Below are 57,671 nucleotides of genomic sequence, written 5' to 3'. Positions count from 1 at the left end.
CTAAAGGCTTAAGCCTAAAATATCAGAGGTTTAAAACCACTCTTAAGGCTTGTATTTATCTTTGATGAAATCCTAAGCCCCTTTGACGATAGCGCTTAAACGCTCAATAAATTGCTGCACCGCCTCAATGGAATCAAAACTAAAGGCCAATCCATAGTGGGTTTCAGTCAGACTTTTATGTAAACGTTTGGGAAATCGCGTCATTTCCGCGCTGTGGTAATAGTCATATTTAGCATGCACGCCTGCTAAGGTGGTAAATTCACCCGAAAATATCTCAAACGCGGGGCGAATAATCAGTTGCGGCGTTTTGCCATCCATATGCAGGTAAAAGGCTTCCTTAGTACCTGGCAACATATATTCGGTAATGCTCTTCACCGAAAAATTGCTACGGCAATTGAGTTCGGTTAAACAGCGGCTCATTTCCTGTTGTGTGATGGCCAAAGGTGCCTCCCAATAAGTGTGAAAACGCTATAGAACCAATAACGATCCAAAACGTTAAAGTAAAAATAATTTTTGAGCCATCCCAGCCAATTCAAACGGCTAAATACGCTATACGTTTTATTAGCGTTTACTGATCAAGCAATTAGCTGTCGGTTAGGTCATATTAAAACAAAGTCAAAAGATTGTCGCTATGTCATTAAATTGTATAGCGAATTTTTGCTTGCCAGCCCCAAATGTTGCGACTAGGTTAATAAGCCAGAGTAAGAGTCTACCCTGTCCACCATAGCAAGGTCACTCAGCTTGTGAACTTTTACTCCCAGTGGTTTTACTGCGCAGCATTCCTTAAAACCAGCCTAAGATTGCCTTGCACCAGAGTGCAGCGATGTCAATCGACACAGACACCTGATTAATGTTCACGATTGCAATGCACTGTAAGGCCGCGCTCAATCACTAGAGATGAGAAACACCCATGAAGATAAAAAACACCTTAATGCTCTTGGGTCTGTTAGCTGTCAGTCCCGCGGTTTTTGCCGCAACAGGTATCGCCTTTGTTCACGGAACCGGAAAACAAACCAATGCGTTAGCCGACTATTGGACTTCGGAATTTGTTAACTCAGTGCGCCAAGGGATCCCCGTCCCCAATAATTACACTGTCATCAACTGTGACTTCGACCAATATATGTGGGAAGAAGCCGCCGCGGGTTGCCTCGCCACTCAGCTCAATAGCTTTATTCAAGCGAAGAATATTGATGATTTAATCCTGCTCACCCACTCTAATGGCGGTAATGTGGTGCGCTGGATTTTATCAAACCCCACCTGGGACAGCCGTTATCCTGCGGTGATCAAAGCCACCTCCAGAGTCATCGCCCTCGCGCCATCGAGTGGCGGCACGCCGCTGTCCGATGCAGTCAATCAAGGCAATGTGTTCGAAACGACTCTAGGTTGGCTCTTAGGCTATGGCAGCAATGCGGTCAAACAGCAGCAAGTCGGCTGGATGGCAAACTACAACAACACTTGGCTCTATGGCACCGCTGGTCGTCCGAGTTTAGGTAAGCCCTTCGAGGTGGTTGTCGGCTCGGATGTGGATTCCGCCATTTGGGACAGCGACAGCTACTGCGCTGGCTATCAATATCAGGTCGCCCTCGAAACTACCCAAAACTGGCTCGATAGCTGCTCCGACGGCTTCTTAAATTGCAGCTCCCAAAAAGCCGCAGGCACAGTCTGGTTTACCGATAAACAAAAGACCCGAGGCCAAGAACCGTTAAGCCATCAGCAGAGTCGCCGTGCCTGCTTTAACTTAGACACGCTGATCCGCAATCATATTTAAGGAGCCTAACATGCAACCTTTTACACTCCGCACCTTAAGCAAAGCGGTCAGCTTGGCCATATTAGCTAGCCTGCTCGGTGCCTGTCAGGATGATTCACCCACGCCTGAGCCACAAAAAGAAGCCAGCCCAATGTATGCCAAGGGCTTAACCTTAGCCGCGCCGACGCAGAGCGACCTTGTCGATACTAATATCGCCTCGCCAACTCTCGCGCCGATTAATACCAGTTCCGATTACATCAGCTTTATTACCCCGCTCTATGGTGAATACCAAGCCAGTCAACCCGTGCTTGAGCAGGCAAGCCAAAGTGATGAGTATTGGCTAAATGTCACCGGCGCCGAGCTAAATGCTGGCGTGCAGCTCAACTTAAGCCAAGCGGGCAGCTTAGTGCGAATTGCGCCCCGTGGCGATGTCAGCACAGGCGCCTTAATGCATGCCGATGCCGTAGCCCCCGAGCGGGTGCAAATTCAGCGGATAGACCAAACGCCGCAGGGTAAAAACGCCAGCAGCCCGCAAGCAACGGAATCCTTGGTTAAATCGCTGGTGAGCACCGAAGCCTTAGCCAGCGCAGGCTTAGCCGATGATTCCAGCGCACTACAGATGTCTGAAAAGGCCACGGCCGGAGCATATCGCCTACAAGTCAGCCAGCCCTTGGTCGCTAAGGCCAACTATTTGGTCAACGTGAAGGAAAAAGGCTCGCCCTATCAACTGAGTATCAAGGCGCCGAGCGCGATTGCGGCCGATGCCCAAACGGTTGGGGTAAAACTCGCTTTAAGCCAAAGCGATAATCAATTTGCGCCTCAGGCCAAACTCAAGCAAGCCGATGGCACAGAGCAAGCGCTGGCCATGGTGAAACAGGGGGATGAATGGCAGGCTTTAGTGCCCGCGGACTTGCCCCTTGCCAGCAGCAATGCGGGGCTGAGTGAAATCGAAGTTACCGTTCAGACTCAAGTCGATGGCCGCCCAGTACAGCGCACGGTGAAAACCGCCTTTAAGTCCTATGTGAACTCGGCCAGCATCAAACCCGAAGTGCTAACCGTTTGGGATAAAGGCGTACCGAATCAAGTCAACTTTGAGCTCGATATCGCCGAAGCGGGACGCTTTGGTTTGAGTGGCGTGCTAACGGGCACCAATGCCGAGGGTCAAAAAGTGGCGATTATGCGCACCCAAGCGGCGACTTGGTTAACGCCCGAATCCCCCAAACTCAAGCTGATGTTTGACCCAACTCTCATCCAAGCATCGGGCCTGCAACCGCCCTTCGAACTCAACGAGCTAGAGCTGCAAGACCAAGGGCAAATGGCACGGTTAAGTTTTCAGGCCAACGCACTGGTGCTTACGCGCTAACTCAATTTAACCCATTTCTCCCTTCCCAACCGCTTTGAGTGCCCGCCTTGGGCACTCTTTTTTTACCCGTCATCCGAGTTAATGCAGCCAAGCCAAGCGTTTACCCAAGTAAAAGTGCAATTATCGCGCAATCCCCCAACCCTGTGACAACACATGGGTATCAGTACAAAATGCTGTCACAATTTCAAGATAAAATTTACATTGATTATAAAAGCTTACTGCTTTTAAATAACAAGGAGTCTAGGCATAATGCCAATGTTTTGACGCAAAACCCCATAGCAACATATGCAAATGGAATATAAAAATAACAATGGCTAATGGCACCGCGATTCCCCCGCCTTAGTCGATGCTCAAGCAATGGAAATCCTATGAGTGACAGCACATTTTTTTTTGGTGAATGGCAAGTCAATCCCAGCGCCAACAGCCTGCTTCTGGGCAAACAAGTCAAACAGCTTGAGCCTAAGGCGATGGATGTGTTGTTGTTTCTCTGCCAAAACGCCGGTGAAGTAGTCAGCAGCGACGAAATTGTTAGCCATTGCTGGCCGGGGGTCGACACGGGCGACAATCCACTGCATAAGATTATTAACCAGTTACGTCGCGCCTTAGGCGATAGCGCCACCGAATCCCGTTACATTGAGACCATTCGCAAACGTGGCTATCGCACCTTAGCCGAGGTTCGCTTTCCGGTTGGCCACGAGGCCAGCGCCACGCCACAGACTTGGCAAGGCGGCTCGCCTTTTCCGGGCCTGCAAGCCTACAGCGCCAACTATGCCGACGTGTTCTTCGGCCGCAGCGAGCAAATTAGCACGCTACTGAATCGCATTAGCCAGCAAATTCAATTTGGCCGCGCTTTCTGCTTAATTTTAGGCCCGAGTGGTAGCGGTAAATCCTCCTTAATTAATGCAGGTGTATTGCCTAACCTCATGGCCGCCAATGGCTTTAATGGCGTTGGCGTTGTGGCCTATAGCAGCCTCGATTTTGCCGATGTAAGCAAGGGACAACTGCTCACCGATCTGGCCAGTGCCATGCTCGACTGGGAACTAAACGACACCCCAGTCTTTGAGGGAATGAGCGCAGACTCGCTTGCCGCCAAGCTTGAGCAAGATCCACAAAGCATTGTCGATATATGTAAACAAAGCCTTAAAAATCAGGCTTATGCTACACCACGCTTTGCCTTATTTATCGATCGATTAGAGGTGCTATTATCATCGCCGCTGTTTAGTGACACCGAGCGCAGCGCCTTTATCGAGCTATTAGAGCGCCTTGCCACTTCCCATGCGGTGTTGATTATAAGTGCCTGTCGTAACGACTTTTATCCGCAGCTAGTCAATTATCCCAGCCTGATGGCGGGCAAAGCCCGCGGCGCCCATTTCGACTTAGCGCCGCCCACTCGCACCGAGCTGCTGCAGATGATCCGCCTGCCAGCCGTTGCCGCCAATTTAACTTGGGACATTGACAGCGACACCGCCATGCCGCTCGATGAAATGCTCTGTAGCGATGCCGCCAGCAATCCAGATGCGCTGCCCATGCTGCAATACACCTTACAGGCGCTGTATTTACAACGCAGTGACGATGACAAACTATTGGTCTCTGTGTATCGCACCTTGGGCGGCATCGAAGGCGCTATCGGTAAAAATGCCGAGCAGGCCATCTCCCATTTAACTGAGGCCGAAAAAGCCAGTCTGCCGCGGATTTTGTCCCTGTTAGTCACCCTGCGTGAGGATGAAAAATCCATCACCAGCCGCACCGCCCGCTGGTCGCAGTTGCAAAGCGCGGCCGAAACCGCCCTAGTGCAAGCCATGGTCGATAGCCGCTTATTTGTGTCCCATCTGCAAAATGGTGAACCCTGTTTTAGCATCGCCCACGAAGCCCTGCTGCGCCGCTGGCCAAGGGCGACGGTGTGGATCAGCGAACATAACGACAGCCTCAGTATTAAGAGCCGACTACAGCATTTATCCCAGCGCTGGCTCAGCGAAGCCAAACACAGCGCCTATTTGCTGGCCGAGGGTAAACCCTTAAAAGAGGCCCAAAGCCTTAGGCAAAACCCCTTGTTTGACTTAGACGAGCGGGAAACCGACTTTATTGCCGCCTCCAGCAAACGCGCCACTATGCTGCGCTGGACGAGGCGCGTCACCGTCGCCCTGCTGTGCGTACTCACCTTAACCTCGGTCATTATGAGTGTTCGCAGTATCGAAGCCGAAAAGCTGGCCCAGCAAAAACGCCTCGCCGCCGAAGATCTACTCGGGTTTATGGTGGGTGACTTCGCCGATAAGATGCGCGGCATCGGCCGGATGGACTTACTCGATGGCATCAGTAATAAGGCATTGGAATATTTCACGGATTTCTCCAGCCAAGACGATGAGAAGTACTTAAGCTTCGATGCCCGCTTCCAACATGGGCAGACCTTAGAGGCCATGGGCGAAGTCGCCTATTCACGCAATAAAATCGATGAAGCCCGCAGCGCCCTACTCGCCGCGCAGGAAAAAATGCTGCCGCTGCTCGAATTGCAGCCAGACAACCTAGCCTTGCTAAAAACCTTAGGCGCCAATGCCTTTTGGTTGGGTCAAATTGAATACGATGATAGAAAGTGGGAATCGGTCGAACCCTTTTTTGAACTGTATTTGCAATACAGTCAAAAGATGTATTCCTTAGCGCCGGATGATAAGGATGCATTGATGGAACTATCATATGCATATAACTCCCTAGGTTCGCTTTCTATGCAACGACAACAATTCGTTGAAGCAAAGAATGGATTTCAGGAGTCTCTGACATTAAAACTTAGTGCTCTAGAAACAGATCCTAGTAATACACAACTTTTATCTGATGTAGTAAATGCACGATCTTGGTTAGCAAGTTCCTTAACCTCATTAGGTGAAGTTACTTCTGCAATTAATATTCATGAAAAAATACAAACTGAACTTTCGAATGAAAAATTAGAGCAACAACCCTATCTTCTTGAAAGGCTTTCAAGTAGCTATCAGCTATCATCAACTTTGATTAATTATAAAAATGATACTAAATTAGCAGTTGAAAAGGCTAAACTTAGTTTTTTAACTATAAAAAAAGCATCAGACAAAGACTCCGAAAATAGAATAATTAAAATGCAGAAAAATTATTCATACTTAAATCTAATAAGCCTTGGATATGGTGATTTCAATCAAGATGAAAAGCTTAAACTCGAGCGCTTAATTGAACAAATAAAAATCAATAAAACAGCATCAAAAAAGGATAAAGAATTATTAGCAAAATACTATCTAGCTCTTGCAAAGCATATGGATAAAATAAAAAACTACAAAGACAGCCTAGACTTCTCTAAAAAATCAAAGGCTATCTTCATGTCCTTACAAGAAGATAGCACAAACTCTCAAGACAATATTATACCCTTTTCAGAAAGCTTATTAATAGAAGCATCCTCATTAAAAAATTTAAATGAAAACGATAATTACATTGAAGTATGTAAAGATATAAAGTCCTTACTAGCACCTTTTGTAAGTAAAAACAAAAGTCCAGGAATTACAATCCCATATATAAAATCATTGAAATGCTTAAATGATAAAAATACTGGAATAGAATTAATTGAGATTCTTACTAAATCAAAAATTAATAATCTTGAATTTTAATCAATAAAAAAGGAGTAAGAAATGCAAAATGTACAAGGTCACGCTCACTTTATCAAGGTGATTGTTAACTTAGATAATAATGAACCCGTTTTTAGCTATGTCGACACGACTGGTGAGCCGTGCCAAGGTGATGTAACAATTACAGAGGCAAGCACTATCACTTATCAATTAGTGGATAATACTGGAAAAGGATTAAAATTTGCTGGCGTTGGTTTCATCACTCCTTTTGATGAAATTATTGACGCCGTAACAATTAGTAGTGATGGACAGTTGGTACAACTTGTAGATTTGGACCACACAGCGGGTACAACAAAGTTTCAGTTTGTATTAACAAACACGACAAACACACTAATGTTATTGAGTCCTGATCCAGAAGTGGTTAACCGTCCTGAAAACTAATCTCCATTGAAAGGGACTGCTTAGCAGTCCCCTTTTCTCCACCTTCCAGGCCGCCTCTACTTGCCACCGAGCAAAAGCGAGGACAGCCATGTCTTTTTGTGCTTTATCCCCTCTTCTACTAGTCTTTAAATTATCTTCACCTTGTCTGTTTGGAGCGAGTCATGACCTCGGCCAGAAGAATGCTTATCGATGCCAATACAACACCCTTCTATCATGTAAAAAAGCGAGGACAGCCATGTCTTTTTGTGCTTTGTCCCCTCTTCTACTAGTCTTTAAATTATCTTCACCTTGTCTGTTTGGAGCGAGTCATGACCTCGGCCAGAAGAATGCTTATTGATGCCAATACAACACCCTTCTATCATGTGATCAATCGCTGTGTCAGAAGGGCTTTTTTGTGTGGTGAAGATAAACTCACTGGGCGCAGTTATGAGCATCGACGCGGCTGGATTGTCGATAAAATCAAAGCATTATCCACCATCTTTTGTATCGATATTTGCGCCTATGCAGTGATGAACAACGGAAAAGCGGGGACAGCCATGTCTTTTTGTGCTTTATCCCCTCTTATACTAGCCTTACATTATCTTGATTGCGTCTGTTTGGAGCGGATAATGACCTCGGCCAGAAGAATGCTTATCGATGCCAATACAACACCCTTCTATCATGTGATTAATCGCTGTGTCAGAAGGGCTTTTCTGTGCGGTGAGGATAAACTCACTGGCCGCAGTTATGAGCATAGACGTGGCTGGATTGTCTATAAAATCAAAGCATTATCCACCATCTTTTGTATCGACATTTGCGCCTATGCAGTGATGAACAACCATTACCATTTAGTGCTTAAAATTGATGTCGAGAAGGCCAAATCGTTAACGCAAAAAGATATTATCAGCCGCTGGTGCCAAATCACTAAAGGCCATGCCATTGCCACTAAGTATATGAATGGTGATGCATTAATCGACGGCGAACGCATGTTACTCGATGCCTTAATTGCCGAGTGGCAAGAGCGATTAAGTAGTATCTCTTGGTTTATGCGCTGCCTGAACGAAGAGATTGCCCGTAAAGCCAATCGAGAAGATGAGTGCAAAGGCGCCTTCTGGGAAGGTCGTTTTAAATCCCAAGCACTGTTAGATGAGCAAGCATTACTGGCGTGTATGATGTACGTTGATTTAAATCCTATTCGAGCTGGCATTGCCGACTCTTTGCAATCCTCTGATTTTACATCGATTCAAGAGCGCCTGAATGCGCTTTCATCTAACAGCGTCACACCACTGTCAACCCAACCCCCTGTAGATAACACTCAGCCATTACCACATAAACCCCTCGTAAAATTTGATGGTGCAACGCATCTCCATCAGCAAACGGGCATCCCCTTTCATTTTGCCGATTATCTTGAGCTTATCGATTGGACCGGCCGCGCTATCCGCCATGATAAAAAGGGCTTTATTGATAATCAGCGACCTAAGTTACTTAATGAATTAGGCATAGCATCCGATGCCTGGTTACTTTCAGCCAAGGAGTTTCGCCGACAGTACAGTGGCATAAGCGGTCGATGGGATGCAATGTGTGCATTTAAACACAAGCAAGGTGGCAAATGGTGTCGAGGAAAATCCCATAGCCAAGCACTACATCCCGAGCAAACTAATGGACTTACATTGCATTAAATTGACCCAATAACAAGTATACGACTCAATCTTGAGGCCTCAGATTAGGGGCTATTTAACCCAAATTTTGCGAGATGTAAGCAAGCACCCAGCCAACCACGCCCTAATCGCAGACAAAACGACTCAGAAGGTAAAAAAATAAAACATTTAAAATCATATGATTATACCAGAAGGTAAGCAGAAGGTATCTTTTCTTCCACCAGAATAAAGTCATCCTCAGAAAAGCGCCTAGCGCAGATGATTAAAGTTCACGGAGAAAGATAACAATGACAAACTCACCGAAACTGGCACGCCAACAACCCGCCTTATCCATTGTCGATGAGGCTGTATTGCCCGCAACTCAGCATGCAAAGGCTGCCGAGCTACCGCTGAACTTTTTCGAGCATTCTTCCCTCGAGACCATTGAACTCTTTATTCAACATTTAACCGAGCCAGTGATCCTAGTGAATGCCAATGGCTTTATCCGTTCATGCAATCAACGTAGTGCCGAGCTGCTCGATTGCCCGCAGGCGAGTTTAAAGGGCCAAGACTGGCGCAATTTTTTGACCGAACATCATCAAGCGCGCTATGACAATCTCCTGAGCCACGATGTGCAATTAGGCACCAATTGTGGTCACCCCGTGCAGCACCCAGCGCAGGAAACCACGCTGATCTGCGCCTCTGGTAAGGCCAAAGATGTTGAATTGTCTATCTCTTATATTCCCAGCCATGAACCTGTGTTTGTGATGGTGATGCACGATTTAACTCACCATAAAGCAGAAAACCAAAAACTGCGTAAGTTGGCCGCCACCGACTCCCTCACCCAACTGGCGAACCGACGTTATTTTGATGAAATGCTGCAACAACATTGGGATGAATGCACCGCTAAACTGCGCCCTATCAGCGTAGTGATTATCGATGTGGATTATTTTAAGGTGTTTAATGATCAGTTTGGTCATATCCAAGGTGATGAATGCCTTAGAAAAATTGCCAAAGTGATCGCCACCATTGTGCCTATCGAAATCGGTCTTGCAGCCCGTTATGGCGGCGAAGAATTTGCGCTGATCCTGCCTAATCACAATGCCAAAATGGCGCTGACCATAGCGCAAAAAATTCAGCAAGGGATTAATAATATTCGCTTTACCGACCAAGGGCTCAGGGATTATGTCTCGGTAAGCGCCAGCCAAGGGATTGCCAGTGAAGTCAATGGCCAGTTCCGTACCTCACTCGCCATGGTATGCGCCGCCGATACCGCGCTTTACCGCGCCAAGGCCGATGGTCGCGATAGAATTAATACCTCGCTGTGATGATATTTGTCTGAAATAAAACCAAAGGTTTATGCATGACATAACCACAAGGATGTCACCCATGAAAACCTCAAAAAATATCTGTTTTAGCTCGAATAACTTAGTTCAAGACCTCGCTCAAGAAACATCAGAAAATACGGCTAAAGTCGTTTTATTAGGCTCGAAAACACTCGATATTTTCACTTGGCAAGCTTGGATAAAAAACCAACATGGAGGACTAGTATTTCAATATTGTTGTGAGTTTAATCATACGGGCTTTATTGTGAAGATAAATGCACTTGGCAATATTGAATCGGTTGTTAATAGCCGATTATTATCGATTGAAATGGCTTCGATGTCAGGTGATTTAAATGATGATTATTGGCATTTATTATCCATCAGCTACCAATATCATAAGCTAAAATGTTATATCGATGGCGATGAAATCGAAGTTCAACAGCAAATTATCCCTTTAACAGATAACCGTGTATTAAAGGCTATGTCCAATAACGCATTATCTTTTGAAGGAGAAATGACTAACATCAGTTTAATTGAACACTACTTAACAGACTATCAAATCCTAAATTATTATCTGCAACCTGATAGTCAGTCATCTATCACCGAAAACAATATTTATACTGCACAAGATAAACATTCCCTAAAAAACATTCATTCAAACCCACTTAACTCAACAAGGCAAGATGTGATGCTAGTTATTTTTAATGATACGAAATATAAATTCATTAAAAACAATCTAACCACAAATAATTTCAAAAAACAGCTATCTAATATTATTCCAGCCAATGATCGTTGTGCTTATATAATTGAATCAAATAATCAAAATTGGCCACACTTTATTTATCATGCTAATTATTTTTACGAAGAGGATCCCGATATTGCGTTAAATTTTGATATATTAAAATCTCTCACACCTAACCGTTCCCATGTTCATTTGCAGCTTACCAACGAACTGACATTTGATTGCTTTATCAGTCAATCTACTTCAAGTCGATTAGTCGCCGAAATTCGTATCAGTGAAAATACCGATTTTACGCTAGCCAAACATGCTATGCGCTTTATTAAGGATTATTAAAATCCTAGGATTGATCGTTGCTCGCTTCGACAAGCGGATGAGCACTTAAAGACTGAAGCGATCCCCGTTATAGCGTGGATCATAAAAAGCCCCCCTTCGAAACAGCTAGTTTGCACTATACCCAAAGTACAGTCGAATACCTCGCTAGCCTAGCTAGATATTTTAGGGCAAACTCAGCGTCCTTACCCGTTGGACTGTTTCTACAGTACTGGACTGTACGCTAAAGGTGACACATGAATCCACCTCCTACTTTGGCCTTGCTCTTTGCCCTATTGGCTGCCACCTTAATGGGCACGATTGGCGTATTCGCACGCTTTGCAGCTCTGCCAGCCGAACATATTACCTTTTACCGCCTGCTACTCGGCGCGCTGTTTTTAATGGCCTATATGCTGTTAACGGGTAAAGGACAGCAAATTCGCCATAAACCGAGCAAACGCACCTTAATAAATGGCGCAATGCTCGCCGGATTTATGGCTTTTTATATCGAGGCTATTCAATACACTCAAATGGCAACCGTGATTATGATCATCTACCTCGCACCTGTGGTAGCGTCACTCTTTGCGCACTTTGTGTTTAATGAAAGACTCAACCGATTCAGTATGGCAAGTGTGGTACTCGCCTTAGCGGGCTTTATATTAATGCTCCCCGTGACATCGAGCCAATCGCTATATGATTCTGAAATATTGGGATATTTTTATGCATTACTGTCGTTACTGACCTATAGTGGCTTTATCTTAATCAACCGCAAACCAAGTGCCGCCTCGCCCTATCAAAGTACGCTGGTACAGTTAGGTGTTGGCGCTTTATGCCTACTTCCCTTAGTGTTAACCACACCCTTAGTACCCAGCCTGAATCAATTTGCTTGGCTGCTGGCAATTGGGTTCTTTCCGGGATTTTTAGCTATTCTGTTTGCAGTAAAAGCTCTAAATCAATTGCCATCAATCACCTACGGCACACTCTCCTATATGGAGCCTGTGGTGGTGGTCACTCTGGCGTGGTGGTTATTTAATGAAACATTAACCGCACAGCAATTGATAGGTATGGCACTGATAATGCTGGCGGGTATAGCACAAGGTTGGTTAAGCCAATACAAAGCCCTGAAAATCCCTCTGTTTGCCACCATGAATAAATGAGTAAAATATAAACTAAATCTTTTTGATAGGAGCATCACTTGAAAAAACTACTCTTAATGATCAGTGCTTTGGTCCTGACAGGCTGTCTAGGAATGCCTAACTACGTCGAACCCGTTAAAGATTTTAAACTCGACCGCTATTTAGGCAAATGGTACGAGATTGCGAGGCTTGACCACTCCTTCGAGCGCGGATTAACCCAAGTTTCTGCCGAATACAGCCTTAAGCCCGATGGTGGCGTTAAAGTCATTAATCGGGGCTATTCTGCCGCCAAACAGGAATGGAAAGAAGCCGAAGGTAAAGCCTATTTTGTGAATGGAGAGAACGAAGCCTACTTAAAAGTCTCCTTTTTCGGGCCGTTTTATGGTTCGTATGTGGTCTTTGGGCTCGACCAACAAAATTATCAATACGCCTTTATCTCGGGGCCAGATACGGATTATTTATGGCTACTAGCCCGAACTCCAACGGTATCCCCTGAGGTGATTAAGCAATTTGTCGACATGGCGAGCGCCCGCGGCTTTGACACTGACAGCTTGATTTATGTCGAACAACAAGCAGAGGCAAAACAATAACCGCTAAGCCGAGGCGAACACTCAAGGTAAACACCATAAATAAAAACGCCGCTCATTAAGAAGCGGCGTTTTTTATCTGTGCATTTAAGGCTGTTTAAAACAAGTAATTAGCCTTCGATGCCCTTGCTCGCGAGGAACTCATCATAGGTGCCCTTGAAGTCATTCACGCCGTTAGGAGTAATTTCAAGGATACGGTTGGCCAGTGACGATACGAATGCGCGGTCGTGACTCACAAACAACAAGGTGCCTTCGTATTTCTCTAAGGCGTTGTTTAAGGATTCGATCGATTCCATATCCATGTGGTTGGTCGGTTCGTCGAGCATCAGGATATTTGGCTTTTGCATAATCAGCTTGCCAAATAACATACGGCCCTTTTCACCACCCGACAGCACCTTTACAGACTTTTTAATATCGTCGGCGCTAAACAGCATACGGCCTAAAATACCGCGTACCGCTTGGTCGTCATCTTCAGGTTTACGCCATTGGCTCATCCACTCGAAGAGGGTCATATCGTTTTCAAAATCAGACTCATGATCCTGCGCGTAGTAACCGATATTGCTGTTTTCAGACCATTGGATATGGCCTTCATCCTGTGGAATATCATGGATTAAAGTACGCAGTAGCGTGGTTTTACCTACACCGTTCTCACCGAGGATAGCGATACGCTCGCCCACTTCGACAATTAGGTTTAAGTCTTTAAACAGGGGGGTGTCATAACCTTTAGCCAAATTCTCAACCACTAAAGCGTTACGGAACAGTTTCTTTTCCTGATCGAAACGAATGAAGGGGTTAACACGGCTAGAGGCTTTAACCTCATCCAGCTTGATCTTATCGATTTGACGCGCACGAGAAGTTGCTTGTTTTGCCTTAGAGGCGTTGGCAGAGAAGCGCGCCACGAAGGTTTGCAGCTCAGAGATTTGTGCTTTCTTCTTGGCGTTATCGGCCAGCAGACGCTCACGGGCCTGAGTCGCTGCTTGCATATATTCGTCGTAGTTACCAGGGTAAACACGCAGTTCACCGTAGTCTAAGTCTGCCATATGAGTACAGACTGAGTTTAAGAAGTAACGGTCGTGCGAAATGATGATCATAGTGCTATCGCGTTGGTTCAAGACGTCCTGTAACCAGCGGATAGTGTCGATGTCCAAGTTGTTGGTGGGTTCGTCGAGCAGCAGTACATCAGGATCGGAGAACAGCGCCTGCGCCAATAATACCCGCAGTTTTAAACCTGGGGCGATTTCAGACATTAGACCGAAATGACTTTCGATACCGATACCCACACCAAGTAGCAGTTCACCAGCGCGAGATTCGGCGGTGTAACCATCCATTTCGGCAAACTCCATCTCAAGGTTTGCCACGGCAATGCCGTCTTCTTCGCTCATTTCAGGTAAAGAATAGATACGGTCACGCTCTTGCTTGACCTTCCACAGTTCACGGTGGCCCATGATAACGGTGTCAATCAGCGTGTATTCCTCGTAACCGAATTGGTTCTGGCTGAGTTTACCCAGACGCTCATTGACGTCTAAAGATACGTTACCGCTGCTCGGCTCTAGATCACCGCAAAGGATCTTCATGAAGGTTGATTTACCGCAGCCGTTCGCACCGATAAGACCGTAACGGTTACCGCCGCCGAATTTAACTGAGATGTTTTCAAACAGTGGCTTAGCGCCAAACTGCATGGTGATATTCGCTGTTGTGATCAAAATGAACTTCCAAATCGAGTAATGTTGGCCAGACTATTGGCAGTGCATATAAGCATAAACCAATTTCCACCAGCCTGAGGGGGTAAAAATAAACGTGGCACTATAGCAGTTTGGGTTAAATTATCAACTAAAAAGGCCCCGTTAGCCGCGAATGCTTAAGCGATTCTGAGCCATGTAACCCAAAGATAACTGTTTATTTAACCTGAATTTTTACAAATACAACCCAAGATAATCCTATTGGATGACAATTGAATTAACATTGCATTTTTAGCCAGACAATCCAAATACCGCCCACTGAACTGGGCGGTATTTGTAAGCCCCCGCTCGCTCGCGGGCCGATAAACAATACCAATACGTTACAGTTTTTGCTGTCTTAAACGGTTCGCATTGGTGACCACAGTTAAAGAAGACAGCGCCATTGCAGCCCCTGCAATCACAGGGCTTAACAGCATCCCCGTGAGCGGATAAAGCACGCCCGCCGCCACTGGGATACCTAAACTGTTGTAGATAAAGGCCCCAAACAGGTTCTGTTTAATGTTGCTAATGGTCGCGCGGGAAAGTGCCAATAAGTTAGCAATCACTATCAACTGATGCGACAGCAGTGTCATATCCGCGCTTTCGATAGCCACCTCAGTGCCCGATCCCATGGCGATCCCCACATCGGCACTCATCAAGGCGGGCGCATCGTTGATACCATCCCCCACCATGGCAACCACATGGCCTTGCTGCTGTAAGGCTTTAATATGCTGCTGCTTTTGTTCGGGTAACACACCCGCAATCACTTCCTCTATGCCTACTTGAGCTGCCACCGCCTGCGCCGTTTGTGGATTATCTCCAGTCAGCAGCACTACTCGAATGCCCTGTGAGCGTATTGCACTAATCGCTTCTTTCGCATCGGCTTTTATCGGGTCGGCAATCGCGATAGTGGCCACTAACTTACCCGCCTTGGCGACATAAATCGGTGTTTTACCCTGTTTGGCAAATTGCGCGGCGGCTTCTACCGTAATACCTGAGCTGCGGCCTGCCACCCCCTCCCCTGAAGGCACATCAAATGCCGCCATTAAGGCTTGATTCCCCACTAAAAAGTCGGCGCCATCGACTCGCCCTTCTATGCCCTTACCTTGATGATTAGTAAAAATCTCGGTTGCGGGCAATGGAATCGAGGCTTGCTTAACATAGCTGACCATTGCGCTGGCCAGCGGATGCTCTGAATGCTGCTCAAGACTTGCGATAGCGCCAAGCAGTGCGCGCTTGTCTTCATCACTAAGTGCTTGGTCATTGTCACCAGCCCAATGGATATCGGTCACTTGGGGTTTACCCTGAGTCACTGTGCCGGTTTTATCCAGCACCACGCAATCAACCTTGCTGGCGCTTTGCAGTGCTTCACCATTTTTAACCAAGACGCCCATTTGAGCAGCGCGGCCAACGGATACCATGATAGACATAGGTGTCGCTAAGCCTAAGGCGCAGGGACAGGCGATGATCAGCACGCTGGTGAGCACCACAAGCGCATGACTAAGCGCGGGTTCTGGCCCAACAAGATACCAAATCGCCGCCGCGAGTAAGGCGATAACCACGACCGTTGGCACAAATACCGCCGAAATGTTATCGGCCAGGCGACCAATCGGCATCTTTGAGGTTTGCGCCTCCTGCACCAGTGCGATGATTTTGGCAAGGCGCGTATCCTGCTGCCCAGCGGTCACTCGGTAGACTAAACTGCCGTTACCATTGACAGTTCCCGCGCTCAGATTATCCCCAACATGCTTTGGCACCGGAATAGGTTCGCCCGTTAGCATGGCCTCATCGAGTAATGACTGGCCGGACTCCACCACGCCATCGAGTGCGACCCTGTCGCCGGGGCGAAGTCTGAGTTTATCCCCCAGTTTAAGCTGGTCGATTTCCACCTCTTCATCGCCATTGTCGCCAATACGAATCGCAGTGGAGGATTGCAGGCCGAGCAAGCGCTGCACCGCTTCGCTGGTTTTGCCCCGAGCTTTGAGTTCGAGGGCATGGCCTAAGTTAATCAAGCCTAAGATCATCACGCTAGCCTCAAAGTACACGTGGCGAGTGTCCATTGGAAACGCACTCGGGATAAGCACCACCAGCATGGAATAGATCCATGCCGTGCTGGTGCCTAACACGATTAAGGTATCCATGTTGGTGGTTTTGGCTTTAAGCGCGCGCCACATTCCCTGATAGAAATGGCGCCCGGTGCCGATTAAAAGAGCTAAGGTGACAAAGCCCATAATGCCCCAGCCAAGCTGCATGCTAGGGCGATTAATCATCATTTCACCGCCCAGTAATCCCCATAACATCATAGGGATACCGACAGCGAGCGCAGCGATAGCCTGACGCATCCGCAGGCGATACTCCACCGCATCTTCGACCCGCTTTTCCTCTGCGGCCGCCTTTGCGTCCACGATCAATTGAGCGGGATAACCCGCCTTGCCCATAACAGCCAGCGCCGCATCACTGCTCATCTTGCCATCGACAGTCACTTGCTTATCGGCGAGATTGATACGGGCACTCACATTCGGTTCGGCCGCAAAGGCCTTTTCAATTTTGGCCACACACCCTGCACAATTCATGGTGGCGACATAGAGTTTTATCTGCGACATGGAAGATCCCTCACTTGAACTTAACCGCTATAGGATTAAGATAAAGTCTCCCATCACAGGAGAGTCAAGGGTGTTTTTGTGGCAAGTATCACACTTGTCTGCACGAGTCTTTAGAACAGATAAGAACCGAGGTCAGTATGAAAATTGGTGAAGTCGCGAAGCACACAGGGTTAAGCGTCAAAAGCATACGCTATTACCACGATATCGGTCTTGTCTGTGGCGAGCGTAACGAGGCGGGATACAGGGTGTATCGCCATAGGGATATCGAATCGCTGAAATTTGTCCACCAGTGCCGCGACTTAGGTTTTAGCCTTGAGGATTGCAAACTCCTGCTTGGCCTTCGCAATAACGATAGCCGCAATGCCGAAGATGTGAAGCAACTCACCCGCAACCATTTGGCCTATGTTGAGGATCAAATTGGTAAATTGCAGAATCTTCGTAGCCAGTTACAGCAAATGGTCAGCGAGTGCCAAGGCGGCGAACAGCCCCACTGCGCCATTATTGATAGTCTTAACCATCAACCCTAAGCTCTTTTCACCTTTTAATGCTTAAGTGCCGCCACATTATCTAGCTGCAAGGCTGGCAATTTACCCGCTGGTGTAAATGAAAACACTTGCCCATAAAAGGCTAACTCGGTTTCTAATCCCGCCGCTTTATGTTCTGGCGTGCGTCCATCACTTGCGTCATCGCCATAATCGATATAGGCCGTCGGCACACCTTTGGCTTTAAGGGCATCATAGATTTGCCGCGACTGCGCAGTTGGTACAATCTTGTTTCTCAAGCCTTGGAAAATCAGCAAAGGTTCATTCAAACCATCTAAGTGATTGAGTGGCGATAACTCACGGTAGCGTTCCTTCTTCTCTGGATAGGGGCCGATAAGTTGGTCTAAATAACCCGACTCAAACTTATGGGTTCCCTTAGCGAGCTGCTCAAAATCGCTGATACCCTCATAGCTCACACCCGCTTGAAACACATCATAAAACGCTAGCGAAGACATCACTGTTAAGCCACCGGCGCTGATGCCGCGAATTGCTAACTTATTGGCGTCTACCCAGCCCTTAGCCACTAAATACTTTGCGGCATTAACCGCATCCTCTACATCGCTTTCACCCCATTTGCCATAAAGGCTTTGGCGATAGGCGCGGCCAAAACCACTGCTGCCGCGAAAGTTTAAATCCAGCACCGCAAACCCGCGACTGGTCCAAAACTGGATTTCACTGCGATAGGCCAGTGAAGCCCGCGCCGTCGGCCCGCCATGTAGCATCACGATAAGCGGCGGCCTTGTGTCGTGGGGCGCCACGTAATTAGGGTTCACAGGGCTGTAAAAATAACCATAGGCCTGCTGATTTTTACCGGTAGCGAAGGCTATATTTTTCGCCCGCGAGACATAGTTGGGATCAAGATTCGCGAGCGCTGGGGCGTACACAAGCTCAGTGCCACGCCCAACAACGCGATAAATACCTTTCTCTGGTGTTGCCTTAGCGCCAACAAAATAAACACCATCTTCGCCCTTTACCACCTGAGTGATCTCAGCAAAATCAACGGCAAGGGATTCGGTCAATCCGGAATCTAAGTGCATACGCAACAATGCGGCTCGATTGCCTTCAACGTAGCTCGCGATGAGAGTCGAAGCATTTTCAAAGGCATAATTATGGTTACCTAAACGCCAATCCGGCACCGCAAACTCGGCATTTTTACTCAACACAGGCTCTAGGGTTTCCCTAGGGGTGACGCGGTAAATGTTCCACCAGTTACTGAGATCGGACACCACATATAATTTACCGTCTGGGCCAAATAACGGCTGAGTCACCGAAGAGTCCTCTGGCGTACTCACCTTGCGAATATTTTTTAATTGACCTTTGCGGTCAAGATCCCCAAGCCAGAGCACACTCTTATCCCAAGGCATATAGGGATGTTCCCAAGTGATCCACGCAAGTTGGGTGTTATCGGGTGAAATAGTCGGAGAAGAAATAAAATCGTGACCCGTAACAAAGGTATCGCCTTCACCGGCAAAGTTAAGATTGATAGTCACTAGGCTCGCTTTCGGTTCGCCGCCCTGACGGTGATCTTCACGCACACAAATAATCCGTGAGCCCTTAGGATATGCCACACAATCGGCATGACGGGTACCATTGGGAGTTAACGGCAATGGTGGCTGATTAGGCGCAAAACGGTAAAACAGCTGATCCTGCAATTTAGTGGCAAAAAGGCTCTGACCTATGCCCAAAAACGCCGCACCGCCATACTCATGCACAGTAGATTTAACATTAAAATCAGGAGGAACCACTTCAGTGACCTTGCCAAGATCATCGAGACGCTTGATACCAACTTTGCCTTGGGCACGTCCGCTCGATTCTGCAAAATAAATCGCATTACCTACACTTTGTAGTTCAGCAATATCATCGGTTCGTTCAAAAACCTCAGCAGCAGACAAAGGTGATTGCCAGCTGCCATAGGGTGCAACTTTAATGTCGCCGCTTTCCTTGGCGGATTGATCTTTTGTATCCGTACGCTCACACCCGCCGAGTAGCAGTAACACTGCACTTAGCAAGAATGGAAAATAGCGTCCTAACCCCATTGTGTTCCCCAAGTTTGCAAACTAAAACAAACCGTAAATATGCAAATCCCCTTAAGGGCTTATTTTTTGACTTTTTTAACAAACCATTTCAGTACGCTAGCCTGTTGTACTTGCGTCAGACCAAAGTAAATACAAATCCAGGGTGATAACAGAAAAAACCACGGGATCACGGCGACCGAACGACCACTGAAGAGAAGAAAAAAGAAGCCTCCGTAAATCACTATGACTCCTAAGGCACCGACAATCAGCATCATCCGCTTGGTAATTTTTTCCAGCCAAAGGGCTTTATCCTGCCATGACATTCAGATAATCAACTCCAATACGATAATGTCAACTCTATTTGTAAAGTTATGTAAAAAAGTAGCGTGCGATTGTTGAAGGATAGCCAGTAAATGTCAACCTCCGAACAACTCTTACCCAAGCGAACAGACTAAAAAAGAGAGCTAACTTTAGCCAACAAAAAACCGAGCAAACGCTCGGTCTTGTTTATTATCAATAAGATAATCTTTTATAAGCGGATACCGCCATCCACTTCAAAGACACGACCATTTACATAATCGTTTTCGATGATAAAGCGTACGGTAGAGGCTATCTCCTCCGCTTGGCCTAAACGGCCAACGGGCACAAGCTTCTCTAAACGCTCAAGCGCTTCTGGCTTCATCGCCGCGGTCATTTCGGTGGCAATCACCCCGGGTGCTACCGCCGCGCTACGAATATTGTAACGCGCCAGCTCTTTTGCCCAGCCCACAGACATCGCCGCGACACCCGCTTTAGAGGCCGCGTAGTTAGATTGTCCTACGTTACCCGCTTTAGCTAGGCTAGAAATGTTGACAATCACCCCTGCTTGACCCGACTCGATCATCGCCGCAGCCGCCTCACGGCCACAGAGGAAGGTGCCAGTGAGGTTAACATTGATCACCGATTGGAATTGGTCGAATGACATACGGTCAGTCACTTTGCCGTCTTTGGCTTTGACTAACATACCATCACGCAGGATGCCGGCGTTATTCACTAATACGTTGATTTTGCCAAAATCTTCCAATATGTAAGCAAAGCCTGCGACCACATCTTCTTCGTCGGTAATATCTAGCGCATAACCTTGGACTTCGGTGGCTGAGCCTAAATCAGCACAGGCGCGCTCGAGTTTTTCTTGATCAACATCGATCAGCGCCAACTTAGCGCCCGCCTGCGCAAAATTGTGCGCCATTGCTAAGCCTAAACCACCCGCGCCGCCAGTGATGACGACAACCTTATCTTTTAAATCCATCTGGTTATCCCTTGTTTATCTATTTTTTAAGTGGTGCAAATTGTTCAAAAATACTGGAGAAGTCTCGGTGGCCATTGCCTTGTCTTGCATGATTCACATACAAGCTGCGCGCGAGTGAGCCCATGGGTGTACTCGAATTGCTCAATAATGCGGCTTCTTGGGAGAGGCCGAGATCTTTAACCATCAAATCTACCATAAAGCCGCCCTGATAGCCCTTAGAAGAAGGCACATTCTCCATCACACCCGGGCAAGGATTGTACTTTTCAAGCGTCCAGTTACCGCCACTGCTGACCTTCATAATGTCTGACAGCACTTTAGGGTCGAGACCATGGTCAATCCCCATTTGAAGCGCCTCGGAAGTACCGACCATCAGCACAGATAACAGCATGTTGTTGCAGATTTTAGCGACTTGACCCGCACCAGCGCCGCCCGCGTGGAAGATATTCTTGCCCATAGCATTGAGTACGGGTTGCGCGCGCTCAAAGGCGATATCCGAACCGCCACAAATAAAGGTCAAGGTTCCCGCCGCTGCACCTGCCGTGCCGCCCGATACTGGCGCATCCATAAATTCGATGCCGCTTTTAGCCGCTTCGGCCGCCACTAACTGGGCGCTTTGGGCATCGATAGTCGAGCAATCAATCAGCAAAGTATCGCCAGCGACGACGTCGAGTAGGCCTTTCTCGCTGCCATTACCTAAATATAAATTTCTGACATGCTTACCCGCAGGCAGCATAGTGATCACCACATTGGCCCCTGCCGCGGCGCCGCATGCCGTGCTCGATACTAAAGCGCCTTGGTCGGCCAAGGCTTGCATGGCGGCAGGCACTAGGTCGAAGACACGTACCGTCATGCCCGCTTTTAATAAATTGGCCGCCATTGGGCCGCCCATATTACCTAAACCGATAAATGCTACTGTACTCATGCCATCACTCCTGTGTTCTGGTGTTTTTATTATTCCAGATAGTTGTTATTCCAGACAAAAATGGCAGGCAAAGCACTCGCTCTGCCTGCCATCGATTGGCTTAGCTTAATTGGCTTAAGGGATGTTCTTCTCCCCAAGGTGAGGTCAAAATGTCCTCGATAACGCTGTTTGGCACGGATTGCACATCGGCAAATTGCCATTTGGGCTGTCTGTCTTTATCAATCAGTAGTGCCCGCACCCCTTCACAGAAATCGCCCTTAGCGCAGGTGTTAACGCTGACGGTTAATTCCCATTTAAAACATTGTGCTAGGCTGAGTTTGGTGCCGAGTTGCGTTTGAATATACGCCAAATGCCAACTGATAGGGCTGCCCGCGAGCATAGTCGCGCAGGCTTTATTTAACCATGCTTCATCGGTGCTTAAGGTCGACATACGGCTGACGATATCGGTTAAACTACCCGCCATCAGCCTATCGATAATCTCTTGGCTCTCGGCCAGTAAACTATCGCCCTTAGGAATATCCACTTGGTTCGACAGTTCGTTGATCATCGAGTCGAGTCGTTGATGGTTCAGCGCTGGCGTATCGCTCCAGTCGAGGGTCGCCATGGCATCGAACATCAGCTCTTTGTCGTCACGATTTAGATAATGATCGGCAAGGCCAACGTAACAGGCATCGGCGGCGTTCATTTGATAGGCCGTTAAGCCTAAAAACAGCCCCATTTTGCCCGGCATGCGGTTGAGGAAATAACTGCCGCCCACATCGGGATAAAGCCCGATGGTGACTTCAGGCATAGCGATACGAGAGGTTTCTGTCACCACTCTATGACTCGCGCCCGCCATCAGGCCGAGACCACCGCCCATCACTATGCCATCACCCCATACCAGCACAGGTTTGCCAAAGGTATGTAGTAGATAATCGAGACGATATTCTTCTTCGAAGAATACTTTAGCGACCTCAGTCACCTGTCCCTTAGCAGCAACTGAGGCGTGATATAACGCCCGCACATCGCCACCCGCACAGAACGCCTTTTCTCCGCTGCCATCGAGTACCACACAGGCGATTAACGGATCTTTTTTCCACAAGTTGAGCTGCACCGTCATGGCTCGAACCATATCGAGATCCAAGGCGTTGAGGGCTTTTTCAACATTGAGCGTCACCACCCCAACTAATTTACCTGAGGCGGTGGCTAAAGTTTGAAAAACCACATTTTGTGTGGTGGACGTGTGTGCAGCCTTATCTACTAAATTTGTCATTAGCGGTTCTTCCAATCAGCTTTACGTTTTTCCAAAAACGCGTTCACGCCTTCGGCCTGATCTTCAGTATCGAACAAACCGACAAACAGTTCACGCTCTATCGGTAAGGCTTGGCTACGCGGCATTTGGCGCCCAGCTTGGATTAATGTCTTACAGGCGGTGACGCTGCTTGGGCTCTGATTCGCCACTTTGGCGGCCAGTGCAATCGCCGCATTTAAGGCCTCACCCGTTTCAACCACTTCCTCGACTAAACGCAAATTCAGCGCTTGGGCGGCATTCACCCGCTCACCGCAGAGGATCATCCGCTTCGCCCAACCTTCGCCCACTAAAGCAGTGAGATTTTGGGTGCCGCCCGCACAGGGCAGCAGACCAACGGTCGCTTCAGGCAGCGCCATCACGGCTTGGGTTTCGGCGATACGAATATCACAGGCCAGCGCGACTTCTAAGCCGCCGCCCATGGCATAACCGTTAATGGCGGCAATCGACACGCCGCGGAACTGGCTTAAGGTTTCAAATGCTTCGCCAAAGTGTTTTGCCATGCTCGCCGCATTGCCCTTATCACCGTCGCTAAACAGTTTTAAATCGGCACCCGCGGAGAAAAACTTGTTGCCCTCGCCAGTTAACACCAGCGCGTAAATGTCCTTGTTGGCATTAAGCTCCAGCACTTTGGCCTTGAGCGCCTGCAAACTCTGGGCGGTCCAAGTATTGGCCGGCGGATTGTTCATGGTCAGAATGGCCGTGTGGCCTTCAATACGCTCAACTAAATAGTCCATCTGTTTCGGCTCCCTTATATTTCCAATCTGTTATCGCCAAATCCTACAGTCCAATTAGGGCAGCTTAAAGGATTTGTCCGGCATTTTCGTCGAGTAAACGACGGGCGATAATGAGGCGCATAATCTCGTTAGTGCCCTCTAAAATCTGGTGTACACGAACATCACGGAAGTGACGCTCTAACGGATACTCCCTGATATAACCATATCCGCCATGAATTTGCAGCGCCGCATCGCAAACTTGAAAGCCCACATCAGTAGCAAAGCGCTTCGCCATCGCGCAATAGGCGGTCGCTTCTGGATCGCCACAGTCGAGTTTAAAGGCGGCCAGACGCACCATTTGACGCGCGGCCACTAATTCGGTCGCCATATCGGCCAGTTTAAATTGCAGCGCTTGGAAAGCAGCCAGCGGCTTACCAAATTGCTGACGTTCGTTCATATACTGGGTTGCACGCTCTAGAGCCGCCTGCGCCGTACCGACAGAGCAAGTAGCAATATTGATGCGGCCACCGTCTAAGCCTTTCATCGCAAAGGTAAAGCCTTGACCTTCTTCACCGAGTAGGTTTGCAACCGGCACGCGCACGTTATCAAAGGTAACTAAGCGCGTCGGCTGCGCGTTCCAGCCCATTTTATCTTCAGCTTTACCGTAGATAACGCCAGCGGCATCTGCTGGAATGGCAATCGCCGATATTCCTTTTGGCCCAGCTTGACCCGTGCGGCACATCACCACCAGCAATTCAGTTGCGCCCGCGCCCGAGATAAACATCTTAGAGCCAGATACCACATATTCATCACCCTCACGCACCGCTTTGGTTTGCAGTGAAGCCGCATCCGAGCCCGCACCCGGCTCAGTCAAACAATAGGATGCTAACATCTGTCCTGTAGTTAATGGCTCAGACCAAGTCTGACGTAGCGTCTCAGTGCCCCAGGTGGTGACCATCCAAGTGGCCATATTGTGAATCGTCAGCATGGCCGTTGTGGCTGTACAGCCCTTTGCCAGCTCCTCAAAAATAATCGAGGCATCTAAGCGTGATAAGCCCATGCCACCTTCCGACTCGGGGGAATACAAGGAGCAGAAACCCAGCTCACCGGCTTTTTGGATCACATCCTTCGGGAAATGATGTTCTTCGTCCCATTTGGCGGCAAAGGGGGCGAGTTCATCCGCCGCGAACTGGCGGGCTAGATCGGCAAATTGGCGTTGGTCTTCGTTGAAATTAAAATCCATTTGGCTCTCCTATGACTCTTTGGCCATTTCTTTCGTAAATTTCTTTGCGTAATACACAGTGAATTTATCAGCAGGCTTATCATCAATGGACGCCAACTGCGCCACATGTAGACTGAATAACCTGCTGTTTCACAATGCGTTTAAACTGTTTGTTAAACCGCTTAGCGCAAGTTAATGCTCATATTAGGGCCAGCTGCCACCGCAATGTCCGACTCGAACCAGCGGGAAGTAATGGTCTTAGTTTCAGTGTAGAAACGTACCGCTTGCTTACCGTAGGCGTGTTGGTCGCCGTAGAAACTGCCCTTCCAACCCGTGAATGAGAAGAAAGGTAATGGCACAGGGATAGGCACGTTAATACCGACTTGGCCGACTTCGATTTCGTGTTGATATTTACGGGCTGCGGCGCCGCTGGCGGTAAAGATAGAAGTACCATTGCCGTACGGGCTGGCGTTAACCAGTTCGATGGCGTCTTCTAATGAATCGGATTCCATACAGCAGAGCACAGGGCCAAAGATTTCTTCTTTATAGATGCTCATATCGGTCGTGACCTTAGTGAACATGGTTGGCCCGACCCAGTTACCTGACTCATAGCCCGCCACAGTAAAATCGCTGCCATCGAGTAAACACTCTGCGCCCTCTTGCTTACCTTGGGCGATAAGTTTAAGCACGCGCGCTTTGGCGGCTGGGCTTATCAGCGGGCCGTAACCAGCTTCTTTATCGTCCCATAAACCTGGGCGAACCTTCGCCAGCGCTTCTTTGAGCTCAGGGATCCACTCCTTAGCCGCGCCGACAAATACCGCGACCGAAATCGCCATACAGCGCTGCCCCGCCGCGCCAACCGATGCGCCCACTAGGTTGTTGATCACTTGCTGTTTGTTTGCATCGGGCATGATCACGCAGTGATTTTTCGCCCCAGCAAAGGCCTGCACGCGTTTTAAGTTATCGGTACCGGTTTTGTAGATGTATTGACCTACAGCCACAGAGCCGACGAAGGAAATGGCTTTCACCACAGGGTCTGCCAGCAGGATATCTACCGCCGTTTTATCGCCATGCACCAGCTGTAACACGCCTTTTGGCGCGCCCGCTTCGACAAACAGCTCAACTAAACGCTGCGGCGTCATTGGGTCTTGCTCAGATGGCTTAAGGATAAAAGTGTTACCGCAGGCAATCGCCAGTGGGAACATCCACAGCGGGATCATCGCTGGGAAGTTAAACGGCGTGATGCCCGCACACACCCCCAGAGGCTGAGTGTAGCTGTAGGTATCGATTGAACGCGCAACGTTCTCAACGGTTTCGCCCATCAATAATGAGGCAATGTTGCAGGCATGCTCCGCCACTTCAATCCCGCGCCACACATCGCCCTTGGCATCTTCAAAGGTTTTACCCGTTTCATGGGCAAGGATGGTCGCTAACTCATCATGATGTTCTTTAAGTAGGTGTTGGTAGCGCAACATGACACGGGCACGCTCAGACACGGGTACTTCTTTCCACGTCTTAAAAGCCGCCTTGGCACTAGCAATGGCCGTATGGACTTCATCGGCCGTAGCACTATTGATAACGGCAATCGGCGCGTTATTGGCAGGATTAGTCACCACGATTTGTGATGTCCCTGTGCCTGTGGTGAATTCGCCATCGATGTAATGCTTAACTTGTGTGGTCATGTTGCAATCCTTTTCCTTGTTTAGGGTCGAGCTGGCGGTGCGATATTATGTTTATCCTCAGTGGGATGTTTGCCCTTGCCAGCTCAGTCTTGGTCTTGTTGATTTAGCAGTTATTCGCGATTAAGCCTTTGCTTAGACTTCGATTGCCATTGCGGTCGCTTCACCGCCACCGATACAGAGTGAGGCTACGCCGCGCTTAAGCCCACGGGCTTTAAGTGCATGGATTAAGGTCACCAGTAAACGTGCACCCGAGCAACCGATAGGATGACCTAAGGCGCAGGCACCGCCATTCACGTTCACTTTTGCCATATCTAAACCTAATTCAGAAACGGCCAGCATAGTCACCATGGCAAAAGCTTCGTTGATTTCGAACAGATCAACCTCATCCTTAGACCAGCCGACATTGCTCAACAGTTTTGCCATCGCGCCAACGGGCGCCGTGGTAAAGAGTGATGGCTCCTGGGCATGGGTGGTGTGGCCCTTGATGGTGGCCAGCACAGTTAAGCCTAACTGCTCGGCATTGGCGCGGGTGGTTAGCATCAGCGCCGCCGCGCCATCGGAAATCGAGCTTGAGTTTGCCGCTGTAATAGTGCCGTCTTTAGCAAAGGCTGGGCGCAATGCAGGGATTTTTTCAGGGCGGGCATTGCCTGGCTGCTCATCGGTATCGATAGTCACATCACCACGGCGATCGCTTACCGTCACAGGTACAATTTCCGCCTTGAAGGCGCCAGAAGTAATAGCCGCATTGGCTTTTTCCAGTGAGCTTAAAGCAAACGCATCCATTTGCTCGCGAGTAATACCAAATTCATCGGCAGTTTTCTGGGCGAATGTGCCCATGGCGCCGCCGGTGTAGGCATCTTCTAAACCATCGAGGAACATATGATCTAATACCTTGCCATGACCCATACGCATGCCCGCGCGCGCTTTGTCGAGCAAGTAAGGGGCTTGGCTCATGCTTTCCATACCACCCGCAACCACCAACTTAGCACTGCCCGCTTTGAGTAAATCGTGGGCAAGCATCACGGTTTTCATCCCAGAGCCACAGACTTTGTTTACGGTCGTAGCGCCAACAGACAGCGGTAAACCTGCACCTAAGGTTGCCTGACGCGCAGGTGCTTGACCCAGACCCGCTGGCAATACGCAGCCCATTAACACTTCATCCACCTTATCACCCGCAACTTGGGTATCGGCTAACAGGGCTTTAATGGCGGAGGCCGCTAAGCTTGGAGACGTTACGCCAGACAAACTGCCTTGAAAGCCCCCCATTGGGGTGCGTTTAGCGGCAACAATAACGATCTCTTGGTTAAATTGTTCAGTACTCATGGGGACTCCAAGCTAAATGTGCCATGACGGTAACACTCGCCAGCGGCGGATAAATAGTAACAATGAAACCACTCTGACGTTTACGCGAACGTAAAGCAAGTATTCCTTGGTCTAATGTATCGATTTAATCCTCGCCGTATTGTCAGTCAGAATTTACAGTCGAGAGGCCTTAACGGCATTTGAAATGGTAACAAGGAGGAAGTGACCCAATAAAAGCGCTTGCCTTGCAGCAGTAACACAAACCATACCTGCTGAGGTTGAACAGCGCTAAAGACAAATGAGGTTAACAGGCGAGCAAACAGTGGCTAAGCGAATGGTAAATTTATTAGGGCGTGTTGACGTTTCGAGATTAGATTTTGTTCGTTCTGGCAAGTTCGTGCTCGCGAAACGAGGAATGATGTGTAGTTATTCTACTCAAATGACGAGCNACCCTTCGGGCAGCATTTGGCTGGCTTTTCTGCTGCGTTATCGTCCGTTTATGTAGAATAACTACACTGCACGGACTTTGCCTTGCATAAAAGCCAGCCTAATTGCTGCAAAAATAACCCTGAAACGTCAACACGCCCTAGTCAGTTCAAAAAATTCAAGCAAACAGAAACAGCATAGCGAGGTGATTCGACAGGCATTGAGCTTAAGAAACCGTCAATGCCTGACAAACTAAAACAACGTCCCTACTGCGATTCCCATGGTGTCATCGCTGTCATATCACTCAGGTCGTAAGGCGTTAATTGGTAAACGTAATAGTTAAGCCAATTACTCACCAACAAACTGCCATGGCTGTGCCAACGGGCAATGGCATCGGCCTTAGGATCATCGTTACGGTAATAGTTTTGTGGCACATTTGGGTTTAAGCCCTGCGCCAAATCCCGATGATATTCATCGTTTAGGGTGGATTTTTGATACTCAGGATGACCCATGACAAACAGGTTGCGATTATTGCGACTGAGCACTAAATAGGCTCCTGCTTCCTCAGACTCTGCCAGCACTTGTAGTTCAGGATGTCGCTTAAGCTCCTCAATATCCATCTCGGCAAAGCGGGAATGGGGCGCAAAGAACTCATCATCAAATCCGCGCAGCAGCGGGAAATGCTGGCAGGTGCGGCGATGGACAAACACACCTGAACGCTTTTGCTCAAGGATTTTACGATTTAATCCATAGAGATGGTAAAGCCCAGCGTGAGCAGCCCAACAAAGAAAGAGCACCGAGGTGACATGCTGCTGTGACCAATCGATAATTTCACGGATATGGTCCCAGTAAGTCACATCTTCAAAATCAATTTGCCCTAACGGCGCACCAGTGATGATTAGGCCGTCGTAGTTTTTATGGCGCACATCCTCAAAATCACGGTAGAAGGTGTTCATATGATCGATAGAAGTGTGCTTCGACTCTTTATCGTGAATACGCAGTAAATCCACATCCACCTGCAAGGGCGTGTTGCCTAAAAGGCGTAGAAGCTGGGTTTCGGTCTCAATTTTATTGGGCATCAAGTTCAGGATCAGTACCTTCATCGGTCTGATATCCTGATTGGCAGCCCGGGTTTCGGACATTACGAAAATATTTTCAGATTCTAAAATCCCTGCTGCTGGCAGATGATCTGGAATTTTAACTGGCATACCGCGCCTCTTCTGTTCAAACAATCAAGGGTTCCGGCGCGCGTATGCCACTCAGCAAAGAGCAAACAAATTAGCGGCCGACTTTCTCAAGCAGTATCGTCATAGGCTCAGTCGAATTGAGATCGACATGATAGGCTTGAGTATTAATAAACAATAACTTATCACCGAGCATAATCCTTGCACCAATGGCATAGGTATGCCCTGCTTCAAACTGATCGCGCCCTATAGTAAAACTAAATGGCGTAGGGGTTTTAGCGCCTTGACTCTCACGCTCTGCCATCACCACAGCAGGCACATCCATCTTAGAGACATCAAGCAACTGCACAATCAACTTGGCTTCGGCAGGCAGTGCGATACGTTCGCGATACATGGCCTCACCTTTAATCTCAACAACCGCATTTGGTGTGGCACAACCTGTCATCATCGTCGTCACAGTGAGTAATACCATTGCCGCCCATTTTTGCCATGCAGATGTCAGTCCGCTAATCCTTAACCCATGTGTCATTTAATTTCTCCTAATCATACATAAAGACTTCTGGATGTCTATACGCCCAAGCTATAAATCTTGTCATGCTGGGCATATCTTCCTATGATAAGCCACCATTTCGTTGCCGAAAAATTTATGACCCAAGCAACTGCGATAATTGTGGGCGCTAGCTCACATTTAAGCCGCGAACTTGCCAAACAATTGGCCGAACAGCAAGTTGAATTAGCACTTTTTGCACAGGATGTTGAATCGCTGCGCGAGTTCGCCTCGACCTTACCTACCAAAGTACAAGTATTTTCACTGCAAATTGAACAGCCAAGCGCCATCATCGAACAGCTTGAAAACGTCTGGCAAAGTCTCGGCGGTGCTCATTTAGTCTTGGTGAATACCGGACTCAATAGCTACGACCCTGAGCTGCCATGGTTACCTGAGCAAGACATTATCGACGTCAATGTGCGGGGCTTTGCCGCTATCTGTAATACCGCTTTTAGATTATTTCGCGAACAGGGTTACGGCCAGCTTGCCACCATTAACTCGATTGCTGGTCTGCGCGGCGGCCCGAGTGTGGCTTATCATGCCTCTAAAGCCTTTGCGCAAAACTATTTGGAAGGCTTAAGCATGCATGCCCAGCGGCTTAAGTTGCCTATTACTATTACCGATATTCAACTTGGTTTACTGGATAAGGCCGCCATGCAGCAAAGCACCCTATGGCTTGCCCCGCTCCCGCAAGTGGCGGCGCAGATCATTAAGGCCATGCAGCAGGGTAAACGTCGTGTCTATGTGACCAAGCGTTGGCGCTTAGTGGCTTGGCTGACTAAATTACTGCCTGAGTTTATCTATAACACTCGCCACTGGAAGCCGAAAAAGGCTAAAAAGTAGTGTTGTTCCGCGTTTAGCTTTATTACACTGCGAAAACAAAAAAGGAGCCGCTGGCTCCTTTTTTTGTTACTTTAAAATCAGATGATTAGAAAGTGTAACCCACGCTGACCATATAAACCCATGGGTTAATGTCAGTATCAATTACTTTAGTATCACCCGCTAACTTAAACTTCACATCGGTGCTAATTTGCGCATACCACACAGAGGCGTTAACTAACCAGTTTTTATTGACTTGATAATCGATACCCGCTTGCGCCGCTAGGCCCCAGGAGGTGCTCATGCTTAAGTCAGTTAAGGCACCATTTAAATCGTTGGTGAATTCATTGTCGAAGAAGTTAGTGTAGTTCACACCCACGCCTACATATGGACGTAATGCAGATTGAGCATTACCAAAATAGTACTGTGCCACTAGAGTTGGTGGCAAATGTTTGGTTTCAGCAATCTTATTACCACCTAAAGAGACATCATGGCTAAATGGAGTCGCAGCTAATAACTCTACCCCGAAGTTATCGGTCAGCATATAACCAAAGTTCAAGCCTAGTTGAGTGTTATTGCTGATTTGGAATTCACCATTGCCCGCAACATCATCACTCGATTCATTTGGCGCAACAACCACAGCACCGGCACGAACAATGATATCGCCCGCTTGATGGGCAGAAACAGAAGCAGAGAAACCAGCGGCTAACAGGGTGGCAGCGATCAGTGTAGAAACAGTAGTTTTATTCATCATCATACTCCATATGTACAACATAGGTTTTTGTTTTACATTACATCCTTAACAATTGACGCCTACACTGCCAGATAAAATTATTCACCTTATTGATCTAAATCAAGATTAGGCGGCGATACTTATTTCGAGGTATAAATCATGAGATACAAGTCACGTTATCTAAACATTTATTGACAATACCGGTTCATTTTTTGTGACCAACCGCATTAATTAGCCATCACTAATCACCTCCCGAAGAGGTAATAGGAGGAAAATTGCCAATTTCGCCATTTACATTTAATCAACATAAATTGAAATTAAAATCCGATGAAATTCGACGATATTCAGTAGATAAAACGCGAAAGAATCCAAAAGCAGGCAAAGACAGGAATTAAGAATCGACCTAGAAGGTGCTTATTTCGGTTTACACACACTCATCAGCGAAAAAAGAATAAGCCTCTAAACTCATCTTAACCAAATGGCTCAATAGGCTATAGCTAGTCGCGGATATTGTTTACGCCAAGACTTTGCGGCTAACCGTTGCTGAAATAACGCTAAGGGACGCCGAGGATTGGGCGTTAGTTGTAAGGCAAATAATGAGGCTAAGCCAAAGGGGGCGATAATATGTAAGCCTTTATTGGCTGGAGCAGAAAACTTAAGCGTCTGTTCAAGCGACACACCGACAGCAGTTTCGATTTCGGGCCAATAACACATTGCATCCAGTGTCGATTGATAGGGATTGTCGAGATGCTTAAGGTGCATTCGCGCCTGATTTTTTACTGACCAAGGTAAGTCTGGCGCCAGTGTTTGTAGGTAGGCTTCTATCGCCCTATCTCGCTCAGGAAGAGTATCCAAGGGACAATAGTAAATCAGATCGATATCGTTTAACGGACGCGGCTTAATATCGTGCAATTTGTCCCACACCAGATTACGGACAAACCCCGCCGCCAAGCACCACTGCGGAATATCATACACTTGGGCACATTGCTGCGCTAATTCAAGTGCCCTTAACCGCTGTTTATCTTGGCTTAGCCATGCGCATAACAATGCATTTAATTCGGCTTCAGTCATGGCCAATATCCGCTTTAATAAGTTAGAAACACAGAAGTGACATCGACTCACGCCACTTCATCATCGATTTCATCGCACTTAATAAGCAGTTAATGATAGGTTAAACTGCATCGGCTTGGCGCTCTGGCGCCGCATCCGCAAAGGCTGGCAATAAATTACATTCAGCCCATACTCGCATAATATTGGGGTACGGCGTTAAATCCACATTAAAACGCTGCGCGTTGTACACCTGCGGCACTAAACACAAATCTGCGATAGTCACCTTATCCCCAAAGCAATATCGGCCACTATGGCGCGCCAGTTGGGTCTCAAGTGCCGCAAATCCCGTTGCCACCCAATGGTGATACCAAGCGGTTTTAGCTTCTTCGTCAACGTTCAGCTTCTGAGTTAAATACTGCAATACCCGCAGGTTATTGAGTGGATGAATTTCACAGGCGATGGTTAATGCCATGGCGCGAACATGGGCACGCTCAAGGGCTGATGCGGGTAATAGCGGTGTCTTTGGATAGAGTTCATCTAGATACTCAATAATGGCTAAAGATTGGGATAACGCATCCCCATCCTGCTCATCATCCACCACCAAAGTGGGGACTAGCTCCTGCGGGTTTAGCGCGATATAGTCCGCCTTGTGCTGCTCACCACCATCACGCACTAAATGCACCGATAACTGCTCGGCGCTCACACCTTTAAGATTGAGGGCAATACGCACACGATAGGCGGCGCTAGAGCGCCAATAACCGTATAGTTTCATCTCACGCTGTCCTTTTGTCATGCTGAAAAAACGGGGCTAAATAGCCCCGTCGATATTATCTATCACTTTTCAAATAAAAAAGCCTTACGCCTTGTACTCAACCACTTTTTGATCGATAGCGCCAAAAATAGAGGCGCCATTATCATCGAGCATTTCGATGCGTACTGTGTCGCCAAAACGCATAAACGGTGTGCTAGCTTTGCCGTTGCTAATCACTTCAAGCATACGTTTCTCGGCCAAACAGCTTGAGCCAGCACTGCGGTCATAGTTAGAAATCGTACCAGACCCGATAATGGCGCCCGCACCCAATGGACGGGTTTTGGCAACATGGCTAATTAACTGGCTGAAGTTAAAGGTCATATCGACACCCGCATTCGGGCGGCCAAATAACTCACCGTTTAGGTATGTGATAAGCGGTAGGTGCACCTTTGAATCTTCCCAACGTGGGCCTAATTCATCTGGCGTAATAGCTACCGGCGAGAAGCTGCTCGAAGGTTTAGATTGGAAGAAACCAAAACCTTTGGCGAGTTCAGCAGGGATCAAATTACGCAGTGACACATCATTAACTAACATCAGCAGTTTGATGTGTTTCGCTGCATTTTCAACACTCACGCCCATGGGCACATCATCAGTGATCACAGCGATTTCCGATTCGAAATCGATGCCCCAGTCTTCGCTCGCCAGCGGGATATCCGCCTTGGGCGCGATAAAGCTGTCAGAGCCGCCTTGGTAAAACAGCGGATCGGTCCAGAAGGTTTCTGGCATTTCAGCGCCGCGCGCCTTACGTACTAATTCAACATGGTTAACGTAGGCACTACCATCGGCCCACTGATACGCGCGTGGTAAGGGTGATAAACATTTGGCTTCATCGAAGGCTTGCGCGTTCGGTAATTTGCCTTCGTTGAGCGCATCATACAATTCTTGTAATTGCGGTTTGAGCAATTCCCAACCATCGAGTAATTGTTGCATCGTATGGGCAATCGCTGGCACAGCCACCGTTTGAGTAAGATCGCGGCTCACTAACATTAACTGACCATCGCGGCGACCATTGTTATAACTGGCAAGTTTCATATCTGCTCCTGTGCTTCTACGGCTCGGCGTACTGCGCTTTTTATCTCGTTATAGTTAACCGACAATATCAGCTAACGCGAATTTTTTGCTGACGAGAACATAGGTGAATAAAAACCTATATTGACTCTGTATTAGGGTTTGCTGCGCGTAGAAATACCCGAAGCGACGACGGATTCCTATAGCGTGAGCAAAATCACATTTCAGCTTATTTTTTCACATTTTGTAAACTAATCATTACGTTTCCTACCCTGTTGCCGCTTGTCACTATTTCGCTGAACGATATGGTGAAAAAGTCGACAACAAAGTGGAACGATACTGTTACATCTCAAACTTAAGCCAAGATTACTTTGGCTTGGCGATCTTATATTCCCTAAGTTTATTGGCGATAGCCGTATGAGACACTCCCAATTTTTTCGCCAATTGCCGAGTACTAGGGTAAGCAGGATACAAGCGGCGCAGTAAGCTAGCCTCAAATTGCTTCATCGCATCATCGAGATTACCTTCGAAGGCATTATCGAAATAACCAAAACCTTCGGCGTAGGATGGTAACTTGAGCTGCTCAACAGTCAACTCGCCCGAACCGTCCCACATAGATACCGCCCTAAAGACCGCATTCTTAAGCTGACGTACGTTACCCGGCCAAGCGTAGGTTAAGAGATGATCGCGGCATTGGGCCGAAATTCGTCTCACTGGGCTAGAGAGTTGCTGACTGTAGTGCTCGAGGAACATCTCCGTCAGCGGAATGATATCGACCTTGCGCTCGCGCAGTGACGGAATATGGTAGCTAAGTACATGGATGCGATAGTACAAATCTTCTCTAAACTCACCGGTTTGGCACAACTCGGCTAAGTTTTTCTGGGTCGAGCAGATAATCCGTACATCGGCGCGGACTTCTTCGTCGCCGCCGATACGTCTAAAGGTGCCATCCTGTAATAACCGCAGCAATTTAACCTGTGCCGCCTTGGACATTTCGGCCACTTCATCAAGAAATACAGTGCCGCCCTTCGCCTCTTCAAAAAAACCACGTTTAATGACTTTACCTTGGCTAACGTAGCCAAACAGTTCTTCTTCGGCGGCGCTATCGGGCAATGCCGCACAGTTAATGGCAATAAACGGCTTTTCGCGGCGCATGCTGGCATCATGGCTGGCTCTAGCCATTAATTCTTTACCGGTGCCAGTTTCGCCCGTGATCAGTAATGGCGCATCGAGCTGCGCCATGCGGCGGGCTTGTTTAAGCACTTCTTTCATCTTGTCACTGCTGGCCAATACATTTTCAAAGCCTGTGGTTTGATTTTGCAGCGCATTAAATTGTTTACCCACCCGCGCAGGCGATTTAAGCGACACCACCGCACCGACGAGGATAGTTTTCTCGTCCTCATCAGGTAAATAAATCGGTAACATTTCAGCCAGATATTCGTTTTGGCCGATATTCACCCGCGCCGCCTGCGGCAGCACTTGGCCCTCACTGAGCCAGCGGCTGAAGTTAAACCCTTGTACCCAATGGTTTAAGGATTCATCAAGCACTTCGTGTTCACCCATGCCCATATTGAGCAGCGCCGATTCGTTCACAATGCGAATACGCGCCTTCACGTCGATGGAAAACACAGAGTCTGGGAGAGTTTTAAGTAGGGTTTTTAAGGCGTAGTGTTCTTGCTCTGACGGCATAAATGATACAGTACGCACATCGTGGACGCTCTCCACTTTGCGGATCTGCGGCATCAAGGCGCTTAAGGTTTCAAAACTGACTTCAGCAAATTGCAGGTAAAGAAAACCTTGGTTACTGGCATCAATGGCAATGAGATTAATGCCATAACGTTCTAACACGACTAAGATGTCTTTCGCTAAACCCACGCGATCTTGACAGCTAACTTCCAAGCGCATAATGACTGATATTCCCTTTTTTGATTCGAATTTTGGAATAAAACGTGCGAGCTATAGTCCCAAAGGATGACCTTCATAAGACATGCGTTTGACGAAACACGTTCAGTTTACGCAAACGTAAGGGACTAGATAAATAGCTGGGCGTGTATACGTTAGAAGGTTACGCTCAAAGTGGCAAGCCTAGTTTACAGTGCATTTGTAACAGGAAGAAAAAATCAGCATCAAAATTGCATTAAGATGCTGATTTAAAATATTAACTTTTTAATCTAATAACTGGTCGGTCTTGGCCGCCATAATGAAGTCATTCTTATGCAGCCCCTTAATTGAGTGTGACCACCAAGTCACGGTCACCTTGCCCCACTCGGTTAAAATACCAGGATGATGGAATTCTTCCTCGGCCAATTCCGCCAACTTATTGGTAAATGCCATTGCTAGTTTAAAGTTTTTAAACTTGTACACCCGTTCCAATTGCATGATGCCGTCACGCACTTGCACGCCCCAATCGGGGATCATGCGGATAAGCTCGGCCAATTCTTCATCGGTCACTTTCGGTGCATCGGCTTGGCAAGCTTCACATTTCATTTGGGTTAACGCGGTCATACATACTCCTATTGGCAACATCACAGGTTCAATCCGTTGCTCTTATTACGCTTTATTTAATTCGTTTATGTCTAGGGCGTGTTGACGTTTCAGGGTTATTTTTGCAGCAATTAGGCTGGCTTTTATGCAAGGCAAAGTCCGTGCAGTGTAGTTATTCTACATAAACGGACGATAACGCAGCAGAAAAGCCAGCCAAATGCTGCCCGAAGGGTTCGTCTGGCAAGCCCTTGCTCTTTGTCACTCGTCATTTGAGTAGAATAACTACACATCATTCCTCGTTTCGCGAGCACGAACTTGCCAGAACGAACAAAATTTAATCTCGAAACGTCAACACGCCCTAAAAGTCGGTCATTAACTTGCCTTGGCCTTGGGCGGATATTTAGGGGCAAACAAGCCGAGCTGCCGCGCCTTAGCCACATAGGCCATAATGTCCATTTTGGCGATTTCATCTAATACATCAATATGTTCAATCACATAGTAAATTGGCTGCATAATATCGATACGATAAGGCGTGCGTAGCACATCTAAAAGATCGAACGGTTTACGTTCAGGCACTTGGCTTTCCATCGCATATAAGGTTTCGCCAGGTGAACTTAAAATACCACCGCCATAGATACACAGTTCACCCTCTTGAGGCTTGAGCAAACCAAACTCGACGGTAAACCAATACAGGCGCGCCAAAAAGACGCGGTCTTCCTTGCTGGCATTTAAGCCCAATTGACCATAGATATGGGAGAAATGGGCGAAAGAAGGATTAGTCAGCAAGGGGCAATGGCCAAAGATCTCATGGAAAATATCCGGCTCTTGCAGATAATCAAACTCTTCCTTGCGGCGGATAAAAGTCGCGACCGGAAACTCCTTGTTAGCCAATAGCTCAAAGAATCGACCAAAGCAAATTAAGGCGGGCACGGCCGCGGTTTTCCAGCCCGTGGTGGCCTGTAGCACTTTGTCTATCTCAGCCAATTGTGGGATGCGATCCTTGGGCATCGCCAAGGCATCAAGTCCCTGCAGATACTCCTTACAGGCACGCCCAGGCAGGTTCACCGCTTGGCGAGCATACAATTGGCTCCAAATCTCATGTTCTTCCTGTGGGTAATGGATATACCCTGAATCATCTGCACTTCGCGCAACATAGGGCGCAGTGTGCGCAATTTCTTTAGTCATAAAATTCACTTCATGGCTGACGCTAATGCCTCCATAGTGATCTAAGCCTCGATTTTTGTTAACTCCCTCACAGTTTATTGTTTGCGCGCCAATGTGACGTAAACGTAAAGCAAATATTACAAGTCGTTTAAAAAGCATGGACAATATACATACAGACTCACCCAGACGGGTATCAATCCTTGACATTCAAACGTAAAAATGACGACGATAAACAGATAATATGCAGAAAAACCGACAAATTTCGGCGTTTGCAAATGGCTTTTCTGCGTAGGTCATTTACAATATTGCCCAATAATCGCCTCTCCTTAATCTGAAGGTTCGCAATGAAACAACATCAAATTCGTAAAGCCGTTATTCCTGTCGCCGGACTTGGCACTCGTATGCTTCCTGCGACCAAAGCTATCCCGAAGGAAATGCTCCCTGTTGTTGATAAGCCACTGATCCAATATGTCGTTAGTGAAGCTATTGCCGCAGGCATCAAAGAAATTGTGCTGGTAACCCACGCCAGTAAAAACTCTATCGAAAACCATTTCGATACCAGTTTTGAATTAGAAGCCCAGCTAGAACGCCGCGTTAAACGTCAATTACTCGAAGCGGTGCAATCCATTTGCCCGAAAGACGTGACGGTGATCAGCGTACGTCAATCCCAAGCTAAAGGCTTAGGTCACGCTATTTTATGCGCTAAATCCGTAGTAGGTGATGCACCTTTTGCCGTATTGCTGCCGGATGTGATTATCGATGACGCCAGTTGCGACTTAAAAACCGATAACCTTGCCGCAATGGTAAGCCTGTTTGATGAAACCCAAGTGGGTCAAATCATGGTTGAAGGCGTACCACATCATTTAGTCAATCAATATGGTATTGCCGATGTGAACGGCCACGATTTGCAGCCTGGTGAATCAGAGCCATTAGTCGAACTCGTTGAAAAACCTCCAGTTGATGAAGCGCCATCTAACTTAGCCGTTGTTGGCCGTTACGTGTTACCCGCAGCAATTTGGCCATTGCTGGCCAAAACGCCTGCGGGCGCAGGTGATGAAATCCAATTAACAGACGCCATTGCGATGTTAATGAAGCAAGAAACCGTAAACGCTTACTATATGCAAGGTAAGAGTCACGACTGCGGTAACAAACAAGGCTATATGCGCGCTAACGTAGAATACGCTCTGCGCCACAGCGAAATCGGTGAAGATTTTGCCCACTACTTAAAAACAGTTGTAAAGGGAATTAAATAATGACGATTTTAGTGACCGGCGGTGCTGGTTATATTGGCACTCATACCGTAGTGGAATTACTTAATGCGGGAAGCGAAGTGATTGTATTAGACAACCTGTCTAATTCAAGTATCGAAGCACTAAACCGTGTCGAGCGCATTACCGGTAAATCGGTCACATTCTACCAAGGCGATATTCTCAATAAGGCCTTACTGCAGAAAGTCTTTAGCGACCATAACATCGATGCCGTTATCCACTTTGCTGGATTAAAGGCCGTCGGCGAGTCAGTAGCTAAGCCACTGAAATACTATGAGAATAACGTGACTGGCACCTTAATTCTTTGCCAAGTGATGGCAGAGTTTAAGGTGAAAAATCTTGTCTTTAGTTCCTCGGCAACTGTGTATGGTGATCCTGCTAGCCTGCCCATTACCGAAGATTTTCCAACGGGTGCCACTAACCCCTATGGTCAATCTAAATTGATGGTTGAGCATATTCTGGCGGATTTACACCATAGCGACCCAAGTTGGAATATCGCTCGTTTACGTTACTTCAATCCCGTTGGTGCCCATGCCAGTGGTTTGATTGGCGAAGATCCTAACGATATTCCGAATAACTTGATGCCATTTATCGCCCAAGTCGCCGTGGGTAAACGCGAGGCCCTCAGTGTGTTCGGCAATGATTACCCAACCCACGATGGAACTGGCGTTCGTGATTATATCCATGTTGTGGATTTAGCTATTGGTCACCTTAAAGCCCTTGAGAAACTCGCCACAAAACCAGGGCTTGTCACCTACAATCTAGGTACAGGCCAAGGTTACAGCGTGCTCGATATGGTTAAAGCCTTCGAGAAGGCCTGTGGTAAATCGATTGCCTATCAGATTGCACCACGCCGCCCAGGAGATATTGCCGCCTGTTATGCAAACCCAGAGCATGCTAGAACCGATTTGGGCTGGCAGGCGACCCATAGTCTTGAGGATATGGCCAATAGCAGTTGGCATTGGCAATCAACCAATCCCAATGGTTATAAAAGCTAATCATCTAAATGGCTTGTGGTAATTCCCAAGCCATTTTTCTTCTCGATTAATAAAAATTGTTATTCATTAAACACCTATGACAGAAAGCATTAATCACAGTCGCCGTAGTCTTTTTAGTCGCCGAAAGTCCTTGGCGATTAGGCCGCCTTGGGTGCGCGAGGGGGTAGAATTTACCGATATCTGTACTCGCTGCTCAGCCTGTATCACCGCCTGTGAAACTAAGATAATTTTCAAAGGTGATGGCGGCTTTCCTGAAGTCTCGTTTAAGGACAATGAATGCACTTTTTGTACTCAATGCGCCACTGTCTGTCCTGAGCAAAAGTTGTTTGATTTGACCCAAACGCCATGGCAACACATCGCGGAGATTCAAGATAACTGCTTAACCTTTCAAGGTATTTGGTGCCAAAGTTGTAAGGATGCTTGTGAGCCCCGCGCCATCAGTTTCACCCTAAGTGTAGGCAAAGCGCCTATGCCGAAAATTGATACAAGCCTATGTACGGGTTGTGGCGCCTGTGTCGCTCCGTGCCCAAATCAAGCGATTAGTATTAAGCAAGCAGAATAGCCATTGAGCGCCCTAGGCTTGTCCCTGTATTTACGTTAGTATTTCATTCCCAATGTATTAGGTTTCTCATCACCATGTTTGGCAAAAATCTCCTGTTTACCCGCAAATCGTCCCCCGCGCTCAGTTTTATTGCTAAAGGCACTAGGCTGACTGGCAATATTGAATTTGCTGGCGATGTGTTGATTGGTGGTGAAGTTCAAGGTCAAATACTGTCACAGGCGAATGTGATTGTTGAGCAAACGGGAAGTCTTCACTGCGAGGTAAAGTGTCGAGAATTAATTATTGATGGTTATTTCAAAGGCCGATTAATTTGCGAGCGCTTAGTCATCCAAGCACATGGGATTGTCGACGGTGATGTTGCTTGTACTTCAATGCAAGTCAATGAAGGCGGCCAGTTTATTGGTTTAAGGATTAAGGAAGATCACCAGACAATCCACGCACATAGCCTGCCCTCTGCAACATCGACAAACGTATTGTTATCGCAGAGTCAAAATGACTAATCCACATTTCAGCCCATAAAAGAGCGAGGGTGTGTCGACGTTTAGAGATTAACCTTTATTTGCGCCGCTAAATTCTAGCCTACGTCACGCGAGTGATGTGTCGTTGTACCAACCAACTACGAGCGACTCTGATGAAGATGATGAGCTCGCTAGATTACTCCTCCAGCCCAAAATCGCCTAAATAAACACCATACAATCCAATGACTAGCATTATTAGTTACACAATTGTTAAATCAAGGATTGAGATCACAGTTAAGCCGTACGACAACTGCTAACCTAATCCACCAACAATGCATTTTGTGCATACGGTTTGCTGCTTAATCAATGGTATCGATATGCTTAGGCAAAACTGTGTGACTGCAGACTCAGACTCATCGCAAGGCGAGACCAAATGAGCAATCAATTACTAAAACAAATCTGCGAACTTGATGTATTCACCTTACTTGTATTTAAAAGTATTTTTGATAACGGACATGCAAATAGTGCCGCCAAAGCGTTAAATGTGTCGGCTCCCAAAATTAGCCGCTGTCTCAATGCGCTACGGTTAACATTTAATGATGAACTATTTTATCGGCGCCAACAGGGGCTCAAACCCACACCTCTTGCTGAAAGTCTGTATGTCGCTATTTGCCAATTCACCGATTCGGTTTATCACCTAGAACAATCTGCAATGCAGCTGCAAAATGCAGCGAGTCACGTTGAATTACCGCTCCATATAGCCGCAAGTAATGGATTATTAAGTTTCTTAGCACCACAGCTCAGCTCACCCGATGTGATAAGTGAATTAGGCCAAATAAGACTACACAAGTGGCAAGACAATAGTGCGGAACTGATACATGCAGGTGAATTAGATTTTGGGATCACAATAGAGCCGACCGAATCCAAAGAGCTTAGTGTTACACGCTTAGGCTGTATTTCAAATGTCTATGTCGTTGCCTCGAAACATCATTCCCTTTGGGAAAGCCAACTTGAAATCAGCCTTGAGCACATATGCCGTTATTCATTTCTATGTATTGAACTGAAAGGCTTTAACAGCAGAATTGACCCACTAGAACTGTTCTGTCAGCGCCAAGGGCTGTTGTTACCCTCGATTGAAAGAGTCACAGATCGGGAAGAATGGTATGCCCACCTTCTCACCATGCAAAGTGTGGCATTTTGTTCGAGTATTGATATGCATACCGTAAAACATATGCCGGGATTAAAACTAGCGCCGCTTCCCATCGCAGAGTTACATCGTCTACATGAAACGATTATGCCACCACAGTATTTTCTCGTAGAAAAGCCACGAAGCCATCGACGCTACAGTCAAACACAATGCGAACTTGTCGTCAGTTCATTATTAACCGCCCTCACGCCTTTCAATACGCGAGTCAGTCAATAATCCCCAAAAGCATGGATGCTTGTGCCACTATTTACAAAAGCTTCAATTGTTAAATTTAAGTAAATACAGCGCATTCTCCCTCTGTACTCTATGATTCTCAATAGTTGTTTTTGTTTTATTTTTCACTGTAAAAAAGCATTTGATAAATGTTTCATTAGTATCTTTAAGTAAAATTAATTGAAAATTAATCTCAACTAATTGTTAAAAACAAAAATAACATTCTGCAATCCACATCTCACTTTTACCGTCAGATTCTAATTTGCGAAATACTTAATTTCACATTTTAGAATTTCCATTTTGGTGTGTTAAATCACTGTTCACATATCAGATACAAACTTGCAAATACCCCTTTATAAGTAGATTGTTCGACCTATAGTAGAGTCACTGCACACGCAGTCTTATAGAAAGAAAAAGGGACGCGATGATGAAAAACTACAATAAATCTCTACTGGCACTAGCTCTCACTAGTGCCTTGTGTTTAACCGCCTGCGGGGACGGAGAAGACGGGCAAGATGGTGCACCCGGCACGCCCGGAACACCAGGTACCCCTGGAACACCGGGCACGCCTGGTACACCAGGGTTACCCGCTGGTTCTTTTGCTAAAACCGCAGAATCTATAACCGATCTGAAATTTACTCTTAGCCCAGCTGATATCAAAGTCACCAGCAGCGAAGGCTTCAGTGTTAAGTTCAGCTTAACCGGAAAGAGCGCAGGCAAAGATGTTCCTTTTATGGGACTCGATAAAATTGCGATCTACTCTTTAACGGCAAATGACAATACGTCAGGCACTGGTGCGCCAATTCAATGGCAAAACAATGCTACGGCAAACAAAGCGGGTAGCTCATTAACTTGTACTCTAAACGGCCTTAACGGTACTAAGAATGCTTGTAAATTAACTGAAGATACAGCAAACCCTGGTACATACACTGCCACTTGGACTTACGATGGTGCTGCACCGATCATTAATCCAAATGATAACCCTAATGCAGTACACAGAGTATTTTTACGCGCATACAATATCGCCAATAGCCAAGGCGTTGCCTTAGCAGATAAAGTACTTTCAGTACCTGTTGATTTTATCCCAGCGACCGACGAGTTAGCCGCATCAGGCAAAGACACAGTATCGAGTGCAGCATGTAAAAACTGTCACGGTGAAACTGATGGCCATATCGCTAAGATCGAAGCTCACCATAATTATCAAGACGTTAAAAACTGCGTAACTTGCCATAACCCAGATCTAGTACCCAGCGATGCACAACTTGCTGAAGGTTGGGTCTTTGATTTTGCTCCAATGATCCACCGTATCCATGCCGGTGAACATAATGCAGCGTATCTGTCTGGTGAAGCCAAAGAATACTTTGGTGAAATTGGTTTCCCATCTGACTTGAAAGAATGTAAATCCTGTCACGATGGTGCACCAAGTTATAACACCAATATCTACGCTAAGGCTTGCGTGGGTTGCCATATCAATGTCAACTTCGCAACTGGTGAAAACCACTCAGAATTTGGTTTAGCTCAAGCCGACGACACTCAATGTAAATCTTGTCACGGTAGTGGTAGCCTAACACCAGAAGCTGTTCATAGTGTTGGTAAACGCGCTGAATACGCCAACTTATTTAAAGTGGACTTTACAAGTGCAGCAGTTGTACCGTCAGCCACCTTAGGTATGAAAACATTAACCATCAAGGCTAATGTGACCATCAATGGTACACCCATTGCCGATGGAACAAGCCTTGCAACCTATAATGCGACCACTAATCCAACTGGAAAGTTAGTTGCTAACGGTTTATTGCTGGGTAATGTTGCTACCGATGGAACTGTTTATGCGTGGCGAGATGTTAAACCTTCACCTATCAGCTTAAACCTTGCAAGCGGTACGCTTTCTGGTGGTGTATTGACTTTTGTTAAAGATATTCCAGATGCACAAGCAGTTGGAACTATGTATGTCAGTTCAGAAGCTAACGTTTGTATCAAGGCTGGTGCAGTAGCAAGCTGTAATGCAACAGGACTTGAATTTGGGCCAACTAACCCTATTGGCAACAGCTCTCCTGTTAAATTCTTCAGCTTAGATGGTAGCGCAGTCAGCACTGCTCGTATGTCTGACCCAACTCGTATCACTGTTGAAGAAGCCAAATGTAATGCCTGTCACGGTACCTTAGACTATGTTAAAGGAACAAGACACGGTACTTACACCTTCACTCAATGTATGAACTGTCATAACGATACAACGGGAGCTTCAGGTCACAAAACGGTTGTTTACAAAGGCGCTGATGGAAGCAAAGTAGTGAATCCAGACGTCACCTTCAACAACAAAGACCTATTCACCGTTGCCCACCGTTTCCACAGTGGTAACTTTGACTCTATCACAGGCATCTTCCGTGACGATAAAGGTGAATTGCTCGGTTACCCATCACCAGAAACAGCATGTTCTGCATGTCATAAAGACGGCGCTAAACTGTTTGCAACTGACGGTGGTTTGACTTCTGAAAAACGCTCTATCAAAGTGGGTAGCTACTATATTAGCCCAGTAGCTGAATCATGCCGCAGCTGTCACGCTCACTCAGATGCAGCAGCAGTAGCTCACTTTAGAAGTAACGGTGCGATTGTAGAAGCGGATGCAGTGACTGATCCTAACCTACCAGTAGAATCATGCGCGACCTGCCATGCTGAAGGTAAAACTTATGGCATAGATAAGGTACACGCAGAGGTAGCACACTAGTACTAGTACCTTTGGGTTGCCCCCTGCACAACCCAAACTTCCTCTCTGCAACTTATTGGGGCTCCATCGGGGCCCCTTTTTTATCAGTAGTGTTAATTTGTTGTAGCATCGATTTGCGTCGAACTCTGCGCGATGCGTTGCCTTAACAGTTTAATAAATTCCCGCGGCTCACGATCTAAACTGTCATGGGGAATATAAAGATGATAGCCAAGGTGAGTGTTGAGCATCACGCAGCGATGTCCAAACATCGCCAATACGCCGCGGTATCTGTCACCATCAACCACCAAAGGGCTAAATTCAGCACCAAGATAAGTTTCTAAGGTCGCTAAATCTTCTTGCTGTGATGCGGCGGTAACAAGTAATGGTCGCTGCTCAGTCAATAATCCCGCTGCAAGCCGTAATGAAATATTATCGAGTATCGGATTTAACTGCTTTAGCTTAATACCAATATAGGAAAGCTCAATAGTATCAACTCCCTGAGTCACCCTTGGAATGTCAACCCGCTGAATATTATCCCAGTTTATCGACACTTTGCCACGGCGATGAAAATAAGTCAGCCCCTGCTCATCCATAGTCAATGTGGTGTCAGGCTCGAAAACCTTTGCAAGGCCCAATATCAATGCAATTGCACCCAAGCTGAAAAACACTAAGCCCACTGCAAATAGCTCAGGTAGTATCACAAACAAGCCAAAGCCCAATACAAAGGCACAGGCACCTACAATAGTTAAAGTCAAACCATTACGTTTAGAGAGTGGACGAACCGAGACAATATCAGACTCTAAGGCCATATTTTTATTCCTGTTTTACCCAAAGCCATAAACGGCCAATGTATTCATGTAGCGCACGTTGCGAGGCGAGTAAGTTATCCGCAGTAAAACGCCAATAAAAATCGTCTCTGGCCCTAAAATCCGTTGGCGCCGCACTTGCGGTTAATCCTTTACCACTAAAAATGGCCATCGCCCGTGGCATATGGGAGGCCGAGGTGACTAATCGCACAGGCTGATTGCCAAAGCGCTCTTTAAAATAGTGCGCTTCTTCAAGGGTGTCGCGCGCGAGCGGAAATTCAATAATACGTAACGCATCGATGCCAAGTTCAACCGCAGCCTTGGCCATCACTTCAGCGTGGGGATGTTGGGTTAGCTCGCCGCCCCAACCACTAACGACTAAACTACAATCTTGACCTAACTTAAGCTGCCGAAGCCCTTCCGTTAATCTTGCCAATGCCACAGCCGATAAGGACTGTACCGCCGTAGCACCTTCAATATCCGAGTGAGCAGAGCCCAGCACCATCACCACACAGGTATCCGCAATGGGAGTGGAATTAATGGGATATTGGGTCTCAAGCGGTTTCACGAGATAATCGACACTAAATTGACTGCTTAATAACAGTAGAAGGGTAAAAGCACCGCCAATCGCCCATTTTGCTAACCGCGGTTTGCGCCAAATAAACAAAGATAGCAGCAATAACAACAGGATAAATGGAACAGGCATAATTGCCTGAGAGACAACTTTCTTAATCCAAAACATGCGCTAGCGCCCAATAATCCAAAGGAGCGCAATCATAACATCAAAAGAAAGCAAAACGCATCGCCGAGGCGATGCGTTGTCACGAGTGAAAACTAAGGTTACTGGGTTATTTTTCCCATAACCAAGCGGCGCCGCGCACGCCCGAAGAACAACCATAAAGATTCTGTACAACCGGTGTTCGGCATTCGCGCCCTACAACATAATGGCTTAATAATGCAGGTAATCTTGGGTAAATAGCCTCAACATTCGACATGCCGCCCCCTAACACAATCGCATCAGGATCAAGTAGATTAATCACATGAGCCAGTGAGCGCGCGAGTCTATCCATATAGCGGTCAAATGCCAATATAGCTATCTCATCTCCATCGTCGACTAAGCTCATGATCTCTGAACCAGATTTAGCGGGCACACGTTGGACGCTTGCTGCGCGACTGAGCGCCTCATTGTAATCACGAACAAAGCCAGTGCCCGAAATAAAGGTTTCGATACAATCAGGATTACCGCAAAAACAACGGGTAGTATTAAACTCCTCCTTGGTCATCCACGGCAGCGGATTATGGCCCCATTCGCCACCAATGCCATTACCACCCGCATGCACTTTACCGTTAATGGCCACACCCGCGCCGCAGCCCGTGCCAATGATCACTCCAAACACCACAGATTTACCCGCAGCAGCACCATCGACGGCTTCAGATACCGCAAAACAGTTGGCATCGTTAGCAACCCGCACTTCACGGCCGAGCAGCTCCCCTAAATGCACATCCAAGGGATGACCGTTGATCCAAGTCGAGTTGGCATTTTTGACTAATCCTGAATAGGGAGAAATAACTCCAGGGATCCCCACGCCAACAGAGCCTTTTTCACCTAAGGTCGCTTCAGCCTCATTAACTAAATCGACGATCGCGTTAAGCGTGCCCTGATAATCCCGAGGGGTATTGATACGCTTACGAAAAACCTCATTTCCTTCGTCATTTAAGGCGACGAGTTCTATTTTTGTGCCGCCTAAATCGATGCCCATGCGTATCATGAATAAGCTTCTCCGCTATTGTTCTGCCAAGGAGTCCGCGCAGACTCACTTGTGATTGCTCGTTATTTTGCCCAGCCAGGCGCTGTGGCAATAAAATAAGGGTTTAATATGTCAGGTTTTTGATTGTAGGTTAAGGGTAAACCTGAGTCATAACACACGACTTTTCCGCCTGCGCTTTCAAGTACCGCCTGCGCTGCCGCGGTGTCCCATTCGCTGGTAGGCCCCAATCTTGGATAGAGATCGGCCTTACCTTCTGCCAACATACAAAACTTCAGCGAGCTTCCCACGCTTAGCATTTCATGTTGACCAATATTGTTCAAATAATCAGCCACATCTGGGCTTAAGTGCGAACGACTGCCCACCACTATCGGCACCTGTCTTGGCATCTTACAGCCCTGAAGCGGCTGTTCTTGCTGTCCATCCTGTCGCCATGCACCTAAGTGTTTCGCCCCATAATAAGTCGTGTTCAACACTGGAGCATAAACCACACCTGCAATAGCTTCGCCTTGATGGATAAGCGCAATATTGACGGTAAACTCACCATTTCGCTTAATAAATTCCTTCGTGCCATCTAAAGGATCGATAAGCCAGTAGGTCTGCCATTGCTCACGTTCATCCCAAGGAATATCGGCGGCTTCTTCTGACATCACAGCAATGCCCGCAAATTGCTCAGCTAATTGAGTGACAATCACCCTATGGGCTGCAAGATCGGCAGCAGTGACAGGACTCTCATCACTCTTTTGTGTAACAGCAATATGCTCTTGGGCGTAAATCGCCATAATGGCATCACCTGCCGCATGGGCTATATTCACTAGCCGCAACAAGTCCGCTTTAGAAAAATGCAGCGCAATCGTGGTGTTATCGGTCACTTAGTCGTCCTTTATTCAATCAGCTTTGCGGCATTATGCCATCGGCAGCCATTGAGAATTAAGAACAAATTCGTCATACATCAAGCAAAATTGACTAAGCGGGCTTAAACACCAAAGCTTAAGTCCTAAGCAACAGGCTTTAATTTTAAATAAGTCGAGTCTAAGGCAAGCAAGATACGCTGAAAAGAGTCATTCCCTAGGCTGCATTCGTATTCACCGCCTTGAAAATAAACCACATAGGATTGGAATACCGGTAAAGGCATTCGACTTGCCTTTACCGGTAACAAAAACGGCATCAGTTTAGGATTTTTCGCCTTGTGTTATAAAAGCATTAAGCATGCAGTTAAGTTGCATTCGCCAATCCTGCCAAACTTCAGGACATTGCATAGCGGCAAGATGGTGCTTATCCAGCGTCTGTCGCAGTTTATCGCTATTAAGCGCGCTGTAAGTCGGCCTTTGTGCCAGCACATTGCCTTTCTCAAGCGCTTTGGCGGCATAGCTGAGGCTATCAATGGCAATGATGGGCACGGCTTTCTTTAATAACTTCAGAGCCAACGCTTGCTGCTGAATTTCGAGGGCAAATTCATACCAACTGCATTGCCCCTGCCCTGAATAATGAAATAGCCCCGCCTCACCCGTTAGCATCAGTTGCCAGATAAGCAACGCGAGGGTATCGACCCACGTAGGTGAGCCAATTTGATCGTTTATCACTGAGAGCGGCTGAGCATTAGGCGTGGCGGCCATCAACCTCAGCATGGTTTTCACAAAATTATGCCCATCGACACCGTAAAGCCATGCGGTACGGATAACAATCGCGCGCTCACCCAAGATACGCAGCACCGCTTGCTCTCCGGCAAGCTTACTCTTGCCATAAACGGATAATGGCGAAGGTGTCACCGTTTCACTTAAGGCATTGGCCTCAACGCCCGCAAGCAGGCCGCTAAAAACATAATCACTGGAAATATGTACTAACCGCGCGCCCGTGAGCGCACATTCGGTTGCCAATAATTCTGGGCCGTGGCTATTGACGCGATAAGCCTCATCCACCGCCGTCTCAGCCTTATCGACCGCATTATAGGCCGCGCAGTTAATCACCCAGTCGGGCTTAACCTGCGCAAACACCTCAGCCACACTGTATTTATCGCTGATATCTAAGGCAGCATGCGTAAGCGGATGGAGATTAAATGCGAATCCACCATTGAGATGCGTTCGGATTAATGCTTTCGCCAGTTGGCTGTGCGCGCCAGTTAAGAGGACTGTTGGTCGCGCGGGAGTGACATCCTGCATTGATTGACTCAAGCGCCTCAAATTGCTTCATCGCGAAAGAGCGGTATAAAATCAGCAACAGTTTGATGCCCACGCAGAGTCAAAAAGTCTAACAGCGCCATGGGCGAGCGATTAAGCAGCTTATCCTTTGGATAATCAACCGCATCGATAATGCTTAAGGCGCGATCAAATCCACCAAGGCTAAATGCCACATGGGAATCAGACCCCATGACTAAGGTTGCACCTAACGCTTTAGCCGCCTTAGCGATCGCGGTGCAGTTGGCTTCACTGCCCTTGCGAGACACTTCAAAGGAGGAATTATTAATTTCAAGTGCTACACCATATTCTGCTGCGGCAGTGACGACTGCTTCAATATCAATGGGATATGCGGGGTTTCCTGGGTGAGTAATAATATCGACCTTGCCACTTTTAATCGTATTAATCATCGCCTCGGTATGGGTGGCCTTATCCGAGGGCGCAAACACGGGTTCATGGAATCCAGCCAAGACGATATCGAGCTGCGACAGATAATCGCCAAAGTAATCGATTTCACCGTCGCGATTTTTAATATTGGCTTCAATGCCGCGTAAAATGCCGACGCCATCGACCATGCGCGGCAATACCCGTAAATTCACAAAATGCCAAAAATGCGGCGCATCCGCCATGGCCGGGCCATGATCTGTCGTCGCAAACAGGCGGAGCCCCTTTTGTTTTGCCACCGCAAGATAATCATGGATAGTGCTATAGGCATGGGAGGATGCCACGGTATGGGTATGGGTATCGACTGGGTACTGCATGGGTCACCTCTGTCTTTTAACTCGCATTTTAAAAAGAATTTTTAAGCATCAATCTGTTACCGCTCTGCTTGTACAAGAGTCGCCAAGTCAACGACCACAGGCAGTGATATGCAACAATGCCTTAGTGGAATAAAGAGAGCAGTTCATCGGCACTACCTTGCCATGCGCCACTGCCCTTACCTTCAAGAATACTATCGGCTAAACCTTGTTTATGCTGCTGCATCTCTTGGATTTTTTCTTCCACCGTCCCCTCGGCGATAAGCTTATAGACAAACACCGGATTTTCTTGGCCAATACGGTGTGCTCTATCAGTGGCTTGCCTTTCGGCCGCAGGATTCCACCAAGGATCGTAATGGATAACCGTATCGGCAGCGGTCAAATTAAGCCCAGTTCCGCCCGCCTTTAAGCTAATTAAAAACACTGGCGTATCGCCTTCTTGGAATTGATCAATCTGCACCTGACGTAGCCGAGTTTGCCCTGTCAGTTTGCTGTAGTCGATCTCTAAGGATTGCAGCAATTCTTCAATCAAAATCAGCATGCTAGTAAATTGGCTGAAGATTAAAATTTTGCGTCCTTCCTGCACCATTTCCGGCAAGTTTTGGCTAAGCCAGTTAAGCTTGGCGTTATTTTTAACTTTTTGTGCCTGTTCGAGTTTTACTAATCGCGGATCGCAGCAGGCTTGGCGCAATTTGAGCAAGGCATCTAAAAACTCGATATGGCTGCCCGCCACGCCTTGGCTTGCAAACAATTCTCGAATTTTTTTCTCCATACTTAAGCGAATACTCTCGTACAGATTGCGTTGATCTTTCTCAAGCTCAAGGGTTTGATAAATTTCGGTTTTAGGCGGAAGTTCAGTCACTACCTCCGCCTTCGTTCGTCTGAGCACAAAGGGCGCAATGCGTTGACTCAACACTTTTGCCTGCTCGCTATCGCCGTAACGCTCAATCCGATAACGAAATGCCTTATTAAAATAAGCCGTTGTCCCAAGGAGTCCTGGCAAACAAAAATCCATTAAGGATTTGAGTTCACCTAAATGATTTTCAAGGGGCGTCCCCGTAAGGCAGAGTTTAAAAGGCGCCTGCAGCGCTTTAATCATCTGACTGACTTTAGCTTGAGCATTTTTAATCTGCTGTGCTTCATCAAGCACTATGTGCTCAAAAGGTTGTGCCTGGTAAAAATCGTTATCCCTCACCATTAACGGATAGGTAGTAACAACCACATCAAACTCACTTAACCGTGCCAAAAGCGGCCCGCGCTGTGCGCCATGGATCACCGCCAGTGTTAACGAAGGCGCAAATTTTGCCGCCTCCTTTGCCCAGTTTCCGACCAGACTGGTGGGGCAAATAATTAAACTGGGTAGATGAGGGCCAGCCGCTGACTTAAGCTGTTTTTGCTTCAACAGGAATGCCAAAGTTTGAATGGTTTTACCCAATCCCATATCGTCGGCTAAAATGCCACCTAGCTGATATTCCTTTAAAAAACATAACCAATTTAAGCCCTGTTGCTGATAGGGACGCAGCTCTGCCTGTAATTGGATTGGCGCAGTAACCGCAACAACACCAGTAAATTGTTCTAATTTGGCCGCAAGTTGGCGCACCCGCTCACCATTGAGCAAGCTGATATCACTCTGGGCTAACTCATTGAGTAAATGTGCCCGATATTTAGGTAAGGCGATACTGTTGCCGCGGTGCTGTTCAAACAGCTCTAAAATAATGCTCATCAAGGGCTTAATAACACTGGCTTTAATTTTAAGCCAGTCACCGTTTGGGCTAGGTAGCAATAGCTCTGCATCATCGGCGGGCTCACCATGTTGTTTAAGCCAAGTGGCCACCAGCGGCAACATGGGTAACCGCTGCCCATTGATATCCGCATGCAAAGACAGGGAAAACCAGCCCTCTTTACTGTCATCCAGCTCAACGGTTAACGGCGTGTCGACTACCTTAAGGCTAAACTCGGGCGCCAATAACACCTCAATACCTTGGGCTTGTAATCTTGGCACGTCTTCCTCGATAAATTGCAACCACTCCTTAATCGCCTCGGGCAACACACCTAAGCGCCAGTGGCAGGCTAAACTGCTAAGATCAAATACAAAACGAGTAAATCCAAGCGTTTGCAGAGCCTCAACCGCCGCTTGCTCTTCGTCCAACGCACGGTTAATTTGATAGGTCGTTCCGCCTTGGGTCACAAGGGTTAAGGCTTCTTTAGCTGCATTACCACTCAAAACGACATCACCGTAGATAAATGCCAAGGTCACATAGGGCTGATTGATATCAACAGCTTGAATATGTGGCGTTGTTGTCTTGAGTTGGGTCGTATTAGGTAGAGTAGCATTGGCATGAGTCGATGCCGCCGAAAGCATATTTAGGCTCAACCGAACCCGAAGTTTATCCCGTAGTTCGACAAAATTGATGGCACTTGGTAGCGGCACTGTGCGCGCTGAAAAATGTTTAATCAGTTTATGACTCACCACCTCAACCTGCGTGCGAGGCACGGGTGGCATTTGGCTGAGTAGGCGCAATTTTTCAATACTGATATCGGTGTCGATAAGACCAATTTGAAAGTAATCGAGTTCGATATAATACGCAGGCTCGGTTGGCACAAGCTCCCAATTATCTCGCTTGGGCAAAACAAGGCGCATTTGCTTGTGTTCACTATCAATATCTTGCCAAATAAACTGTGGCGTAATGGCATCGCCCGCGGTCAATGCGAGGCGACTTTCCTCCCAAAAACAACGTTCGGTCGCGAGCATTTTCTCAAGCGCAACCGCACCTAACTGCGCCTTAAGATAGAGCCGCGATGCACCATGGCGCCTCGTAGACATTATCAGATTGATGATCAGCACATCCTCGGCACCAATCCATGCAGGCATATAATATTGCACATCCGAGAGTGCAATTTTGGAACCCTTGTTATAACCGCCCTTCTTGCCAAGCTTGCCGCGCCTAAGCTCGATAAACACCCCATTATCGTCCTTTGAGAGGATATACAGCACCCGATCATCGTAGAGGGACTCAACATCATTCAAACGAGGATCATCGGCATCATCGAGTAGATGTAACCATTGGGCGATGCGTTGATCCTCAACCGTTTTATCGGTGAGCAAGCTATACAGTACCGCAGCCATATGCTTGCAATGTCCCGTGGCGGGACAGGAGCAAAAACCGTTCATGATGAGCTTATGATTGACGCTGACTAAACGTATATCCTGACGATAGGGCGAGGTTTCACTGCCCGCTACCGAGCCTTCAATATGGCGAAAATCGGCATTGGCTTTTGCGCTTAACACCTTCCCCTGCATTACATAATCACGGGCACGCATCAAGGTCGGCGGCGTGAATAAGGACTCAATTGCCGTTTGAGTCAATTGAATGGGCTCTTGGGGGGGGAAGCGATTCATCAGCAAAACCTTGAAACTCAAAAATACCTTTACGGACAATAAACCACGATTGTCAAAGGCATTTATCAACGTGTAAGGGGGAATTGTATTGAAACCGGATGGGGAAAGCCAGAAGACGAATCACTTACGTGAGCGGGATATATCCCCGCAGACCATTCCTGCGGGGATGTGCCAACTAAAGTAACCTCAACTTAGGCTTGACGACGCTTATCAGCAATATAACGGTCAACCAATTTTTCTAAAATATCTAAGGGAACAGCGCCATTTTTAAGCAGCACATCGTGAAAATCGCGCAAATCAAATTTGTCCCCAAGAGCTTGTTTCGCCTTTTCCCGCAGTTCGAGGATCTTCATCATCCCCACCTTATAGGCTGTCGCTTGGCCGGGCATCACAATATAACGCTCAATTTCAGCGGTCACATCGCGATCTGACATTCCAGTATTTTTCTTCATATAGTCAATGGCTTGTTCCCGCGTCCAACGACTATGGTGAATACCTGTATCAACAACAAGGCGCACAGCTCTAAACAACTCCGCCTGCAAGCGACCAATATTATCGAAGGGATCTTGTTGGAAACCGAGTTCCCAAGCTAAACGCTCACTATAAAGTGCCCAGCCTTCAATATAAGCGGTAAAAGGTGCCATCTTACGAATAAGTGGTTGCCCTTCAAGTTCCATTGCAACTGCAACCTGAAAATGATGTCCGGGGATCCCCTCATGGTAGGCTAAGGTACGCATACCGTATTTAGGTGTTGCTTTGATATCAAAGAGGTTGGCATAAAAACGTCCTGGGCGGCTGCCGTCAATCGCCGGTTGCTGATAATAAGCGCCAGGAGCCGTTTTCTCTTTAAATTCAGGAATACGCACCACTTCCATTCCCGCCTTTGGACGGATACGAAATGCGTTGTCGAGTCCAGCATTGATCTCGTCGAGGATTTTTTGATAATCCACTAGGATCTGCGCTCTGCCAGCATCGGTGTCTTCATAGTAAAATTTAGGATCGGCGGCCAAGGCCTCAATCGCTACCGAAAATCCTTGGCTTGTATCGTAACCTTGTGCTGACAAGATGGTCATGATTTCACCTTGGATACGGCTCACCTCGGCCAATCCTTTAGCATGGATCTCATCGGCGGTGTAATTTGTCGTAGTAAAGAACTTCAACAGCTGTTCATAGGCGACATTCCCATTAGGCAAAGCCCAATAACCATCATCCGTGCCTGCTTTAGTCTGTAACTCAGTAAAATAATCAATGAAGAGTCGATACGCTGGCTGCACGTAAGCTTCAATATTGGTTTTTGCGGTGGCAAGCAAACGCGCCTGTTCATCGCTGCTAATCTGAGTTTCTGCTAATTTGGTTTTAAAGGAGCTGTAGAGAATATTGTCTTCAACTGGCGCACTGATAAAGTCATTCATTTCAGTAAGCACCCGCTCAATCACAAACTTAGGCGGAATAATGCCCTTAGCTTCTCGAAGTTTGAGCCCTTCTAAGGTTTGTCCAAACTTAGTCTTCACCGCAATTAAGCGCGAGAGGTAATTTTCAGCATCATCAACCGAATGGATTTGATGCTGCGCCTGCATAAAGCTTGGGTAACCATTTTGCACACCAAACAACTGATTCACCGGATAGTTATGATAGCGATAGGGTTCGGCCGCGAGGGCAAAATCCGCCAGATACAATGCAATATCCTTCGAAATACGCTGATTATCATCGAGATCAGCGTCTTGGTAACTCAGTAATGTGTCTCTTAACGCACGGACTTGAGTAAAGGTTTTGTCCATGGCTTCAGGGCTATCATCGTCGAGCAGGGCGTTATGCCCCGTAATCCCAACAGATTCTAAAAATCCTAAGGATGTTAACGTCTCAGGACTTTCAAAGGCCATTTTTACGACGCTTCTATCTAAAAATGCGCGAAAGAAAAATGGCTTTTTGGCAAACCATTCATGGGCGGCAACTGCCATCAACAATAGCAATATGGCTAAAATGCCAAGCCCAATGCGTTTTAATACTGTTTTCAATATTGATGCTCCACAGGTCATTATTGTCAAAGTTCGATGGGAAAACTTCCCAATACGGAAAACAATACCACTACCACAAATGAGCAACAATTTAATAACGTAACGAAACGTGACAAATAAATAAGCCACCTTCTAAATGTTTAGCACCACTTTTTATAGTGCGAGTAAACTTACAGGAATAATTATTTCAATCTGGCTTCAGTGACACAATAAAACACTATCCATATGAATAAAAACAATAAAAAATCATCCCCATCAAATATTCGAACTAAAAACCCCTAATAGATATGCCCTAGTTAAAAATAAAGCTATACAAAAAGTGGGAGTATGCTATTCTGCGTCCTGGCCTGTGAGTCAGACCTATTTATAAGCAATATTATGTATTTGAAAACCTTCGCTGCACCCGGTATTTGTTTGCTGTCATGAAGCTTTCCACTCATAACTTATCATCAATGTAAATAATTCTATTTCTGGCTAATTTCACGCATTGTTGCGAATTATTTTTTTGAAAATTTTGGAGACATTCATGTCTAAAACTACTGGTGTAGTAAAATGGTTTAACGAAGACAAAGGTTTTGGTTTTATTTCCCCTGATAACGGTGGCGCTGACGCATTCGTTCACTTCCGCGCAATCGTATCTGATGGCTTTAAAACCCTTGCTGAAGGTCAAAAGGTTTCTTACGAAGTCGAACAAGGCCAAAAAGGTCCTCAAGCTGCGAACGTTGTTGTTCTGTAATTAACTTCCCGCAAGGGATTAATTAACAACTAGTTTACAGACAAAATGCCGACTCAGTGTCGGCATTTTTATTGGTGAGTTTTATCCTATTGATTGATGTTCTCATTAAACCAACTAAATAGCTGTTCCAAATAGTAGATCAAAGGAAGGGAACTCAGTCCTGTTTGAGCGATCTGATCTATCGCCAAACAAACCCACCACTCGCCGAGGACTGAGAATGGCCATCTTACCACCACTTTGT

At 47.1% G+C, this 57,671-nt stretch carries 48 protein-coding genes and 1 pseudogene; 19 read left to right on the top strand and 30 right to left on the bottom strand.

What is annotated here, in order from left to right:
• Positions 1–72: 72 nt before the first annotated feature.
• Positions 73–420 (bottom strand): hypothetical protein, encoded by a 348-nt coding sequence (locus IEY09_RS15545; protein WP_037416982.1) that lies wholly within the window; start codon positions 418–420, stop codon positions 73–75.
• A 490-nt stretch (positions 421–910) separates the two neighbouring features.
• Between IEY09_RS15545 and IEY09_RS15540 the strand changes: the two genes are divergently transcribed.
• The 10 genes and pseudogenes from IEY09_RS15540 to IEY09_RS15495 all read left to right on the top strand — a co-directional run bounded on the left by IEY09_RS15540 (position 911) and on the right by IEY09_RS15495 (position 12,847).
• On the top strand, positions 911–1,768 hold the full coding sequence (locus tag IEY09_RS15540) for a lipase family protein (RefSeq protein WP_188871750.1): 858 nt from the start codon (positions 911–913) through the stop codon (positions 1,766–1,768).
• Positions 1,769–1,778: 10 nt separating this feature from the next.
• Positions 1,779–3,110, top strand: coding sequence for a DUF4785 domain-containing protein (locus IEY09_RS15535; protein WP_188871749.1), 1,332 nt, complete (start codon positions 1,779–1,781; stop codon positions 3,108–3,110).
• Positions 3,111–3,478: 368 nt separating this feature from the next.
• The gene (locus IEY09_RS15530) at positions 3,479–6,730 is read left to right on the top strand and encodes an nSTAND1 domain-containing NTPase (RefSeq protein WP_188871747.1); all 3,252 of its coding nucleotides are present in this window, start codon (positions 3,479–3,481) and stop codon (positions 6,728–6,730) included.
• A gap of 21 nt (positions 6,731–6,751) precedes the next feature.
• Entirely contained in the window at positions 6,752–7,129 is a 378-nt protein-coding gene (locus tag IEY09_RS15525; protein WP_007646896.1) for a DP-EP family protein, read from the top strand.
• Between the two features lie 308 nt (positions 7,130–7,437).
• Positions 7,438–7,647, top strand: a pseudogene (locus IEY09_RS20395) (hypothetical protein); the annotation flags it as partial.
• Positions 7,648–7,737: 90 nt separating this feature from the next.
• Entirely contained in the window at positions 7,738–8,787 is a 1,050-nt protein-coding gene (locus IEY09_RS15515; protein WP_188871762.1) for a transposase, read from the top strand.
• A 266-nt stretch (positions 8,788–9,053) separates the two neighbouring features.
• The gene (locus tag IEY09_RS15510) at positions 9,054–10,073 is read left to right on the top strand and encodes a sensor domain-containing diguanylate cyclase (protein WP_188871745.1); all 1,020 of its coding nucleotides are present in this window, start codon (positions 9,054–9,056) and stop codon (positions 10,071–10,073) included.
• A 61-nt stretch (positions 10,074–10,134) separates the two neighbouring features.
• On the top strand, positions 10,135–11,145 hold the full coding sequence (locus IEY09_RS15505; RefSeq protein WP_188871743.1) for a LamG-like jellyroll fold domain-containing protein: 1,011 nt from the start codon (positions 10,135–10,137) through the stop codon (positions 11,143–11,145).
• Positions 11,146–11,378: 233 nt separating this feature from the next.
• Entirely contained in the window at positions 11,379–12,278 is a 900-nt protein-coding gene (locus IEY09_RS15500; protein WP_188871741.1) for a DMT family transporter, read from the top strand.
• Between the two features lie 38 nt (positions 12,279–12,316).
• The gene (locus IEY09_RS15495) at positions 12,317–12,847 is read left to right on the top strand and encodes a lipocalin family protein (RefSeq protein ID WP_088585804.1); all 531 of its coding nucleotides are present in this window, start codon (positions 12,317–12,319) and stop codon (positions 12,845–12,847) included.
• Positions 12,848–12,954: 107 nt separating this feature from the next.
• On the opposite strand, the gene IEY09_RS15490 is transcribed toward IEY09_RS15495, so the two are convergent.
• Together IEY09_RS15490 and IEY09_RS15485 are read right to left on the bottom strand one after the other, a co-directional pair.
• The gene (locus IEY09_RS15490; protein ID WP_011071838.1) at positions 12,955–14,547 is read right to left on the bottom strand and encodes an ABC-F family ATPase; all 1,593 of its coding nucleotides are present in this window, start codon (positions 14,545–14,547) and stop codon (positions 12,955–12,957) included.
• Between the two features lie 356 nt (positions 14,548–14,903).
• Positions 14,904–17,165 carry a heavy metal translocating P-type ATPase gene (locus IEY09_RS15485; RefSeq protein WP_188871739.1) on the bottom strand — a complete coding sequence of 754 codons (2,262 nt, stop codon included), beginning with the start codon at positions 17,163–17,165 and terminating at the stop codon, positions 14,904–14,906.
• A 137-nt stretch (positions 17,166–17,302) separates the two neighbouring features.
• On the opposite strand from IEY09_RS15485, the gene IEY09_RS15480 reads away from it, so the two are divergent.
• Positions 17,303–17,692 (top strand): Cu(I)-responsive transcriptional regulator, encoded by a 390-nt coding sequence (locus IEY09_RS15480; RefSeq protein ID WP_188871737.1) that lies wholly within the window; start codon positions 17,303–17,305, stop codon positions 17,690–17,692.
• A gap of 14 nt (positions 17,693–17,706) precedes the next feature.
• Here the strand turns inward: IEY09_RS15480 and IEY09_RS15475 are convergent, their stop codons facing one another.
• From IEY09_RS15475 to IEY09_RS15425, 11 genes are all read right to left on the bottom strand, one after another.
• Positions 17,707–19,743 carry a S9 family peptidase gene (locus tag IEY09_RS15475; protein WP_047539143.1) on the bottom strand — a complete coding sequence of 679 codons (2,037 nt, stop codon included), beginning with the start codon at positions 19,741–19,743 and terminating at the stop codon, positions 17,707–17,709.
• Between the two features lie 59 nt (positions 19,744–19,802).
• Entirely contained in the window at positions 19,803–20,045 is a 243-nt protein-coding gene (locus tag IEY09_RS15470) for a hypothetical protein (RefSeq protein WP_037416867.1), read from the bottom strand.
• Between the two features lie 206 nt (positions 20,046–20,251).
• Positions 20,252–21,010: an SDR family oxidoreductase gene (locus IEY09_RS15465; RefSeq protein WP_011717645.1), complete on the bottom strand. Its 759-nt coding sequence runs from the start codon at positions 21,008–21,010 to the stop codon at positions 20,252–20,254.
• 19 nt (positions 21,011–21,029) lie between these two features.
• Entirely contained in the window at positions 21,030–21,932 is a 903-nt protein-coding gene (mmsB, locus tag IEY09_RS15460; protein ID WP_188871735.1) for a 3-hydroxyisobutyrate dehydrogenase, read from the bottom strand.
• 100 nt (positions 21,933–22,032) lie between these two features.
• Positions 22,033–23,184: an enoyl-CoA hydratase/isomerase family protein gene (locus tag IEY09_RS15455; RefSeq protein ID WP_037416857.1), complete on the bottom strand. Its 1,152-nt coding sequence runs from the start codon at positions 23,182–23,184 to the stop codon at positions 22,033–22,035.
• Positions 23,184–23,957, bottom strand: coding sequence for an enoyl-CoA hydratase (locus IEY09_RS15450; protein WP_037416854.1), 774 nt, complete (start codon positions 23,955–23,957; stop codon positions 23,184–23,186). The genes IEY09_RS15455 and IEY09_RS15450 overlap by 1 nt, the downstream gene beginning before the upstream one ends.
• 64 nt (positions 23,958–24,021) lie before the next feature.
• Positions 24,022–25,179: an acyl-CoA dehydrogenase family protein gene (locus IEY09_RS15445; protein ID WP_188871733.1), complete on the bottom strand. Its 1,158-nt coding sequence runs from the start codon at positions 25,177–25,179 to the stop codon at positions 24,022–24,024.
• 161 nt (positions 25,180–25,340) lie between these two features.
• Positions 25,341–26,840 carry a CoA-acylating methylmalonate-semialdehyde dehydrogenase gene (locus IEY09_RS15440; RefSeq protein ID WP_047539159.1) on the bottom strand — a complete coding sequence of 500 codons (1,500 nt, stop codon included), beginning with the start codon at positions 26,838–26,840 and terminating at the stop codon, positions 25,341–25,343.
• 132 nt (positions 26,841–26,972) lie between these two features.
• The gene (locus IEY09_RS15435) at positions 26,973–28,163 is read right to left on the bottom strand and encodes a thiolase family protein (RefSeq protein WP_188871731.1); all 1,191 of its coding nucleotides are present in this window, start codon (positions 28,161–28,163) and stop codon (positions 26,973–26,975) included.
• A 671-nt stretch (positions 28,164–28,834) separates the two neighbouring features.
• Entirely contained in the window at positions 28,835–29,776 is a 942-nt protein-coding gene (metA, locus tag IEY09_RS15430) for a homoserine O-acetyltransferase MetA (RefSeq protein ID WP_037416842.1), read from the bottom strand.
• Between the two features lie 70 nt (positions 29,777–29,846).
• A complete protein-coding gene (locus IEY09_RS15425; RefSeq protein WP_172588860.1) occupies positions 29,847–30,281 on the bottom strand; it encodes a YbaY family lipoprotein in 435 nt (144 codons plus the stop codon).
• Between the two features lie 117 nt (positions 30,282–30,398).
• Between IEY09_RS15425 and IEY09_RS15420 the strand changes: the two genes are divergently transcribed.
• Positions 30,399–31,142, top strand: coding sequence for an SDR family NAD(P)-dependent oxidoreductase (locus IEY09_RS15420; protein ID WP_037429177.1), 744 nt, complete (start codon positions 30,399–30,401; stop codon positions 31,140–31,142).
• Between the two features lie 85 nt (positions 31,143–31,227).
• Here the strand turns inward: IEY09_RS15420 and ompW are convergent, their stop codons facing one another.
• From ompW to phhA, 7 genes are all read right to left on the bottom strand, one after another.
• Positions 31,228–31,872, bottom strand: a complete 645-nt coding sequence (gene ompW / locus IEY09_RS15415) for an outer membrane protein OmpW (RefSeq protein ID WP_037416836.1) — start codon at positions 31,870–31,872, stop codon at positions 31,228–31,230.
• A gap of 462 nt (positions 31,873–32,334) precedes the next feature.
• Positions 32,335–32,922 carry a nucleotidyltransferase family protein gene (locus IEY09_RS15410; RefSeq protein WP_188871729.1) on the bottom strand — a complete coding sequence of 196 codons (588 nt, stop codon included), beginning with the start codon at positions 32,920–32,922 and terminating at the stop codon, positions 32,335–32,337.
• Between the two features lie 100 nt (positions 32,923–33,022).
• Positions 33,023–33,673 carry a maleylacetoacetate isomerase gene (maiA, locus tag IEY09_RS15405; protein WP_037416829.1) on the bottom strand — a complete coding sequence of 217 codons (651 nt, stop codon included), beginning with the start codon at positions 33,671–33,673 and terminating at the stop codon, positions 33,023–33,025.
• 84 nt (positions 33,674–33,757) lie between these two features.
• Positions 33,758–34,744 carry a fumarylacetoacetate hydrolase family protein gene (locus IEY09_RS15400; RefSeq protein ID WP_069454625.1) on the bottom strand — a complete coding sequence of 329 codons (987 nt, stop codon included), beginning with the start codon at positions 34,742–34,744 and terminating at the stop codon, positions 33,758–33,760.
• Positions 34,745–35,086: 342 nt separating this feature from the next.
• Positions 35,087–36,625, bottom strand: a complete 1,539-nt coding sequence (gene tyrR, locus IEY09_RS15395; protein WP_011071819.1) for a transcriptional regulator TyrR — start codon at positions 36,623–36,625, stop codon at positions 35,087–35,089.
• A 261-nt stretch (positions 36,626–36,886) separates the two neighbouring features.
• A complete protein-coding gene (locus tag IEY09_RS15390) occupies positions 36,887–37,225 on the bottom strand; it encodes a 4a-hydroxytetrahydrobiopterin dehydratase (RefSeq protein ID WP_037416823.1) in 339 nt (112 codons plus the stop codon).
• A gap of 351 nt (positions 37,226–37,576) precedes the next feature.
• A complete protein-coding gene (gene phhA, locus IEY09_RS15385) occupies positions 37,577–38,389 on the bottom strand; it encodes a phenylalanine 4-monooxygenase (protein ID WP_188871727.1) in 813 nt (270 codons plus the stop codon).
• Between the two features lie 323 nt (positions 38,390–38,712).
• On the opposite strand from phhA, the gene galU reads away from it, so the two are divergent.
• From galU to IEY09_RS15355, 6 genes are all read left to right on the top strand, one after another.
• A complete protein-coding gene (gene galU, locus IEY09_RS15380) occupies positions 38,713–39,621 on the top strand; it encodes a UTP--glucose-1-phosphate uridylyltransferase GalU (RefSeq protein ID WP_037416817.1) in 909 nt (302 codons plus the stop codon).
• Entirely contained in the window at positions 39,621–40,634 is a 1,014-nt protein-coding gene (galE, locus tag IEY09_RS15375) for a UDP-glucose 4-epimerase GalE (protein ID WP_037416814.1), read from the top strand. Before galU ends, galE begins: the two co-directional genes overlap by 1 nt.
• 76 nt (positions 40,635–40,710) lie before the next feature.
• Positions 40,711–41,196 (top strand): ferredoxin-type protein NapF, encoded by a 486-nt coding sequence (napF, locus tag IEY09_RS15370; protein WP_037416811.1) that lies wholly within the window; start codon positions 40,711–40,713, stop codon positions 41,194–41,196.
• A 74-nt stretch (positions 41,197–41,270) separates the two neighbouring features.
• Positions 41,271–41,696: a bactofilin family protein gene (locus IEY09_RS15365; RefSeq protein WP_047539190.1), complete on the top strand. Its 426-nt coding sequence runs from the start codon at positions 41,271–41,273 to the stop codon at positions 41,694–41,696.
• Positions 41,697–42,087: 391 nt separating this feature from the next.
• Positions 42,088–43,077 carry a LysR family transcriptional regulator gene (locus IEY09_RS15360; RefSeq protein WP_037430852.1) on the top strand — a complete coding sequence of 330 codons (990 nt, stop codon included), beginning with the start codon at positions 42,088–42,090 and terminating at the stop codon, positions 43,075–43,077.
• 421 nt (positions 43,078–43,498) lie between these two features.
• Positions 43,499–45,796 (top strand): OmcA/MtrC family decaheme c-type cytochrome, encoded by a 2,298-nt coding sequence (locus tag IEY09_RS15355; protein WP_099457832.1) that lies wholly within the window; start codon positions 43,499–43,501, stop codon positions 45,794–45,796.
• Positions 45,797–45,888: 92 nt separating this feature from the next.
• Here the strand turns inward: IEY09_RS15355 and IEY09_RS15350 are convergent, their stop codons facing one another.
• From IEY09_RS15350 to IEY09_RS15310, 9 genes are all read right to left on the bottom strand, one after another.
• The gene (locus IEY09_RS15350) at positions 45,889–46,584 is read right to left on the bottom strand and encodes a DUF2982 domain-containing protein (protein WP_037416799.1); all 696 of its coding nucleotides are present in this window, start codon (positions 46,582–46,584) and stop codon (positions 45,889–45,891) included.
• A gap of 4 nt (positions 46,585–46,588) precedes the next feature.
• Positions 46,589–47,323, bottom strand: coding sequence for a YdcF family protein (locus IEY09_RS15345; protein WP_229777962.1), 735 nt, complete (start codon positions 47,321–47,323; stop codon positions 46,589–46,591).
• A 106-nt stretch (positions 47,324–47,429) separates the two neighbouring features.
• Positions 47,430–48,350, bottom strand: a complete 921-nt coding sequence (gene mak / locus IEY09_RS15340) for a fructokinase (protein ID WP_037416796.1) — start codon at positions 48,348–48,350, stop codon at positions 47,430–47,432.
• A gap of 62 nt (positions 48,351–48,412) precedes the next feature.
• The gene (cysQ, locus tag IEY09_RS15335) at positions 48,413–49,219 is read right to left on the bottom strand and encodes a 3'(2'),5'-bisphosphate nucleotidase CysQ (protein WP_188871725.1); all 807 of its coding nucleotides are present in this window, start codon (positions 49,217–49,219) and stop codon (positions 48,413–48,415) included.
• Positions 49,220–49,344: 125 nt separating this feature from the next.
• On the bottom strand, positions 49,345–49,482 hold the full coding sequence (locus IEY09_RS15330; protein ID WP_188871723.1) for a hypothetical protein: 138 nt from the start codon (positions 49,480–49,482) through the stop codon (positions 49,345–49,347).
• Positions 49,483–49,519: 37 nt separating this feature from the next.
• Positions 49,520–50,506 carry a dTDP-4-dehydrorhamnose reductase gene (gene rfbD, locus IEY09_RS15325; RefSeq protein WP_188871721.1) on the bottom strand — a complete coding sequence of 329 codons (987 nt, stop codon included), beginning with the start codon at positions 50,504–50,506 and terminating at the stop codon, positions 49,520–49,522.
• Between the two features lie 17 nt (positions 50,507–50,523).
• The gene (locus tag IEY09_RS15320) at positions 50,524–51,282 is read right to left on the bottom strand and encodes a phosphatase (RefSeq protein ID WP_188871719.1); all 759 of its coding nucleotides are present in this window, start codon (positions 51,280–51,282) and stop codon (positions 50,524–50,526) included.
• A 121-nt stretch (positions 51,283–51,403) separates the two neighbouring features.
• Positions 51,404–54,679, bottom strand: a complete 3,276-nt coding sequence (locus IEY09_RS15315) for a DEAD/DEAH box helicase (RefSeq protein WP_188871717.1) — start codon at positions 54,677–54,679, stop codon at positions 51,404–51,406.
• A 191-nt stretch (positions 54,680–54,870) separates the two neighbouring features.
• The gene (locus IEY09_RS15310) at positions 54,871–56,694 is read right to left on the bottom strand and encodes a DUF885 domain-containing protein (protein WP_047534669.1); all 1,824 of its coding nucleotides are present in this window, start codon (positions 56,692–56,694) and stop codon (positions 54,871–54,873) included.
• 526 nt (positions 56,695–57,220) lie between these two features.
• Here IEY09_RS15310 and cspE point away from each other — a divergent pair.
• A complete protein-coding gene (cspE, locus tag IEY09_RS15305) occupies positions 57,221–57,430 on the top strand; it encodes a transcription antiterminator/RNA stability regulator CspE (RefSeq protein ID WP_011071803.1) in 210 nt (69 codons plus the stop codon).
• Positions 57,431–57,671: the final 241 nt, after the last annotated feature.

The sequence above is a fragment of the Shewanella xiamenensis genome (assembly GCF_014647135.1).
In the GTDB taxonomy this organism is placed as follows: domain Bacteria; phylum Pseudomonadota; class Gammaproteobacteria; order Enterobacterales; family Shewanellaceae; genus Shewanella; species Shewanella xiamenensis.
This window is presented reverse-complemented; position numbering and strand designations above follow the sequence as displayed.

What these genes read in the sequence shown, in the direction of transcription:
- IEY09_RS15545 (WP_037416982.1), bottom strand. Translation starts at nt 420, where the DNA reads ATGAGCCGCTGTTTAACCGAACTCAATTGCCGTAGCAATTTTTCGGTG.
- IEY09_RS15540 (WP_188871750.1), top strand. Translation starts at nt 911, where the DNA reads ATGAAGATAAAAAACACCTTAATGCTCTTGGGTCTGTTAGCTGTCAGT.
- IEY09_RS15535 (WP_188871749.1), top strand. Translation starts at nt 1,779, where the DNA reads ATGCAACCTTTTACACTCCGCACCTTAAGCAAAGCGGTCAGCTTGGCC.
- IEY09_RS15530 (WP_188871747.1), top strand. Translation starts at nt 3,479, where the DNA reads ATGAGTGACAGCACATTTTTTTTTGGTGAATGGCAAGTCAATCCCAGC.
- IEY09_RS15525 (WP_007646896.1), top strand. Translation starts at nt 6,752, where the DNA reads ATGCAAAATGTACAAGGTCACGCTCACTTTATCAAGGTGATTGTTAAC.
- IEY09_RS15515 (WP_188871762.1), top strand. Translation starts at nt 7,738, where the DNA reads ATGACCTCGGCCAGAAGAATGCTTATCGATGCCAATACAACACCCTTC.
- IEY09_RS15510 (WP_188871745.1), top strand. Translation starts at nt 9,054, where the DNA reads ATGACAAACTCACCGAAACTGGCACGCCAACAACCCGCCTTATCCATT.
- IEY09_RS15505 (WP_188871743.1), top strand. Translation starts at nt 10,135, where the DNA reads ATGAAAACCTCAAAAAATATCTGTTTTAGCTCGAATAACTTAGTTCAA.
- IEY09_RS15500 (WP_188871741.1), top strand. Translation starts at nt 11,379, where the DNA reads ATGAATCCACCTCCTACTTTGGCCTTGCTCTTTGCCCTATTGGCTGCC.
- IEY09_RS15485 (WP_188871739.1), bottom strand. Translation starts at nt 17,165, where the DNA reads ATGTCGCAGATAAAACTCTATGTCGCCACCATGAATTGTGCAGGGTGT.
- IEY09_RS15480 (WP_188871737.1), top strand. Translation starts at nt 17,303, where the DNA reads ATGAAAATTGGTGAAGTCGCGAAGCACACAGGGTTAAGCGTCAAAAGC.
- IEY09_RS15475 (WP_047539143.1), bottom strand. Translation starts at nt 19,743, where the DNA reads ATGGGGTTAGGACGCTATTTTCCATTCTTGCTAAGTGCAGTGTTACTG.
- IEY09_RS15470 (WP_037416867.1), bottom strand. Translation starts at nt 20,045, where the DNA reads ATGTCATGGCAGGATAAAGCCCTTTGGCTGGAAAAAATTACCAAGCGG.
- IEY09_RS15465 (WP_011717645.1), bottom strand. Translation starts at nt 21,010, where the DNA reads ATGGATTTAAAAGATAAGGTTGTCGTCATCACTGGCGGCGCGGGTGGT.
- mmsB (WP_188871735.1), bottom strand. Translation starts at nt 21,932, where the DNA reads ATGAGTACAGTAGCATTTATCGGTTTAGGTAATATGGGCGGCCCAATG.
- IEY09_RS15455 (WP_037416857.1), bottom strand. Translation starts at nt 23,184, where the DNA reads ATGACAAATTTAGTAGATAAGGCTGCACACACGTCCACCACACAAAAT.
- IEY09_RS15450 (WP_037416854.1), bottom strand. Translation starts at nt 23,957, where the DNA reads ATGGACTATTTAGTTGAGCGTATTGAAGGCCACACGGCCATTCTGACC.
- IEY09_RS15445 (WP_188871733.1), bottom strand. Translation starts at nt 25,179, where the DNA reads ATGGATTTTAATTTCAACGAAGACCAACGCCAATTTGCCGATCTAGCC.
- IEY09_RS15440 (WP_047539159.1), bottom strand. Translation starts at nt 26,840, where the DNA reads ATGACCACACAAGTTAAGCATTACATCGATGGCGAATTCACCACAGGC.
- IEY09_RS15435 (WP_188871731.1), bottom strand. Translation starts at nt 28,163, where the DNA reads ATGAGTACTGAACAATTTAACCAAGAGATCGTTATTGTTGCCGCTAAA.
- metA (WP_037416842.1), bottom strand. Translation starts at nt 29,776, where the DNA reads ATGCCAGTTAAAATTCCAGATCATCTGCCAGCAGCAGGGATTTTAGAA.
- IEY09_RS15425 (WP_172588860.1), bottom strand. Translation starts at nt 30,281, where the DNA reads ATGACACATGGGTTAAGGATTAGCGGACTGACATCTGCATGGCAAAAA.
- IEY09_RS15420 (WP_037429177.1), top strand. Translation starts at nt 30,399, where the DNA reads ATGACCCAAGCAACTGCGATAATTGTGGGCGCTAGCTCACATTTAAGC.
- ompW (WP_037416836.1), bottom strand. Translation starts at nt 31,872, where the DNA reads ATGATGAATAAAACTACTGTTTCTACACTGATCGCTGCCACCCTGTTA.
- IEY09_RS15410 (WP_188871729.1), bottom strand. Translation starts at nt 32,922, where the DNA reads ATGACTGAAGCCGAATTAAATGCATTGTTATGCGCATGGCTAAGCCAA.
- maiA (WP_037416829.1), bottom strand. Translation starts at nt 33,673, where the DNA reads ATGAAACTATACGGTTATTGGCGCTCTAGCGCCGCCTATCGTGTGCGT.
- IEY09_RS15400 (WP_069454625.1), bottom strand. Translation starts at nt 34,744, where the DNA reads ATGAAACTTGCCAGTTATAACAATGGTCGCCGCGATGGTCAGTTAATG.
- tyrR (WP_011071819.1), bottom strand. Translation starts at nt 36,625, where the DNA reads ATGCGCTTGGAAGTTAGCTGTCAAGATCGCGTGGGTTTAGCGAAAGAC.
- IEY09_RS15390 (WP_037416823.1), bottom strand. Translation starts at nt 37,225, where the DNA reads ATGACCGCGTTAACCCAAATGAAATGTGAAGCTTGCCAAGCCGATGCA.
- phhA (WP_188871727.1), bottom strand. Translation starts at nt 38,389, where the DNA reads ATGACTAAAGAAATTGCGCACACTGCGCCCTATGTTGCGCGAAGTGCA.
- galU (WP_037416817.1), top strand. Translation starts at nt 38,713, where the DNA reads ATGAAACAACATCAAATTCGTAAAGCCGTTATTCCTGTCGCCGGACTT.
- galE (WP_037416814.1), top strand. Translation starts at nt 39,621, where the DNA reads ATGACGATTTTAGTGACCGGCGGTGCTGGTTATATTGGCACTCATACC.
- napF (WP_037416811.1), top strand. Translation starts at nt 40,711, where the DNA reads ATGACAGAAAGCATTAATCACAGTCGCCGTAGTCTTTTTAGTCGCCGA.
- IEY09_RS15365 (WP_047539190.1), top strand. Translation starts at nt 41,271, where the DNA reads ATGTTTGGCAAAAATCTCCTGTTTACCCGCAAATCGTCCCCCGCGCTC.
- IEY09_RS15360 (WP_037430852.1), top strand. Translation starts at nt 42,088, where the DNA reads ATGAGCAATCAATTACTAAAACAAATCTGCGAACTTGATGTATTCACC.
- IEY09_RS15355 (WP_099457832.1), top strand. Translation starts at nt 43,499, where the DNA reads ATGATGAAAAACTACAATAAATCTCTACTGGCACTAGCTCTCACTAGT.
- IEY09_RS15350 (WP_037416799.1), bottom strand. Translation starts at nt 46,584, where the DNA reads ATGGCCTTAGAGTCTGATATTGTCTCGGTTCGTCCACTCTCTAAACGT.
- IEY09_RS15345 (WP_229777962.1), bottom strand. Translation starts at nt 47,323, where the DNA reads ATGTTTTGGATTAAGAAAGTTGTCTCTCAGGCAATTATGCCTGTTCCA.
- mak (WP_037416796.1), bottom strand. Translation starts at nt 48,350, where the DNA reads ATGATACGCATGGGCATCGATTTAGGCGGCACAAAAATAGAACTCGTC.
- IEY09_RS15330 (WP_188871723.1), bottom strand. Translation starts at nt 49,482, where the DNA reads ATGCCTTTACCGGTATTCCAATCCTATGTGGTTTATTTTCAAGGCGGT.
- rfbD (WP_188871721.1), bottom strand. Translation starts at nt 50,506, where the DNA reads ATGCAGGATGTCACTCCCGCGCGACCAACAGTCCTCTTAACTGGCGCG.
- IEY09_RS15320 (WP_188871719.1), bottom strand. Translation starts at nt 51,282, where the DNA reads ATGCAGTACCCAGTCGATACCCATACCCATACCGTGGCATCCTCCCAT.
- IEY09_RS15315 (WP_188871717.1), bottom strand. Translation starts at nt 54,679, where the DNA reads ATGAATCGCTTCCCCCCCCAAGAGCCCATTCAATTGACTCAAACGGCA.
- cspE (WP_011071803.1), top strand. Translation starts at nt 57,221, where the DNA reads ATGTCTAAAACTACTGGTGTAGTAAAATGGTTTAACGAAGACAAAGGT.